Source organism: Acidisarcina polymorpha, from assembly GCF_003330725.1.
GTDB classification, from domain to species: domain Bacteria; phylum Acidobacteriota; class Terriglobia; order Terriglobales; family Acidobacteriaceae; genus Acidisarcina; species Acidisarcina polymorpha.
Map to the genome: position 1 here is coordinate 1,729,450 of NZ_CP030840.1, position 57,671 is coordinate 1,787,120.

General features: G+C 58.7%; 49 protein-coding genes, 1 tRNA gene and 1 pseudogene (3 of these 51 cut by a window edge). 17 read left to right on the forward strand and 34 right to left on the reverse strand.

Translation table 11 applies throughout. From position 1 onward, the window contains the following. The 9 genes from coxB to ACPOL_RS07585 all read right to left on the reverse strand — a co-directional run. On the reverse strand, positions 1–225 hold the start of the coding sequence (coxB, locus tag ACPOL_RS07545; protein WP_114206513.1) for a cytochrome c oxidase subunit II. 846 nt of this gene lie to the left of the window's left edge; only the first 225 of its 1,071 coding nucleotides appear in the window; the start codon lies at positions 223–225; its stop codon lies beyond the left edge, outside the window. Positions 226–294: 69 nt separating this feature from the next. Then, the gene (locus tag ACPOL_RS07550; protein ID WP_114206514.1) at positions 295–1,218 is read right to left on the reverse strand and encodes an SCO family protein; all 924 of its coding nucleotides are present in this window, start codon (positions 1,216–1,218) and stop codon (positions 295–297) included. A 161-nt stretch (positions 1,219–1,379) separates the two neighbouring features. Then, a complete protein-coding gene (locus ACPOL_RS07555; protein WP_114206515.1) occupies positions 1,380–2,051 on the reverse strand; it encodes a hypothetical protein in 672 nt (223 codons plus the stop codon). Next, complete coding sequence (locus ACPOL_RS07560) at positions 2,038–3,339, reverse strand: hypothetical protein (protein ID WP_114206516.1); 1,302 nt, start codon at positions 3,337–3,339, stop codon at positions 2,038–2,040. The genes ACPOL_RS07555 and ACPOL_RS07560 overlap by 14 nt, the downstream gene beginning before the upstream one ends. A gap of 43 nt (positions 3,340–3,382) precedes the next feature. Continuing rightward, positions 3,383–4,141: a c-type cytochrome gene (locus tag ACPOL_RS07565; RefSeq protein WP_236657309.1), complete on the reverse strand. Its 759-nt coding sequence runs from the start codon at positions 4,139–4,141 to the stop codon at positions 3,383–3,385. A gap of 49 nt (positions 4,142–4,190) precedes the next feature. Continuing rightward, a complete protein-coding gene (locus ACPOL_RS07570) occupies positions 4,191–4,733 on the reverse strand; it encodes a DUF3341 domain-containing protein (protein ID WP_114206517.1) in 543 nt (180 codons plus the stop codon). Further along, on the reverse strand, positions 4,733–6,154 hold the full coding sequence (nrfD, locus tag ACPOL_RS07575) for an NrfD/PsrC family molybdoenzyme membrane anchor subunit (protein WP_114206518.1): 1,422 nt from the start codon (positions 6,152–6,154) through the stop codon (positions 4,733–4,735). The genes ACPOL_RS07570 and nrfD overlap by 1 nt, the downstream gene beginning before the upstream one ends. An 80-nt stretch (positions 6,155–6,234) precedes the next feature. Beyond that, positions 6,235–9,453, reverse strand: coding sequence for a TAT-variant-translocated molybdopterin oxidoreductase (locus tag ACPOL_RS07580; RefSeq protein ID WP_236657310.1), 3,219 nt, complete (start codon positions 9,451–9,453; stop codon positions 6,235–6,237). Further along, positions 9,450–10,349, reverse strand: a complete 900-nt coding sequence (locus ACPOL_RS07585) for a cytochrome c3 family protein (protein ID WP_114206519.1) — start codon at positions 10,347–10,349, stop codon at positions 9,450–9,452. Before ACPOL_RS07585 ends, ACPOL_RS07580 begins: the two co-directional genes overlap by 4 nt. Positions 10,350–10,633: 284 nt before the next feature. On the opposite strand from ACPOL_RS07585, the gene ACPOL_RS07590 reads away from it, so the two are divergent. Further along, positions 10,634–11,323: a DNA-3-methyladenine glycosylase family protein gene (locus ACPOL_RS07590; protein WP_114206520.1), complete on the forward strand. Its 690-nt coding sequence runs from the start codon at positions 10,634–10,636 to the stop codon at positions 11,321–11,323. 257 nt (positions 11,324–11,580) lie between these two features. Beyond that, positions 11,581–14,256 (forward strand): DUF3536 domain-containing protein, encoded by a 2,676-nt coding sequence (locus ACPOL_RS07595; protein WP_114206521.1) that lies wholly within the window; start codon positions 11,581–11,583, stop codon positions 14,254–14,256. A 31-nt stretch (positions 14,257–14,287) separates the two neighbouring features. Here ACPOL_RS07595 and ACPOL_RS07600 read toward each other — a convergent pair whose 3' ends face one another. Then, positions 14,288–15,178: a M23 family metallopeptidase gene (locus ACPOL_RS07600; RefSeq protein ID WP_161557245.1), complete on the reverse strand. Its 891-nt coding sequence runs from the start codon at positions 15,176–15,178 to the stop codon at positions 14,288–14,290. Between the two features lie 268 nt (positions 15,179–15,446). Between ACPOL_RS07600 and thrS the strand changes: the two genes are divergently transcribed. Continuing rightward, complete coding sequence (gene thrS, locus ACPOL_RS07605) at positions 15,447–17,543, forward strand: threonine--tRNA ligase (protein ID WP_114206523.1); 2,097 nt, start codon at positions 15,447–15,449, stop codon at positions 17,541–17,543. 232 nt (positions 17,544–17,775) lie between these two features. Then, a complete protein-coding gene (locus tag ACPOL_RS07610; RefSeq protein ID WP_114206524.1) occupies positions 17,776–19,311 on the forward strand; it encodes a tetratricopeptide repeat protein in 1,536 nt (511 codons plus the stop codon). 22 nt (positions 19,312–19,333) lie between these two features. On the opposite strand, the gene ACPOL_RS07615 is transcribed toward ACPOL_RS07610, so the two are convergent. The 3 genes from ACPOL_RS07615 to ACPOL_RS07625 form a co-directional block, all read right to left on the reverse strand. Beyond that, positions 19,334–20,692 (reverse strand): DUF2252 domain-containing protein, encoded by a 1,359-nt coding sequence (locus ACPOL_RS07615; RefSeq protein WP_114210689.1) that lies wholly within the window; start codon positions 20,690–20,692, stop codon positions 19,334–19,336. A 73-nt stretch (positions 20,693–20,765) separates the two neighbouring features. After that, positions 20,766–21,701 (reverse strand): carbohydrate kinase family protein, encoded by a 936-nt coding sequence (locus ACPOL_RS07620; protein ID WP_114206525.1) that lies wholly within the window; start codon positions 21,699–21,701, stop codon positions 20,766–20,768. Next, on the reverse strand, positions 21,698–23,431 hold the full coding sequence (locus ACPOL_RS07625) for a trehalase family glycosidase (RefSeq protein ID WP_114206526.1): 1,734 nt from the start codon (positions 23,429–23,431) through the stop codon (positions 21,698–21,700). The genes ACPOL_RS07620 and ACPOL_RS07625 overlap by 4 nt, the downstream gene beginning before the upstream one ends. A gap of 155 nt (positions 23,432–23,586) precedes the next feature. Between ACPOL_RS07625 and ACPOL_RS07630 the strand changes: the two genes are divergently transcribed. From ACPOL_RS07630 to ACPOL_RS07640, 3 genes are all read left to right on the forward strand, one after another. Continuing rightward, positions 23,587–25,350, forward strand: a complete 1,764-nt coding sequence (locus ACPOL_RS07630) for an AsmA family protein (protein ID WP_161557246.1) — start codon at positions 23,587–23,589, stop codon at positions 25,348–25,350. 76 nt (positions 25,351–25,426) lie between these two features. Further along, the gene (locus ACPOL_RS07635) at positions 25,427–26,860 is read left to right on the forward strand and encodes a sensor domain-containing protein (RefSeq protein ID WP_161557247.1); all 1,434 of its coding nucleotides are present in this window, start codon (positions 25,427–25,429) and stop codon (positions 26,858–26,860) included. A 180-nt stretch (positions 26,861–27,040) separates the two neighbouring features. Continuing rightward, on the forward strand, positions 27,041–28,810 hold the full coding sequence (locus tag ACPOL_RS07640) for an alpha-glucosidase (RefSeq protein WP_114206529.1): 1,770 nt from the start codon (positions 27,041–27,043) through the stop codon (positions 28,808–28,810). Between the two features lie 48 nt (positions 28,811–28,858). On the opposite strand, the gene ACPOL_RS07645 is transcribed toward ACPOL_RS07640, so the two are convergent. Then, on the reverse strand, positions 28,859–29,248 hold the full coding sequence (locus ACPOL_RS07645; protein WP_114206530.1) for a secondary thiamine-phosphate synthase enzyme YjbQ: 390 nt from the start codon (positions 29,246–29,248) through the stop codon (positions 28,859–28,861). Between the two features lie 174 nt (positions 29,249–29,422). Here ACPOL_RS07645 and ACPOL_RS07650 point away from each other — a divergent pair, with 174 nt between their 5' ends. Further along, a complete protein-coding gene (locus ACPOL_RS07650) occupies positions 29,423–30,202 on the forward strand; it encodes a class I SAM-dependent methyltransferase (RefSeq protein ID WP_114206531.1) in 780 nt (259 codons plus the stop codon). A 150-nt stretch (positions 30,203–30,352) separates the two neighbouring features. On the opposite strand, the gene ACPOL_RS07655 is transcribed toward ACPOL_RS07650, so the two are convergent. From ACPOL_RS07655 to ACPOL_RS07665, 3 genes are all read right to left on the reverse strand, one after another. Continuing rightward, a complete protein-coding gene (locus ACPOL_RS07655) occupies positions 30,353–31,546 on the reverse strand; it encodes a glycosyltransferase (RefSeq protein WP_114206532.1) in 1,194 nt (397 codons plus the stop codon). Positions 31,547–31,656: 110 nt separating this feature from the next. Then, positions 31,657–32,220, reverse strand: a complete 564-nt coding sequence (locus ACPOL_RS07660) for a DinB family protein (protein WP_114206533.1) — start codon at positions 32,218–32,220, stop codon at positions 31,657–31,659. Positions 32,221–32,311: 91 nt separating this feature from the next. After that, complete coding sequence (locus ACPOL_RS07665; RefSeq protein ID WP_114206534.1) at positions 32,312–33,478, reverse strand: PHP domain-containing protein; 1,167 nt, start codon at positions 33,476–33,478, stop codon at positions 32,312–32,314. A gap of 319 nt (positions 33,479–33,797) precedes the next feature. Between ACPOL_RS07665 and ACPOL_RS07670 the strand changes: the two genes are divergently transcribed. After that, a complete protein-coding gene (locus tag ACPOL_RS07670) occupies positions 33,798–34,700 on the forward strand; it encodes an ABC transporter ATP-binding protein (RefSeq protein WP_114206535.1) in 903 nt (300 codons plus the stop codon). A gap of 87 nt (positions 34,701–34,787) precedes the next feature. Then, complete coding sequence (locus tag ACPOL_RS07675) at positions 34,788–35,540, forward strand: metallophosphoesterase family protein (protein WP_114206536.1); 753 nt, start codon at positions 34,788–34,790, stop codon at positions 35,538–35,540. On the opposite strand, the gene ACPOL_RS07680 is transcribed toward ACPOL_RS07675, so the two are convergent. From ACPOL_RS07680 to ispE, 10 genes are all read right to left on the reverse strand, one after another. After that, the gene (locus ACPOL_RS07680; RefSeq protein WP_114206537.1) at positions 35,485–36,567 is read right to left on the reverse strand and encodes an LLM class flavin-dependent oxidoreductase; all 1,083 of its coding nucleotides are present in this window, start codon (positions 36,565–36,567) and stop codon (positions 35,485–35,487) included. The genes ACPOL_RS07675 and ACPOL_RS07680 overlap by 56 nt on opposite strands. Next, positions 36,567–37,589: an ATP-grasp domain-containing protein gene (locus tag ACPOL_RS07685; protein WP_114206538.1), complete on the reverse strand. Its 1,023-nt coding sequence runs from the start codon at positions 37,587–37,589 to the stop codon at positions 36,567–36,569. The genes ACPOL_RS07680 and ACPOL_RS07685 overlap by 1 nt, the downstream gene beginning before the upstream one ends. A gap of 298 nt (positions 37,590–37,887) precedes the next feature. Next, positions 37,888–38,337 carry a 50S ribosomal protein L9 gene (gene rplI / locus ACPOL_RS07690; protein WP_114206539.1) on the reverse strand — a complete coding sequence of 150 codons (450 nt, stop codon included), beginning with the start codon at positions 38,335–38,337 and terminating at the stop codon, positions 37,888–37,890. Positions 38,338–38,426: 89 nt separating this feature from the next. Further along, entirely contained in the window at positions 38,427–38,858 is a 432-nt protein-coding gene (rpsR, locus tag ACPOL_RS35435) for a 30S ribosomal protein S18 (protein ID WP_114206540.1), read from the reverse strand. A gap of 84 nt (positions 38,859–38,942) precedes the next feature. Then, positions 38,943–39,419, reverse strand: coding sequence for a 30S ribosomal protein S6 (gene rpsF / locus ACPOL_RS07700; protein ID WP_114210690.1), 477 nt, complete (start codon positions 39,417–39,419; stop codon positions 38,943–38,945). 72 nt (positions 39,420–39,491) lie between these two features. Then, complete coding sequence (gene pth, locus ACPOL_RS07705) at positions 39,492–40,184, reverse strand: aminoacyl-tRNA hydrolase (RefSeq protein ID WP_338026763.1); 693 nt, start codon at positions 40,182–40,184, stop codon at positions 39,492–39,494. 3 nt (positions 40,185–40,187) lie between these two features. Next, positions 40,188–40,892, reverse strand: coding sequence for a 50S ribosomal protein L25 (locus ACPOL_RS07710; RefSeq protein ID WP_114206541.1), 705 nt, complete (start codon positions 40,890–40,892; stop codon positions 40,188–40,190). Between the two features lie 150 nt (positions 40,893–41,042). After that, positions 41,043–42,143, reverse strand: a complete 1,101-nt coding sequence (locus ACPOL_RS07715) for a ribose-phosphate diphosphokinase (RefSeq protein ID WP_414633339.1) — start codon at positions 42,141–42,143, stop codon at positions 41,043–41,045. Positions 42,144–42,256: 113 nt separating this feature from the next. Then, a tRNA-Gln gene (locus tag ACPOL_RS07720) sits at positions 42,257–42,330 on the reverse strand. A 91-nt stretch (positions 42,331–42,421) separates the two neighbouring features. After that, on the reverse strand, positions 42,422–43,483 hold the full coding sequence (ispE, locus tag ACPOL_RS07725; protein WP_338026764.1) for a 4-(cytidine 5'-diphospho)-2-C-methyl-D-erythritol kinase: 1,062 nt from the start codon (positions 43,481–43,483) through the stop codon (positions 42,422–42,424). Between ispE and ggt the strand changes: the two genes are divergently transcribed. The 4 genes from ggt (at position 43,482) to lpxD (ending at position 48,671) form a co-directional block, all read left to right on the forward strand. Then, complete coding sequence (gene ggt, locus ACPOL_RS07730; RefSeq protein ID WP_236657311.1) at positions 43,482–45,257, forward strand: gamma-glutamyltransferase; 1,776 nt, start codon at positions 43,482–43,484, stop codon at positions 45,255–45,257. The genes ispE and ggt overlap by 2 nt on opposite strands. Before the next feature lie 71 nt (positions 45,258–45,328). After that, complete coding sequence (locus tag ACPOL_RS07735) at positions 45,329–46,153, forward strand: sugar phosphate isomerase/epimerase family protein (RefSeq protein ID WP_114206542.1); 825 nt, start codon at positions 45,329–45,331, stop codon at positions 46,151–46,153. 60 nt (positions 46,154–46,213) lie between these two features. After that, complete coding sequence (asnS, locus tag ACPOL_RS07740; protein ID WP_114210695.1) at positions 46,214–47,593, forward strand: asparagine--tRNA ligase; 1,380 nt, start codon at positions 46,214–46,216, stop codon at positions 47,591–47,593. Positions 47,594–47,642: 49 nt separating this feature from the next. Further along, positions 47,643–48,671: a UDP-3-O-(3-hydroxymyristoyl)glucosamine N-acyltransferase gene (gene lpxD / locus ACPOL_RS07745; RefSeq protein ID WP_114206543.1), complete on the forward strand. Its 1,029-nt coding sequence runs from the start codon at positions 47,643–47,645 to the stop codon at positions 48,669–48,671. A gap of 101 nt (positions 48,672–48,772) precedes the next feature. Here lpxD and xseB read toward each other — a convergent pair whose 3' ends face one another. Beyond that, a complete protein-coding gene (xseB, locus tag ACPOL_RS07750; RefSeq protein WP_114206544.1) occupies positions 48,773–48,991 on the reverse strand; it encodes an exodeoxyribonuclease VII small subunit in 219 nt (72 codons plus the stop codon). After that, positions 48,978–50,926 (reverse strand): annotated as a pseudogene (locus tag ACPOL_RS07755) (bifunctional homocysteine S-methyltransferase/methylenetetrahydrofolate reductase). Before ACPOL_RS07755 ends, xseB begins: the two are co-directional and overlap by 14 nt. A gap of 122 nt (positions 50,927–51,048) precedes the next feature. Here ACPOL_RS07755 and ACPOL_RS07760 point away from each other — a divergent pair. Then, positions 51,049–52,497 (forward strand): hypothetical protein, encoded by a 1,449-nt coding sequence (locus ACPOL_RS07760; RefSeq protein WP_150132934.1) that lies wholly within the window; start codon positions 51,049–51,051, stop codon positions 52,495–52,497. 7 nt (positions 52,498–52,504) lie between these two features. Continuing rightward, positions 52,505–53,221, forward strand: coding sequence for a bacillithiol biosynthesis deacetylase BshB1 (gene bshB1, locus ACPOL_RS07765; RefSeq protein ID WP_338026767.1), 717 nt, complete (start codon positions 52,505–52,507; stop codon positions 53,219–53,221). Positions 53,222–53,259: 38 nt separating this feature from the next. Here the strand turns inward: bshB1 and ACPOL_RS33465 are convergent, their stop codons facing one another. Beyond that, on the reverse strand, positions 53,260–53,397 hold the full coding sequence (locus tag ACPOL_RS33465; RefSeq protein WP_161557248.1) for a hypothetical protein: 138 nt from the start codon (positions 53,395–53,397) through the stop codon (positions 53,260–53,262). A gap of 33 nt (positions 53,398–53,430) precedes the next feature. Continuing rightward, entirely contained in the window at positions 53,431–54,117 is a 687-nt protein-coding gene (locus ACPOL_RS07770) for an LOG family protein (protein ID WP_236657312.1), read from the reverse strand. On the opposite strand from ACPOL_RS07770, the gene ACPOL_RS07775 reads away from it, so the two are divergent. Next, a complete protein-coding gene (locus ACPOL_RS07775) occupies positions 54,116–54,712 on the forward strand; it encodes a carbonic anhydrase (protein WP_114206547.1) in 597 nt (198 codons plus the stop codon). The genes ACPOL_RS07770 and ACPOL_RS07775 overlap by 2 nt on opposite strands. 61 nt (positions 54,713–54,773) lie before the next feature. On the opposite strand, the gene ACPOL_RS07780 is transcribed toward ACPOL_RS07775, so the two are convergent. Further along, complete coding sequence (locus ACPOL_RS07780; RefSeq protein WP_236657313.1) at positions 54,774–56,048, reverse strand: MFS transporter; 1,275 nt, start codon at positions 56,046–56,048, stop codon at positions 54,774–54,776. A gap of 95 nt (positions 56,049–56,143) precedes the next feature. Continuing rightward, a protein-coding gene (locus ACPOL_RS07785; protein ID WP_114206549.1) for an ArnT family glycosyltransferase crosses the window boundary here: on the reverse strand, positions 56,144–57,671 show its 3' portion. It continues 2 nt past the right edge of the window; the window shows 1,528 of its 1,530 coding nt (coding positions 3–1,530); the start codon is cut by the window's right edge — 1 of its three bases falls inside, at position 57,671; it ends in the stop codon at positions 56,144–56,146. Continuing rightward, a protein-coding gene (locus ACPOL_RS07790) for an ArnT family glycosyltransferase (protein ID WP_114206550.1) crosses the window boundary here: on the reverse strand, positions 57,666–57,671 show its 3' end. Its footprint extends 1,359 nt past the window's final position; 6 of the gene's 1,365 nt are visible here — the last part of the coding sequence; its start codon lies off the right edge, out of view — the gene reads right to left on this strand; the stop codon is at positions 57,666–57,668. Before ACPOL_RS07790 ends, ACPOL_RS07785 begins: the two co-directional genes overlap by 8 nt.

A 57,671-nucleotide genomic window follows, 5' to 3' on the forward strand; every position in this document is an offset into this window, starting at 1 on the left:
ACCTTCTATATGGGTCGCGACAGGGTTTTTCTCCGCCCGGTAGGCAATAGAGAAACCGAATACCAGCAGCGCGACGATGACCAGGCCGACCAGCGAAATAAGAATCAAGAAGAAGTAGAGCGCGTCGGTATAGGGCGCAATGGTTGACGCTTCCGCCGGAAAGAGCGCGAAGTTCGTCAGCCACTTCACCAAAAATTGCCAGAGTACCGGACTAATAATATGCATCGTTCCCTTTATCCGTTTCTTCGTCCTGCGCTGCCGATCAGTCTTGCCGAACCTTATTGGCGCGCAATGTTAGAGCTGCCGCCGGCGATCTCCCCGTTCATAGCTGGGTGGTTCGCCTTGCTTCAGATCACGCCGGAACATGACCACCATAAAGCTACCCAAGCTAAGCATAGTCAGCATCCCTCCGAGCTGAACCACCCGGGCAACAACCAGGCTATGCCGGTTCAAATCGGGGTCGTATCGATAGCAATAGGTCAAGATGTTGTCTACCGGTGAACCGATCTTGTTGTGCGATGCCTCAACTAACCCTAGTTGCAGGTCTTTGGGTGAATATTCCACACCCATGTAGTACTGCGCCAACTTCCCTTCCGGAGTAAGGATCTGGATGGAGCTGGCGTGCGCAAACTGGGAGAGGTGACCATCCGGCCCCGGCACCCGGGCATAACCAAAACCGACCGCGTCAGCCACGGCATTGATGGCGGGCTGCTGCCCGGTGAGAAAATGCCAGCCATCCGCCGTTTCGGGATGGGCATAACGCTTCAAATACATCGCTTTCTTCTTGGCTGCCAGCTCAGGTCCTTCGCTGGGGTCGATGCTGATGGCGACGATATCAAAATCCTTGCCGGGACGGAACTTCACCATTTCGAGCGCGCCGACCAGTCCGTTCATCTCCTCGGAACAAAGCATCGGACAGGCATAGTAAACGATGGCCAGAATGACCGGCCGTTTACCGAAATAGTCCCCCATTTTCACGCTCGCGCCAGTCTCATCGCGGAAGACGCCCTGCAAAGGAATCTGCTGATCGAGATGCTGGTGAACAAAGACCTTGCTGAGGATCGGCGAAGGATGATCGACTGCTACCTCGCCCATCTGTTTGTCACCATACGAAGAGACCTGAGCGGAAGCAGGGAGACTCAGAAGCAGCCCAGCGACAGACAGGAGAGCTGCCGCCGCCGACCGGGGGCGCAGGAAACGCGCAGCGATACTGCGCATCCTCCTGCCTAACCGATCTGGTCCCCTCATCGACATATTTCCCTGAAGCCTCTCTTGCTATCTTAACTGCGCCCGAGTGGTGAATGTAGTTCAGGCTAGACGGTCACTTTCCCTGAATGAAAACAAAAAGCCGTTTCGTGCCTAGATCAAGCGGCAGGACTTCACGGATGCTTATCACCAGCTTCCGCCACTTCGGGAGCCTTGCGGGTAATCGCGAGCTCCTGTTCATAGCCGGTTGGTGCAAATCCGTTGGTCAGCGGGACGGGCGGCAGGATGATTCCGTTCCCTCCAGCTTCCATGCTTGCCCCTTCCGGAGTTTCTCCGTAAGTGGGAGCTGTCGGCTGTCCGGGTTGCGCATTAGTTACAACCGGAAGACCGTGTTGAGCGATCAGCTCCATCGCCCGCTCGACGGGAATACGAATTTTACCCTGGCCGCGATCAATCCAGCTGTAGTGGTCGAGCAGCAACGCCTCGCGTTCATGCAGGTCGGCGAGATCCTGGTTGCCGTCATCAGTCTCAAGCCTCGGAGTCGGGAAACGCTGGGTCATCTGTTGCAGCTGCTGCTGCTCCATTGCCGGGTTCGAAGCCATGTTCTTGGGAACTTCGTGCGAACCGTATTGCAAATTGTTCCACTTGTTCGGCGGACCGTCGCGCTTCACTAGCTGATTGTTGATCACCTTGCCCATGCCGAAGCAGAAGACAAAGAAGACAACGATGAATGCGAGCAATGAAGCCAGAAAGACGGCGATGCCGGTCGCGCTGACGTCAGAGGCCTCGTAGCCGGGCTGTGGTGTCTTTACATTGACCGGATCATTGGGACTATGCGTGGGCATGATCAGGCTCCAAAATTTCCGCTAGGTGCGGATCGTTGACGGCAACCAGCGGCCGTTTCTGCAACTGTGTAAAGTAATACGCCATCCAGAAGGCAATCATGGCGGTAGGAATGAACGCGTATTCCAGGATGCCAAAGCTGAAATGGAGATTCCGGCGGGCGTCGGCGAAGTTGGGCTCGATCAGCCAGAACATGTCCCAGCAGCGGGCGAAGATCATCAGCCGGCAAACCGTGGCAAGCCGCTTCTGATTGCGCTTGAGGTCGCGCGATAGCAGCATCGAGAAAGGCAGCAGCCAGTGGAAGATGAAATCGAGGGTTGCAATGACGCCCCAGTTACCCCGGATCCGGTCAAGATACCAGGGAATCTCTTCGGGAAGATTGCCCGACCAGATAATCAGGAAGGAAGCAAAGGCGAGATACATATTCAACATCACGAAGGCAAAGCAGAGCTTGCCGAGGTCATGCTGTTCAGTGGTGCGCAGGATCGTCCGGATCGGCTCGCCCTTGGAGAGCCCGATCAAGGTGAGAACCACCAGGGCGAGCACCCCATAACCCTGACCAACCAGAAATTGCAGTCCGTAGACCGACGAGTACCAGGTTGGATCCAGTGACATAACCCAGTAGATGGCTCCGGCGGTCAGGGTGATCGAATAAACGACCACTCCGAAGCCACTCAGATTCTCAAACCGTTTTTGCCAGAATGGGACGTTCGTCGAAGTGTCTCGGGGCAGCTCGAGGCCAACCTCCTGATCGCGTTGCAGCGACCATTTATTCAGGGTCCGGATATAGAGGAACCAGATTACAAAACAGATCAGCGAAACCACCCAGAAGGCGGTCACGTTGAGCATCGGCTTCTTATAGCTGATGGCGTGGGCCTGCGCGATGCTGATCAGTCCCTGCTTCAGGGCAGACTCAGCATCAGGATAGTGTGCCCAGAGGTAAAGCTGTTTGACGAAGATCCCGATCGGCAAAAAGTAGAGAAATGCGAGCGGGAGAGAACGGCTCATCGCTTCGAGCGGCCGACGCACCAGCAGGCCCCACTTGCCCCCGGAGAGGTATTGGACCATGAGGAGCGCCATACCCCCAATCGAAAAGCCGAGGGTGATCATGAAACCCAGCAGCCAGGAACGTAGCAGATGTTGAAAGTGGTCGTTCGCCAGGAACGCCAGGATGATGCCGATAACGCCAAAGACAGCGCCGACGGTCAGCGCCCGGGTGCGCCATGCACCGACAAATGCCGGAGCATTGAGGTCGGCGGGGAGGGTCTTCGCGTGAATTACGTGTGCCATATGGTACCTGTTCCCATGGTGTCGAGTCCGATGGCGTTCATCTTCAATTCCCGCTCGGTGCCGGAAGCTTGCTAGCGTCGCCACTCGGCGCCTTGATCGCAGGGCGCGTCTGAATGGCAGGATTGGTTGGTTGTGCCGGTGCTCCCGCTGCCGGCGCCTCGCCGGGCGAGATCGCCCGAACATTGGTGACGGTTGGCAGCTCCCATGGGCCGGCAAAGCTGGCCGGGTAGCCGGCCCGTTCGGCAATGTCGGCTAGGTTTTCCACCTGCGTTCCAGACGGAACGTCTCTTTGGCTGGCGCTCTGGCTCAACTGCAAGGCGCGAATGTAGGCCGCGACCGCCCAGCGATCCTCGGGCGCCATTTGCGCCGAGTAGTCCGGCATCGCCCCATAGCCATTGGTCATGACATAGAAATAGTGGCTCAAGGGCTCGGCAAGCCGCTTGGCATCGTGAAAATTACCGGCCGGCTTGTAGCCGCGCTGCACGATCATACCCGCGCCGTTTCCGACCCGGGAGTGGCACGGCGTGCAATAAATGTTATAGCGTTCTTGGCCTCGCGCCAGCACCTGAGCTGAGACGGGAAAGGGCATCGCATCCTGCTCCTTGCCGTTCAACAGTCCGGTATGGAAGTAGTCATCGACATCGACTTCGTTGCGCGCGACCGTATGGTCGACCTGGGGACGCGCGGAGCGGCCGTCGGCGAAGAAGCTGGTTCCACGCTGGGGCACGAACTTCGGCTGATTGTGCATATCCTGGCGGCAACCGCTGACGAAGACGAAGATCGCCAGCGTGGATGCTGCCAATAGAGAGTGGGTGTTTCGTTCAACTCGGTCACGGAGCTTGCCGACGGCGTTAATAATCCACCTCCACGACCGACAGCGGACGGTGAAGCGCAAGAAACTCTCTCGACTCGGTTGGCGAAAACTTGGGGTCGGTCGCCTCAATGCAAAGGAAAAACTTGTCGGTGGTTGCACCATTGCGGAAATTCGGAGCGTTGAAGAGCGGGTGATAGAGGGTGGGCAGTCCATTCATCGCCAACATGCCGAAGGCCGCTGAAAGCCCCGCAAAGAGAATCGTCCACTCGTAGGCAGGAACCACAAAGGCAGGCCAGGAGTAATAAGGGCGGCCAGCGATATTGAGCGGGTAGCCCCAGACCGACACCCAGGTTTCCATGCCAAACATCGCGCAGCAGCCGAGAATACCCCCCAGCAGGCAGACCAAGGAGACGTTATTCCGGTGAAAGCCGATCGCCTCGGCGGCTTCTTCGACGGGATATGGGGTATAGCAATCCATGCGGCGGTATCCAGCCTCATAAGCTGCTTGCGCGGCCAGCACCAGCTCCGTCGGGGTATCGAACTCCGCCAACAATCCGTAAGTTCCTTCTCGTATCGGCATCAGTCTCCTGCCTCATGCACGGCTTCCGACTCAGGCTTGACCTTGGCCTGGGGAAGCATCATGCGAATTTCAGACATCGGGATCATGGGCAAGAAGCGCACGAAGAGCAGAAACAAGGTCGTAAACAGACCCATAGTCCCGATAAAGGTTGCGTAATCCCAGCGAGTGGCTTTGTAAGTCCCCCACGAGGAGGGGAGGAAGTCGCGATAAAGGCTGGTGACGACAATGACGAAGCGCTCGAACCACATCCCGGTGTTCACGACGAACGAGAGCAGAAACATCCGGGCCGGACTGATGCGCACCGAACGCAGCCACATCAACTGCGGAATGGCGATGTTACAGGCGATCAGGCACCAGTACGACCAGCCCATCGGTCCGAACATGCGGTTCCACATCATGAAGGCTTCCCAATGGCTGGCCGAGTACCAGGCCATGAAGACCTCCATCGAGTAGCCGTAAGCGACGATCAACCCGGTGGTCAGCATGACCTTCGCCATGTTGTCCAGGTGGCGAAGGGTGATCATGTCTTCGAGATGATAGAAAGCCCGGATCGGCACCGCGAGCGTAATGACCATGGCAAAGCCGGAGTAAACCGCGCCTGCGACGAAGTAGGGGGGGAAGATGGTCGTGTGCCAACCCGGAAGCACGGCCACCGCGAAGTCAAAGCTGATGACCGAGTGAACCGAGAGCACCAGTGGCGTCGCTAAACCGGCCAGCAGCAAGGAGGCCGTCTCATAGCGCATCCAGTGGCGGGAGGAGCCGCGCCAGCCGAGCGAGAGCAGGCCGTAGACGTATTGGCCGAAGCGGGTCTTCGACCGGTCTCTCATGGTGCCGAAATCAGGCACCAGACCGATGTACCAGAAGACCACGGAGATGGTTGCGTAAGTTGAGACCGCAAAGACGTCCCACAGCAGCGGAGAGCGGAACTGCGGCCAGACGTTCATTGAGTTCGGATACGGGAAGAGCCAGTAGGCCAGCCATGGGCGGCCTACGTGAATCAGCGGAAAGAGACCAGCGCAGACCACGGCGAAGATCGTCATCGCCTCGGCAAAGCGGTTGATGGAGTTTCGCCAGGTCTGCTTGAAGAGCAGCAGGATGGCGGAGATCAGGGTTCCGGCGTGGCCGATGCCGATCCACCAGACAAAGTTGATGATGGCGAATCCCCAGGCTACCGGCTGGGTAATGCCCCAGATGCCCACGCCTTTGAGGAAGAGCCAGGTGACGGCAATCACTACCAGAGTCGCCACTCCGCTGGCCAAGAGAAAGCCTAGAAACCAGCCAATCGGAGTGTGCGGTGTGAGGACGATTCGGGAGATTTTTTCAGTCACCGACTTGAAGGTGTGACCGGGCGCGAGGACCCGCACCTCTCCGGTAATCGGATCCAACATCGGGTCATTGACCTTTACATCTTTAGTCGCCATGCGCGATTCCGCCCATTCGTGTTGCCCTGAAAAATTCGCCGGACTGTTTCCGGTGCCGGCGATACGAAAGCATAGTTCGGTTACCCATTACTGGCTCCGGGGGCATGCTCGACCCGGGCTTGCTCGAACTCCTGGTTGAAGTTCAAAACCCCGGCGACATACGTCGTCCGCGGGCGCGTATTGATGTCGGCCAGCACCTGATAGCTGCGCTGTTGTTTCTTAAGCTTCGCCACCCGGCTGTTCGGATCATTAATGTTGCCGAAGATGATCGCCTCCGTTGGGCAAGCCTGCTGACACGCGGTGATGATCTCTCCGTCGCGAATCTCCCGGTTCTCCTTGTCGGCATGGATCTTGGCGGCGCTGATGCGCTGTACGCAATAGGAGCACTTCTCCATCACGCCGCGGCTGCGTACCGTGACATCGGGGTTGCGGCCGAGCTTATAGCTCTCCGTCTCGTAGTCGGAGTAGAGCAGGAAGTTGAACCGGCGCACCTTATACGGGCAATTGTTGGAACAGTACCGGGTGCCGACGCACCGGTTATAGACCATAGTGTTCAAGCCTTCCGGCGTATGCACGGTCGCGCCGACCGGGCATACCTGCTCACAAGGCGCATTTTCACAATGCTGGCAGTTCATCGGCTGGAAGTGGGCGCGCGGCGCGGAGAGATCGCCCTCAAAATAGGTGTCGATCCGGATCCACTGCATGTTGCGGCCGATCTTGACCTGCTGCTTGCCGACCACCGCGATGTTGTTTTCCGCATAGCAAGCAACTACACAAGCATTGCAGCCGATGCAGGAATTCATATCGATCGACATGCCCCAGGCATTCTTGTCATAGACATAGGCTGGGAACATGCTTTCGTCGGGTGCCGGTGCTTCCCTGCCCTCGCCCTCGTGGGCGAAGTCGGGGTTCTGCTTGAACTCTTCCAGTGTGGCGTAGCGGATAATACCGCGGGTCTCGGCCTCGTTTGCCTCGAGTGAATTCTTGCCGCCGCCCTGGCCGCCAAAAAACTTCGACCGGTCGTCGTGATAGTGGCTTTTGGTATTCGCGAATTCGTAGATCTCGCTAGTCTTGGTGATTGTCGCCCCGGTGGCCACCAAGGGAGAAGCCGACGGCCGGATCGAGTAAGCGTCGAACCCCGTGCCGGTACCCACCCGGCCAGCCCTGCGGCGGCCGTGACCAAGATAAACGGTAATGCTATTTTCGGGATGGCCGGGAACCACCAGGACCGCAGCCTTCACCTTCTTGCCGTTCAAGGCGATCTCGATCACATCGGACTCTTCGAGCTTGTATTTGACCAAGGTCGCGTTCGAGATCAGCGCCGCATTGTCCCAGGAGAGATTGGTCACTGGCTTCGGCAACTCCTGCAGCCAGCCGACATTCGCGTAGCGCCCGTCATAGAGCGATGGATCGGGACGGAAGATGACCTCGATCGAATCGGCTTGGACCGCGGGCGGCAACTCCGGCAGCCCGGTCTTCGCGGTCACGGTCTTCGGCTCGAAAGCAGTGCCGTCGATAAACCCGTCGTGGAGAGCTTTGCGCCAGTTCTGCTCAAAGTCACCCTTGGCCGAGAGCTGCGCCTTCCAGGTTGCGCGCACTGCGTCGTAGGCCGGCAGCACGGGCTCGTCGAGCAGCATGGCTTGGATGACTTCGTGGGCGGACCTGCCGCCATAGAGCGGATCGATCATCGGCTGAATGATGCTGACCATGCCGTGATACGCCCGCGCATCCGACCAGGACTCCAAATAGTGAGCGCTATTGATGTGCCACTGCGCGACTTCGGCGGTCTCATCGTAGTGCGATCCCAGGTGTACAAGCACATCGACCTTGTTGGCCGCAGTAGCAAAGTCCAGGTCGGCAGGCGCGGAATAGATCGGATTGCCATCAAGTACCAGCAGCCAATCGACCTTGCCGGCATTCATGTCGGCGACCAGCGATTTCAGATCGTTGTTCTGCTGCGAAGGCAGCGGGTTGACGGTTTCGGTATAGATCACCGTCTTTCCGATGTTGCCAAGCGCGTCATTGATAGCGATCGCGGCAAGGTGGACCTCAGGGGGCTGCTGCTCGCCGGGGATCACTGCGGATTCACCGGCATTTGCCTTGAGATCCTTGACCAGCGCGTCAAGGAAGTGCTGCTGTTCCGGCGTCCAGGTCGGGCCGGAAGGCGCCTGAGCGCCGGTAATGGCCGCCGCTAGAGCGACGGCAAAGGCGGGGATGTCGCTCGCCCGCAGCCCAAGCCGGTGCTCGGCCTTCATGCCGGTCGTGGTCGGCGTACTCTCGACGGCATAGAGGCGATTCATCTCGACGTCACTACTGTCTAGCTTGCGACGCCGCGAGTAATCCGCAGCCAGCTTGTGGAACCCGGGGTGAGTGATACCGGAGAGGAAATCGGCATCCAGAGAAACGATGACGTCGGCGCCCTCGAGCCAGTAATGCTTGTCGAGCGGAGTGCCGAATGCCGCCGCGGTCGCCGCATAAGCCGAATCGCGGTTGACCGGGTCATATTGCAAGAACTTCGCGTTCGGCCATGCGGCCTGCGCCTTCTTGATCTGGGCAGCCAGGGTCGGGGAAGTGACCGTGCTGGTGAGGATATAGATCCCCTCGCCGCCAGCGGTTTTCTTAACCGCAAGGTGGGTCTGGAAGGCCTGTACAAACTCTGACCATTCGCGGTTTTCCCCGCGATAGCTGACATGCTGCGAACGGTCGGGATCGTAGAGCGCAAGCAGCGAACCCTGGGTAATCGGATCGGAACTGCCGCGGTTGATGGGGTGGTCCGGATTGCCGTCCACTTTTACCGGCCGATAGGCGTCGCTTTTCACCAGCACTGGAATGGCGCCGGTATTGAACGGGTGGGCGCTGGCAAAGTAATTCGGCTTACCGAGGATCAGATCTTCGGGTTGTTTGATATAGGGATAGATCGGCTCATCGGGCTGCTTGGTGCAACCGGAGAGGCCGGCCAGCGCCATCGAGGCGCCCATGATTTTCAAGAATCCCCGCCGCGAGACCGGATCGATCCATTCGGAAGCCTGGCGAGGAAACTCGCGTTCCAGCATTTCGTCGAAGCCGGGAGCGCCGGCGAGCTCTTCGAGACTCCGCCAGTACCGCTTGCCACCCTGGCCCGAGAGCCTCTTCCGGGCTTCCGCCAGAGTCAGCCCCTGCTCCTGTGTGGAGCTCCCTTCGAGGCTCACGAGCTGGGCGTCCAGCGCCTTCACAGTCTCCGGTGCTTTCGCAGTCATTAAATCCTGTCCTTCTTGGTCCATCTTCGATTCCGTCACGTGATCGGGAGTAGGTACTTTCATCGGTGACAGACCTCGCAACTGCTGAGCTCGCGCGGTGTTCGAATGTGATATTGATCGGCGAGATAATGTCCAAGCTTGTCCTGATCGGTGAACTTCACGTAAGTGACCGGAGGCAGCGGAAGCGAAGCAGCTCCAGAGTCACTGACAGTCGCCGCCTGGTGGGTTCCGGGATCTGTAATCTGGGAGCTGGCTGCCCCTTCAGGCATCTGCAGAGCGGCGACTCGAACCCCGCCTTCGGCTGGATTTAACGTGGTGCAGCTGACGGTTTGGGCCGTCGGGACACCGCTCTTGCTCTCCGTGGATCCACACCATACCGGACTGTCAGTGGAGGGGCCGGTCCAGGCCATGTTGTAAATTTCGCTGGTCGGACGCAGGTTTTTGGCCGGATTGCGGTGACAGTTGAGGCACCATTCCATTTGCAGAGTGTTCTGCTGATACATGATCGGCATCAGGTCTACCCGGCCGTGACAGCTTGAACAGCCGAGCCCCTTGTTCACATGGATCTCGTGATTGAAGTAAGCATAATCAGGCAAATCATGGACCTTCGTCCAGGTGATCGACTCCCCGGTGGCCCAGCTGTGCCGGACTGGCTCGAGCAGATTGGCGTTCGTCCAGATCTGCGAATGGCAATTCATACACGTCTTGGTAGGCGGAATGCCAGCATAGCTCGACTTCTCCACCGACGTATGACAGTACTGACACTGGATCCCGAGACCCATGACATGGTGTTTGTGGCTAAACGGAACCGGCTGGTCCGCTCGTTGTCCCTGCCGGGTGACCCACGGCGAGCGCTGCAACTGGTCAAGGGTCACGCCCAGGGCGATCACAATCAGCCCTGTCAAAACCAGGCTCGCGCGGGCCAACGCGTTCGAGCTTCGGTCAAAAATCTGCGCCATGAATGCGTTCCTGCTTCCTCAAGTTACGCGGTGGAGGGGAGCGGCCTCGACCAGTAAAGGGTGGCGGCCGTTCCACATGGGCCGCTAGAAAGGCCCTTCGAAGTTTCAATGTCTAAAAAAGAAATATAGCAGCAGCGAAGCCTTTGCAAGCGACCCCGGGTACGAAAACGAAAAAAAATCCTGGATGTATAGTAGCGGCCAAACCGAAATGGCACCTCCAAATCAACCTCTCGCAGCCGGAACAAACGATTACACTTAACGATTATGTTCAAGGAGGTCTCTGCATGGTGACCGGGCGTCGCGGAGTTCGCTACGATGCGGAGCTGGCCTGCCGGCAGCTCGGCGCCGCCGACCCCAAACTGGGCCGCCTGATTGGCGAGGCCGGAGCGTTCTCGCTGCGCTTGAAGAGCTCGCATTCCCCTTTCGAAGCGTTGCTGGAGTCGATCATCTACCAGCAGCTCCACGGAAAAGCGGCGGCGGCGATCCTGCGCCGGTTGCTGAATGTCTTCGGCGATCTGCACCCGTCGCCGGAACACATTCTTGCTGCTCCCGAGGAGCAGCTGCGTTCGGCCGGAGTATCGCAGGGAAAGGTCCTGGCCCTGCGCGATCTCGCCGCCAAGACCATCGATGGCACCGTCCCTACGCTGGCCCGGATCCGCCGCATGAGCGACGAAGACATCATCGAACACCTCACTCAAGTGCGCGGCATCGGTCCCTGGACGGTCGAGATGCTGCTTATCTTTCGCCTTGGCCGGCCGGATGTGTTGCCGGTCAGCGACTATGGAGTACGCAAAGGCTTTGCCCTCACCTTTCGCCGTATCCCTAAGAACAAGCCCTTTTCGAACGACCTGCTCCCGAAACCGGAAGAGATGCTTCGCCGGGCGCAGAAGTGGCGGCCCTGGCGCTCGGTCGCGAGCTGGTATCTGTGGCGCGCCTGCGACCTGGCCGGGAAAGCCTCACCCCCGCCCGACTAGAAGCACTTCGGGCCATGCGATCCGTTGCGGTCTGAAGGATCCAGCGTAAACTGGACACAACGATATTCTTTGCGACGCAGCAGCCGAAGATAGAAGAAGGGCAACGGTTCTCCCGCCCCTTTTTCTCAAAATCGGCTATCGCTCAGGGTCGATTCGATGGCTCCCCTCGATGGAACCGAATCGCTCCCGGCGAGCACCGTATGGCTGCAATCTGGGTCTCTGCCCGTTTACGTCTTCCCTCTTTGTTGGAGAAACCGATGCCCGACCCTACGCCCGCGGTTCCCGTCAGCCTGGAACGCTATATCACGATTCATGGACATTTTTACCAGCCGCCGCGGGAGAATCCGTGGCTGGAGACGGTAGAGACTCAGGATTCGGCGGCTCCCTATCACGATTGGAATGAACGCATCACCGCGGAATGCTACGCGCCCAACGGCGCCTCGCGGATCGTGAACCGCGAGAACCAGATCATTCGCATCATCAACAATTACGCCCGTATCAGCTTCAACTTTGGTCCGACCCTGCTCTCCTGGCTCGAGGAAAACGCGCCTCGCGCCTATAAACATATCCTTGAAGCCGACCTTCGAAGCCAGGCTCGTTTCGGCGGGCACGGCTCGGCCATGGCGCAGGTCTACAACCACATCATCATGCCGCTGGCGAACACTCGCGACCGCATTACTCAAATTCGCTGGGGAATTGCCGACTTCGAATCTCGCTTCGGCCGCAAGCCGGAGGGCATGTGGCTGGCCGAAACAGCAGTCGATAGTGAGTCCCTCGAATTGCTTGCCCAGCACGGCATCCGTTTTACCGTGCTGGCCCCGAGCCAGTGTGCCCGCGTTCGCCCTTTGGCGGAGAGGCCGGCGAGAAAGGTCAAGCCGGATGCAGCTACCGACGACGGGACTAAACCTCTGGTGGTCGAGCCCTGGCAGGAAACTCCGAATGGCAGCGTCGATACAACCCGCGCCTACACCGTGCGGCTTAAGTCGGGGCGCAGCATCGCGATTTTTTTCTATGACGGACAACGATCGCGAGCCATCGCTTTCGATGGCTTGCTGAACAGCGGCGATGAGTTCGCCAATCGGCTGATGGGCGGCTTTCGCGCCGAACCGGCACAGCCCGACGGCGCTCATCGCGGGCAGCTCGTCCATGTGGCGACCGATGGGGAGAGTTACGGCCATCACCATCGCTACGGCGAGATGGCGCTCTCTTATGCGCTGCGGCTGATCGAGCAGCGGGGAGAGGCGAAGCTGACCAACTATGCCCAGTTCCTGGATAAGTTCCCGCCCCGCTATGAAGCCGCGATTGTCGAGAACACTTCGTGGAGCTGCTTTCACGGTGTCGAGCGCTGGCGCTCTGACTGCGGCTGCAATGGAGGGCGGCCCGGCTGGAATCAGAAGTGGCGCGCGCCCTTACGCGACGCTCTGGATTGGCTGCGCGACAGCGTCGCGCCGCTGAGCGAGAAGCTGGCCAAGGGGCTCTTCGCTGATTTCTGGGAGGCCCGCAATGCCTATATCGAGGTCGTGCTCGCCCGCGGCGAAGTATCCAGCGGTCACGTCAATACGCCGGTGCCTAACGCTGACGCTTTCCTCGATTCCCATTCTCTTCACCCGTTGAACCATGCCGAACGCATCAGCGCGTTGAAGCTGATGGAGATGCAGCGCCACGCTCTCTTGATGTACACCAGCTGCGGCTGGTTCTTCGACGATATCTCCGGTATTGAAACTGTGCAGATCATCGCCTACGCGGGCCGCCTGGTGCAGTTGGCGGAGGAGGTATTCGGACCGGAAGCAACCGGGCTTGAAGCTGGTTTTGTCGAACGTCTGCGAGCCGCGAAGAGTAATGACCCCCAAGCCATCGATGGCGCTGAAATCTATCTTTGCAAGGTGAAGACGGAAAGGGTAGGCCTCGAAGAGGTTGCGGCGCATTATGCGATCAGTTCGGTCTTCTCGAACTACCCGGAAGAGGCCCGGCTCTTTGGCTATGTGGTGCGGCGTCTGGATGTGGAGTCGCTCGGCACGGGGCGAGGGCGGCTCTCGATCGGGCGCGCGCTGGTTTCTTCGACCATCACCGGGGAGAGTGAACAGGTGACTTACGCCGCGCTCCATTTCGGCGATCAAAATATTACGGCCGCGGTCAAGCGTTCCCTGGCGGGCTCCAACGGCAGCTTGGATCCGGCGGTGGGGGACCGCGAGAAGGCTGAGCACGAGGCGCTTCTCGACGGGGTCAGGGCCGCAGTCCGGAGGGCCGATATCCCGGCCGTGATCCGGCTCTTTGACCACCACTTTGGAGAGACGGACTATTCCATCACCTCACTCTTCAATGACGAAGAGCGCCGTATTTTGAAGATCATCCTGGATCCGACCTTGAACGAGATCGAGACGACCTTCAGCGCCATTTATGAGCGGCATGCTTCGCTGTTGCAGTTCCTCAGCGAGGTAGGGATGCCGAAACCCGCCGAGCTCACCTTGGCAGCCGGCTCGTTTATCAATTCGGGACTTCGTCACTCACTAGAAGCAGACCCGATCGAAGACGATCGTATTGCCCTGTTGCTTGGGCGGGCCAAGGACATCAAGATTGCTCTCGACGAACCGTTGCTGAGCTACGTAGCTAGTCAGCGCATCAAGGCCAGCATGGTGGCGCTGCACAAACATCCGAGCCGTGCCCGCGAGCTGGATGAGGCGCTACGGGTCGCCCAGGCGCTGCACACCTTCCCCTTTGAGATTCGTCTGTGGCAGGCGCAGAACATCTGGTACGAGATTATGGAGGTGTCGCATAACCGCTCGTTGTCAATCGCGGCGCAGGATTTTGCGAGTTGGCAGGCCCGGTTCAATGCCCTCGGCCGCCACCTGGGAATTGCCGTCGATGAACTGGTCGTGGAGGATGACGGCGCGTCGCCGGAGATCCAACCTGACTTGGCTTTGCGACGCAGCTAAAACGGTCAAGAAAATAAGGGCCAAGAAAATCCTACGGCTTGCCGGTCAACCGAAGCCGGAAAAGACCGGCGGGATCGAGGTACGCCTCGTGCCAGCGAACGGCGAAGTGAAGGTGCGGACCGGTCACTCGGCCAGTCGCTCCGCTGAGCCCCAGCCTCTGCCCCTTACGGACGCGCTCTCCAGGAGCGACCTCCAACCGGGAAAAATGCATGTAGATCGTCATGAGCCCGAGCCCATGGTCGATGACCACGCAGTTCCCTTCGTAGAAGAGTTTTTGCGCAAGCACGACCGTTCCCGCATTGGCCGAGGCAACCGGCATGCCCGCGGGCGCACGGAAGTCCATTCCACGGTGGATGCTTGCGAGCTTGCCATTGAAGGTGCGACGGGTCCCAAAGGAGTCAGTAGAAGGCTCCTTTACAGGCCGAACGAAGTCTCCCGCCCACAGCGGGGCGGAGGCGGTCTGGGAGAAGACACGGTCCTTGATCTGTTTATCGAGGGCAATCTCCTTCTGGGTCGCCGCATCGGGCTCCACAAAGTTGCCGCCGACCGTGAGTTCACCACTGTGATACTTTGCCTCAGCCACCGCTAACTGCGTACCGGCGTGAAGATCATGGCCATCCAGGGTGACCGCCTGCAAGGTAAGCGGATAGCTGCCCGGCACAGTTTCCACATCCACCCCGGCAAGCGCATACCAGAGCTCGCCCGATGGTCCGTTTGGCCCTTTGAAAAAGGAAACATCCTTGCCGAACCAAACACCCCGCACAATCGAGGCTTTCTGCGCCAGCTTGACCGTAAGCAGAAATGGAGATCCGTTTGCCAATGCCGTGGGCGTAGTCACAATACTGGCAAAGCCGGAAGAGTCCGATGCGCCAGCCAGGTGTCCCGCCATAACCAGCAGTCCCAGGCCGTAGATCAGTAGCATTCCGCATTTCCGCTGGGCATCCGGTCGCAACCGATGCTTAGCCCACCGCCAAAAAGAATAGAAACCCAAAGCATCCCCCACCAAGCAGCATCGCCTCCGCGGATCGATTGCACAACCTTGTGCAATGCTCTGATTTCTCGTAGCGGAACGAGCAGTGGAATTCCCTACTGGCCAGCCTCTTCCCGAATACAAGCTACTCACGGCCGCCCAAACCATACTAGGGTAAAGGTGAAAATGCTCTAGAATAAGGCAAAGGTTCGTGGCCAAAATGGATTCATCATTCGACGCGGGAATCGCTGAAATAGAACCGTCACATTCAGGACTAGCCTCCATTCAAGTCAAGCTGCCCGACGGCAGTGTGCGTGAGTTTCCCCGCGGCTCAACCGCCTTCGATGTCGCCAACAGCATCTCTCCGCGACTGGCCGCGGCCTCGGTCGTCGCCAAGATCAAGGCGCTCCATCGCGCCGCTAGCACGCCCGCTGCTGAGCTGGACAAGGATGTCGAAGAAACGGCAGAAGCCGAAATGTACGTCGACCACGATACTGCCGTGGAGCGGCTGGTCGATCTGCATGCGCCACTCGAAGAAGACGTGGAGTTGCAGCTGCTGCGCGAAAACGACGCAGAGTCGCTCAAAGTGGTCAGGCATTCAGCCGCCCACGTGATGGCCACCGCGGTGCTCGAACTCTTTCCCGAAACCAAACTGGGCCACGGCCCGGCGACCGATGCGGGGTTCTTCTACGACTTTTACCGGCCCACCCCGTTCACGCCCGATGACCTCAAAGCCATCGAAGCGAAGATGGCCGAGGTTGTCGCCCGCGACCAACGCTTTCTGCACGAATTCGAAGATCGCGAAGAGGCGGTGTCAAAGTTCCGCGATACCGGCGACTTCATGAAGCTGCACTTCGTCGAGCGCTTCACCAAGCCCGGCGAGATGGTTTCGCTCTACCGCAATGGCCACTTCACCGACTTCTGCCGCGGGCCGCATGTGCCCACCACCGGCCGCGTCAAAGCATTCAAAGTCCTCAGCCTCGCGGGCGCTTACTGGCTGGGCGATGAGAAGAATCCGCAGCTGCAACGCATCTATGGCACCGCCTTCTTCTCGCAAAAAGAAATGGACGCCCACTTCGCCCGCCTCGAAGAGATGGCCAAGCGCGACCATCGCCTGCTGGGTAAGCAGCTCGACCTGTTCTCGATTCAGGAGGTCGCGGGCGCCGGCCTGATCTTCTGGCATCCCAAGGGCGCGATCATTCGCAAGACCATGGAAGACTGGATGCGCGAAGAATGCCTCCGCCGCGGTTATTCCATGGTCTACACGCCGCATGTGATGCGCCGCGAGCTATGGAGGATCAGCGGCCATGAGGGCCATTACGCGCAGAACATGTATACGCCGATGGAGCTCGACGACGCCGAATACCGGCTCAAGCCGATGAACTGCCCGGGCCACATCCTGATCTACAAGAACTCGCCGAAGAGCTACCGCGACCTGCCCGTCCGCTACGCCGAGCTTGGCAACGTCTACCGCTACGAGCGCTCCGGCACCATGCACGGACTCTTGCGCGTGCGCGGCTTTACCCAGGACGATGCCCACATCTTCTGTACCCCGGAGCAAGTTGAAGACGAGATGGCCGGCTGCGTCGAGTTTGCCGAGGTGGTGCTGAAAACATTCGGCTTTCAAGAGTTCAAGGTCGAGCTCTCCACCTGGGACCCCAAAGACAGCAAGAGCTATGACGGCACCGCCGAGCAGTGGCAAATGGCCACACTTGCCATTGAGAGCGTGCTGCAGCGCAAGCAGATTCCGTACAAGACCTTCCTTGGCGAAGGCGCTTTCTACGGCCCGAAGATCGACATCAAGCTAGTCGACGTTTTAGGCAGACTTTGGCAGCTTTCAACGGTGCAGTTCGACTTCAACCTGCCCGCCCGCTTCGATCTGGAGTATGTAGGAGAGGACGGCGAACGCCATCAGCCCGTCATGGTCCACCGCGCGCTCTTCGGCTCGGTTGAAAGATTTTTCGGCGTCCTCATCGAACACTACGCCGGGGCCTTCCCGCTATGGCTCGCGCCGGTGCAGATCGGCTTAGTGCCCATCAGCGAACGCCACCGCGAATACGCGGAAAAGATACAGCAGCAGTTACAGAAGCATGGCTTCCGCGTCGAACTCGATGGCCGCAACGAAAAAATGAACGCCAAGATCCGCGACTTTACCTTGCAGAAGGTGCCATACGTCCTCGTCATGGGAGACAAAGAAGCGGAGTCAAATGCAGTCAGCGTGCGCGCCCGAGGCAAAGGCGACCAGGGTTCGGTGGGCTTTGAAGAATTCTTGACCCGGATTCAAGGATTGCTCGAGAGCAGGTCTATGGAGTTGTGATTGGATATGAGTACTGGCCGGTTTGAATGAACAGGGCCATCGTTTGATTCTGTTCCTGGTTAATTCTGTTCCTGGTCAGGAATGGCTCATGTCAGTCCAAACCAGTCCGCTGCACGGAGCCTAATCCGGTTTCGGCTCGCTGGTAGTCATGCTGAACAGTGATGAAGAGTCCGAGCAGTGGACTAGTCCCCCTATCCATCGGCTACAAAGGATTGGAGCTAGGAGAAGCTGAATGTTCCGGCCTCTGTTTACTCGACTCACTTTCGGGTTTTTCGCAATCCTCATTGTGACTCGACCCGTGCTGGCTTTGGATTCGCTCGGCAACGTTCACTTTCCTACATCGTGTAAGCCGGGTACTCAAAAGACCTTCGATTCGGGCGTGGCGTTGCTGTACTCCTTCGAGTTTAGAGAAGCCGAAGCCGCTTTCCACCGCGTTGAAAAGGAAGACGCGAAATGCGTCATCGCCGGGTGGGGCGTGGCGCTCTCCACTACCGAACGGGCGGGAGCGAATGCTCCGCCAAAAGATCTGGCCAAAGGATGGGCGGAGCTCCAGCCTTGGCTCGCTGTGAGAGCGGGCACAGAACGAGAACAAATGTATGTTGACGCCGTTCGGGTGATGTATGAAGGTTACGCAGATGTCCCGGGTTCAAAGCGTTGGGAAGACTACCTCTCGCGGATGGATAAACTCCGGCAAAAATACCCCGACGACATCAATGCAAGCCTCTTCTACGGATTGGGATTGACCTGGACAGCCGGACCGGGACGGAAGGGTTTGGAGCAGCGGAAACAGGCTCTAGCGATCTTCCTGCCGATTTTCGAGAAATACCCAAATAATCCAGGAGCTGCGCACTACATCATTCACGCCGCCGATACTGCAGAGCTCGCGCCGGTAGCGCTCCCCGCAGCCAGGAAGTACGCAGCGATCGCGCCAGATTCTCCTCACGCGCTGCATATGCCTTCGCATATCTTCAATCGGCTTGGCTTGTGGCAAGCCTCGATCCAGACGAACGAGGCTTCGGCTCGGGTCGCGGCGGAGTGGATGCAAGCCGGTCGAGCAGGTAGCTTCGACGAGTTTCATGCTCTCAACAACATCGAGTATGCCTGGCTGCAGCTCGGAGACGACCAGAAGGCCAAAGCGGTTGTCGACCAGATCACCGCTTTAGCTCAGAAAGGGAATGACCCCTGGCTTCCGGTCGACGCGAGAATCTACTACGACCTGGAGACGCACAACTGGCAGGACACCATCCGGATTGAACCTCCTTCGACGTCCTCCTTCGAGGAAAACTTCGATGCTTACTGGATCGAGACCATAGGCGCGGCGCGTTCCGGCGATCCGAAAAGCGCTAGAGCCGCCTTAGCCAAATATCGAGATTCAGAGACAGCCTGGAACAAGAGCCACGGCCGGGGTGACATTTTGAGTGTTGGTCTCGCCGAAGCTGAGGCATGGACTCTCTTTTCAGAAGGAAAGCAGGAGGAAGCCGTCGAGAAATTAAGGAACATGGCTGAGTTCGAACGAGACCATCCGATGTACTATGCAGACATTCTGCCTCGCCCAACAGGAGAGATGTTGGGCGATATGCTCTTGCAGATGAACAAGCCAGCGGATGCCTTGCTGGCCTACAAAGCCGGATTACAACTCGCTCCAAACCGTCTCGACTCGCTGGTTGGCGCAAGCAAGGCCGCCGAGCTTGCAGGGTTCCCTTCGGAGTCGAAGGAATATGCCCTGACAATCAAGAACGAAGGCGGATTGCTGGCGCCTAGGCCTTGACCCTAGCCGAGTATAAGCCCGCCTACTTGTTCTTTGCCTCTTTGCCGTCCTCAGCTTTGTTCGCCTTCACCCCGTGCTTCGACTTCAACAGCAGTTCCCAGTCCTTCTGGGTTTGTTCGGCATACCCTTCAGCGAATTCGAGGATCGCCTCGTCGAATTTGTTGCCATTGCCGATATAGCCGGCTATCACGCAGGCGTCTCCGGAACGCGAGTGGCCGCGGGCGAGCAACTCTCCGCAGACAATCGCATAGTCGATCAGGCCCTGTCCTTTGAGCTCGTTTAGATTGAGCGATCCCTTGTAGTCGCTCAGCTGGCGGACCAGATAATCGCGGTTGGCGATCGTCGTCCAGCCGAGAAATGGGTCCGACTGGAGCTGCATGGCGCGCTGGCCTTCGACCACGCGGCGGCCTTGATGCTTGGCTCCGATGGCACCGAGATATGGTTCGTAGGCGGACCGGGCCTCTTCCTTGATCTGCAGGAAGAGCGGGTCACCGGGTCCGTTTCCTTCGCAGTAGACCACGTAATCGCGCAGCCCAACGCTGCCCGTGCCGACCACTTTGAAGGCCACATCGATGGGTTGGTATTGCGCCAGGAAATGCCGGCGCTCCGGCTGCAGCGATTCGCTGTATTCCTTGAGCGAGCCGAGCACTTCGCGGGCCTTGACTCCGGTAACCCGGGTGAGCATGGGCCTGTTTTCTTTGAAGACACGCGCGCCCGACGCCGCTTTCGCGTCCGGAGAGTCGCCGGCCGGAACGGTAAGGCTTTCCAACGTGTGCAGCGGAGTGGCGCGCTCGGCCTTGAGCAGCACCTTCGAAATCGGCTCAATGCGCTGCAGCCGATGGACCTGATAGCGGGCCATTTCAATGACCGGCATCTTAGAAAACATGACGATCATGCGGCGATATTGTTCGACAAAGGCGAGCACCGCCGGTTCCCGCTTGGAGGCTTTACTACCGACCGCGAGGCCCGCCAGCACCAGACTCGTTGCTAGCCGCTTCAAGTCCCACTCGAACGGCCCTTGGGTGGTCTCGTCGAAGTCGTTGATGTCGAAAACAAGTCGTCCATCAACCCCGGCAAACGCGCCGAGATTGCGCACATGCGCATCCCCGCAAAGCTGGCAGATGATGCCGGTGTGTGGATGAGCGGCGAGATCATAAGCCATAATCGGCACCGCTCCGCGAAAAAATGCAAATGGCGAGGCTGACATCAACTGATACTTCAGTGCAACTAAGGAAGGAACGCGGCCCCGGACCGAAGCCTCCAATAAAGCGATCGGACTCCGCCTCCGGACGCCGGCTTCGGCATGGGACTGGCGCGACACCTGTTTCCGGCGTAGTTCGCCTTCTTCAAGGCGCTCCTGAGGAGTTGGATATTTTGGCATCTTGCTCACCGGGCGGGAAGTCTCTGCAGACAATACATCAGTCGGAAAGCCATCGCAAACTCGATTTCGTTGTTCATACCGACGAGATAGCGCGTTGTATCTCCGTGAGCTTCGCCTCCGAAAGCGCCGGCATCGCCCCAGCCTGTGAAGCAATCCAGGATCCCCAGCGATTCCCTGCCTCGTTGAGCACCGGCAGCGAAGCTCCTTGGAGGTAGTAGCTGGTCAGCGCGGCCGTAAACGCGTCACCCGCTCCGATGGTGTCGGCCATCGGGGTGGGAATGCCCGGGTGCTGATCGAAGCTCTCGCGGGTGACGAGCAGGCTCCCCTTGTTCCCCATGGTGATGCATACGAGTTCGATCGGAAACTCACCGAGAAGCGCTCGTGCTCCCTTGCGGAGGGCGGCAGGATCGAGAGTGACGCCGTCTCCTCCTTCGAGGCGTAAGAGCTTCAGCACTTCGGGCATCTCGGCGTCATTCAGCTTGAGAATCGTGGCCCGGCTCAATGAATCCTCGAGCACCCCGCGAGTGTAGAAAGGTTTGCGGAGATTCACGTCGAAAACCCGTACGCAGTCACGCCGGGTAGCCGCCAAAAAGCCATGAATGGTCCTGCGCGAGACCGGTTCCCGCTGCGCTAAGCTGCCGAAGCAGACTGCGTCGGCCGATGCCGCCAGTTCCTTCCATGGCGGGGTGAGCTCCAGAAAATCCCAGGCCACGGGCTCATGAATGACATACTCCGCTTGCCCTTCTTTGAGTGTCACGGAAACGGAGCCGGTTGGGTGCTTTGCGTCTTCCTGGATTAGTTCCAAATCCGCTGGCAGCGCAGCTAGATATTTCTTTGCCTCGCGGCCCAGCGGATCCTCACCAAGACGACTGGCAATGACCGCGCGGTTTCCGAGCCGGGCCGCCATGACAGAGAAATTGGCCGGCGCCCCTCCCAGCTGTTTGCCTTCCGGCAAGAGGTCCCAGAGTAATTCGCCCAGACCAACCACGATCTTCGGCTGATCCGTCATTTAACCTCGACCTTCCCGTCACTGGCGATCACTCGCTGCATCTCGAGATACACCGCATTGGTCCAGCCAAAGCCGACGACGTTCATCTTGTAGCCAGTCGCGACTTCAACATTTGCGTTGCCGTTCACCACGTTATATTTCTCGCGAATCGTCGCATCATGAGCGAAGCCATCTTCGATCGTCTTGCTGAATTCTTTCGACGTCCGGACTGCATCGGCGCCGTCGCCCACCTTCACCATTCCTTCGATGGCGATCCAAGTCGGGGGCGCCCACCCGAAGGGGAGGTCCCACTGGGTCCCCGAATTGGTGTCGCTCATCGCGATCCCTCCCGGCTGCTCCAGAAGTTTCAGGTTCTTCTTGACGCCCGCTATCTGAGTTGAGTCAGCGACTCCGGCCCACAGCGGATAGAGAGTCGTGATGTAGTTGTAGCTGGCCTGTTCTCCCTTTTCGTAGTCCCAGTCGAAATACATCCCCTTGCCGGGGTTCCACAGATATTTGTTGATCGCAGTTTTGCGCGCTTCGGCAGCCGCCGTCCACTTCGCGGCTTCGGCCGGTTTATGCAGCTGATTCGCCATCCACGCGAGGTCCTGTTCGTATTTGTATAGCAGGCTGTTGAGACAGATGGGAGCATAGTGATGGGTTGAGCCGTCGAAAGGTCCAAAACGGAATGAAGGATCAAATCCGGATTCGCGCATGGCGCGATCACCCTTGTAGTAGTCCGCAGTCAACCAATGGCCGTCCACGTGAGCGCGAGCACATACGTGAGAGGTGCGGGGATCACAGCTGATCTTGGCAAGGATTGCCTGCTGTCCGGGATTTGGATCCTCCGGACCATCGACCAGATAATCGGTCTTGACCTCGGGATGAGCAAGCAGCCAGCGAATCACGTCAGGATAGTAAGAGCTATCGTCTTCCTGCTCAGGGACAGGCCCCTTCCCGATGTCATAGTAACGCGCCAGGCCAGTGTCGCCGGCCCGATGGAAATCGCTCGTCCATAGAGCATGATCGCGCTGAGCATAGTCATAGGCGCGCACGAGCCATATCTTGGCCTTCTGCCTTTGCGCCGGATCCGCCGCCATCGCCTCATACACGTCCCGGATCATCGAGCTTAAGAACGGCGGCTGCGACCGGGTGAAATAATAAGTCCGATTAGCATTCAAAATGCCCCCGTAATGCTCGATTTCATAGAAGAAGTTCTCCACCATGCCATGCGCAAGATCTACTTTGCCTTCGCGGAGCAAGCCGAGAATGATGAAGTAACTGTCCCAGCCATACATCTCATTAAAACGACCGCCGGGAACGACATACTTCTTCGGCAGATAGAGCAATCCCGGCTTGGGAATGTCGGTCAGCTTGAGCTCGCCAAAACTGGTCACCACCTTGGGCAAGTGCTCGACGTCCACATTGCATTGTGTCTTCAACGCCGCCACTTCGGCGGGAGTGGGCACGTCCGCAGGCAAGTAAAGGATCGATGGCGCCCCGTTCAGCTTGGGATCGACCAGCGAGTGGCAATCGCTCATCGAGCGCGACAAGGTATCCCAGCTTTTGTGAATGTACTCGGTGATCGAGCTTGCCTCGGGTTTCGAAGGAGGTGTCTCCTGGGCGAAAGTGGGGCACGATCCGATGCCAGTCAAGAGCGCTGCCGGGAGCAGAAGCAAGCCGACGCAGATCCTCAGACGACGCAGGAATTGAAGCCGAATTGGACGAACCGGGATGGATATCAAATTCATAGCAAGCACGCGTATCCTAACTAGAATGCAGGAGTCTGGTCCCAGGGATCTGAGGCGACGGCGGTACCTTGCAGACGCATGGAGCGGCATGTCTCAGCTTACCCCCGCCTCACGCCTGAATGAGCAGTATTGCCGCTGAAAGAAGGTTTGTCTACGTGGCAGAGCAATTAGGGCCAACCGGGATCCGCGAAGTCACCCAGCTTCCCGGAATCGCGGTGCAGGCCGGCAAGCAGAGGAAGAGGCGGGGTCGCCTTCTGCTCTGGATAGCTGCATTTTTCGTTCTCCTGATCCTAGGGCTCGGCATCGCTGCGCAAATCGCCTTGAATCGAGCCGAACCAATCCTCCGAGCGCGGGTCATCGATACGCTATCGACCCGCTTCGATAGCCGGGTGGAACTGGACCACTTTGAGGTCATCGTTTTTCGCGGCTTCGAGGTGGAAGGCGGGGGATTGCGTCTCTATCCGCGAAGATTCCTGACCGATCAACCGCTCATCGCCATCACGAAATTTCGCTTCCGGACCTCATGGCTGAGCCTTCTGCGAACCCCGATGCACGTGGGTCAGGTTTCCGTCGATGGAATGGCGATCAATATGCCGCCCAAGGAGCTTCGTCCGGCTAACTCAACCGTCAACCCGGCTGCTTCTCCAAAGCTCGCTCCGCAGCAGGCCAAACAAACTGCCTCACCTTCCTCCCATGCCGGTCTCAAGATCATTGTCGACGAGGTGCTGATTCAGGATGTGCGGCTGCTGATCGGCACCAGCAAACCGGGCAAACTGCCGCTCGACTTTGAGATCAGCCAAGTTGTGCTGCATAAGGTGGGAGACGGCAAGCCAATGCAATTCTCGGCCACCCTGGTCAACCCTAAGCCCATCGGCAATATTCAGTCTTCCGGCTACTTCGGTCCCTTTCAGCAGGAGAACCCGGGAATGACTCCAGTGTGGGGTTCGTACTTTTTCAGTCGTGCCGACCTGGCGACTTTCAAGGGAATCGGTGGGATCCTTTCCTCAACCGGCAAGTACCAGGGACCGCTGAATCATCTTACCGTCGACGGCCAGGCGACTGTGCCCGATTTCCGGCTCAGCAGCGGCAACCATCCGATGCCTCTGCACACGGTATTCCACGCCATCGTCGATGGCACCAGCGGCGATACCTATCTGCAGCCGGTTGATGCGCAACTGGCACATTCTCGCTTTATAGTGACCGGCTCAGTAGTGCGCGTGCCGACCGCGCCGACCCTCGTAACTCCGGTCCGCCAGGACCCGATGGAGGCCGCGAAAGGCCGTCCTCACGGTCATGTCATCACCCTCGATGTAACTATGACAAGCGCCCGGATCGAAGACTTTCTCCGGCTTGCGGTTCGCACCGATCCTCCGGTAATGGATGGCAATCTGCGCATGAAAGCGCGCATCTTCCTGCCGCCCGGCGATGTCCCGGTCACCGATAAGCTGCACCTGAACGGGGATTTTGACGTCAGCGGCGCTTATTTCAGCAGCGACAAGATTCAGCAGAAGATCAACCTGCTGAGCCGGATGGGGCAGGGTCATCCGAAGGATCCGGATCTCCACCAGAGCCCCCCGCAGCCGGAGCCAAAGACCGCCGCTGAAGTCAAGGGCGATTTCACCCTGGCCAATAGCCGCATGGATTTTCCGGATTTGAGCTTCGGGGTTCCCGGAGCGGAGATCCAAATGGCCGGCATCTACACCCTCGACGGCAGCAAATTCGATTTTCATGGCCACGCGAAGCTGCACGCCCACCCCTCCCAGATGACTACCGGATGGAAGTCACTCCTGCTCAAACTAGCGGATCCTCTATTTGCCAAGCAGGGTTATGGGACAGTGGTTCCGATCCAGGTGAGCGGTACCAAGTCGGAGCCCCATTTTGGTCTAGATTTCGGGTATAAGCCGCCTAAACTTCCATAGTTCAACGTTCTCCCCAGCGAAGGTAGTGAACCGGCCCGATTTGCCGATGATCCTTCTTGAGCGGAGATCGATCGCCATGTTCAAGGAAGACGGGAGCGCCGCGCTCCGCAGTAGCGAGAATCGCTTCCACTTGCTGGTCGACTCGATCGAAGACTACGCCATTTACATGCTCGATGCTCGCGGCCAGGTCATCACCTGGAACCGGGGAGCGGAGATCAATAATGGCTACAGCAGCCGTGAGGTCTTGGGACGGAACTTCAAGATGTTCTTTGTCCCTGAAGACGTACAGGCCCACGTGCCCGCCCTGGAACTGGAGAAAGCAAGCCTCCAGGGACGCGTTGCCGGAGAGGGGTGGCGGCTGAGAAAAAACGGAGAGCGATTTTGGGCCAGTTTCGTCATTACCGCCATCCGGGATCCGGTCGGAAGGCTTACTGGTTTCGCAAAGGTGACCCGCGACTTAAGTGAGCTCAAGCGCCAGCGCGATGCCTCGCTGGTGTTGGAGCTGGCCCTGAAAGAAGAACGCGATTGTCTCTATCGGGCGGCTGAATGCAGTATGGACGCTTTGTACTTGTGTGAGTCGATTCGTGATAGCAACTTCGACATCGAAGACTTCGTTTTCACTTACCTGAACTCGAATGTCGAGAAGATGACCGCCCTTTCACGAAGTTCAATGTTGGGCGCCAGGATGTGCGAGATCTTTCCCGAGCATCGCCACAATGGGCTTTTTGACCGGTATAAGCAGGTAGTCATCACCGGAGAGGGCTACGTCGAAGAATTGCCTACGGAAAGGGACGTCCCCTCTTCCCCTTGGGTGCGCATCCAGGCGATCAAGTTAAATGACGGTGTCGCGATTACAATCTCGAACGTCACCGAGCGAAAGCGCACCGAGGAGTGCGTGCTGCACGCGGCCCACCACGATAACCTTACCGGCCTGCCCAACCGAAGTCTGCTGCGGGATCGCATCGGCCAGGCGATCGAACGAGCCAAGCGCTTCGGTGGAAAGGTGGCAGTCTTCCTGGTCGATCTAGACGCCTTCAAGTCAATCAACGACACCTTTGGGCACTCCAGCGGTGATGGGGTTCTGGTTGAAGTCGCGGTCCGCCTCAAAGGCTCGGTGCGCGCCACTGACTCTGTCATTCGGATTGGCGGCGATGAGTTCGTCATCGTTATGCCCGACATCACCGAGGATTGTGACACTCTCGCTTGCGCGGACAAGATCATCGATGCGCTCCATACTCCCATTGAGGTAGAGGGTCACTCCCTCTCAACCACCTGTAGCTTAGGGGTAGCGATTTACCCCGACTCTGGCCAGACGATCGAGGAACTCCTGTCCGAAGCCGACTCGGCAATGTACGTTGCCAAGAGAGGCGGGAAGAACCAGTTTCGCGCTGCCGTTGCCAGTGCTCAGGTAGGCCAGGCAGGAAATAAACTCGAGACAACGATCCACCCAACGAGCAGAAACTCGGCCGATAGCCTCAAACTCGTGCCGCAGTCCGATTTGAGGGAGTAGGCTATTCTGGGACTTCGCCAGAGCCCTATGGGCGCAGTTCTCCTATCGATCTATTCGATCTATGCCGGCGTGTGGATGACCACCGTGGCTTCTCCCCAGAAAGCCGCTCTGGCTCACCATCGAAGGTGCACAAGGTAGGAGAACTGCTTTAACCTTGCTTTGACTTTCGGGAGACCGCCAATGAACTTCCTCACCACCAACAAAATACTGATTGCCGCTCTACTTAGTTCGAGCCTCGCTGTACCATCCTCCTTCGCCCAAGATCACGCTACACCCGCCAGGTCGCACACCCTCTCGGCTGAGTCCACCCCGGACAATCAGTGGTGGAAGGGTGCAGTCATTTATGAGATCTATCCGCGGAGCTTTCAGGATTCGAATGGCGACGGCATCGGCGATCTCAATGGCATCACCTCACGGCTCGATTACTTGAAGGTGCTCGGCGTCGACGCGATTTGGCTGACCCCGATCTATCCGTCCCCTCAGGTCGACTTTGGCTACGATATCTCCGACTATGAGGCCATCGACCCCGCCTACGGCACTCTCGCTGACTTTGACCATCTCGTCGCCGAGGCCAAGAAGCGCGACATCAAGATCATCATGGATATGGTCATGAACCACACTTCGGATAAGCACAAGTGGTTCCTTGAGTCGGAGAGCTCAAAGACCAATCCCAAACGGGACTGGTACGTTTGGAAGGACGGTAAGGCGCCTGGCCAGCCGCCGAATAACTGGACTTCCGTCTTCGGCCATTCGGCCTGGCAGTTCGATCCAAAAACGAACCAGTACTACTATCACAAGTTCTATATTCAGCAGCCCGATCTGAATTGGAACAATCCAAAGGTCCGCAAAGCAATGTACGACACCTGCCGCTTCTGGATGAGGCGCGGCGTCTACGGCTTCCGTTTGGACGCGATTCCAACCCTCTTTGAAGATCCCCAACTGCGCGACGAACAGGTCATCAAGGATGCAGGCGGGAATCCAAAAATCAACGCATTTGGCGATCAGGAACTCGACGACTCGCTCACCAACAACCTGCCTGAGGTCCACGACGTTCAGAAGGAACTGCGCAAGGTCATCGACGAGTTCCCCGGCCGGGTGCTCATCGGCGAGACTTATTTCAGCAACGTCGCCGATCTACGGAAGAGCTATGGCGCCAAGAACGACGAACTTCAGCTGCCGATGGACTTCCAGGTGGGCATGATCAATAAGCTCGACGTGAACGCCTTCCGCCAGCATATCGATGAGGTCGAGACCCAGATCGACAACGATCAGCCCCTGCTCGTCTTTGATAACCATGACAATCCGCGCATCGACGCACGCTATGGCGACGGTATCCACAACCTCGATATCGAGCGCATGCTGGCGACCGTCCTCTTCGCCACCCGCGACACCGCTCTTTTCTATTACGGCGATGAAATCGCCATGAAGACCACGCCGCCGGTCCGCAAGGAAGATGTGAAAGATCCGATCGGCATCACCGGCTGGCCGAAGGAGAAGGGCCGCGACGGCGAGCGAACCCCAATGCAGTGGACGCCCGGCCCCAATGCCGGCTTCACCACCGGCACGCCGTGGCTTCCCATTCCGCCCAGCTACGTCCTTTACAACGTCCAGACCGAGGTTCCCGACTACAACTCGATGCTGAACTGGTACAAGCAACTGATCGAGCTGCGCCGTCAGAACCCCTCCGTCGGCAAAGGGAATAACGTCACCCTCAACAAAAGTGACACCAAAGTGCTTGCCTGGGCCCGGCAGTTGGAGGGGCAGCCGACCGTGGTCATCGCTTGCAACTTCACTGCCGACCCGCAGAGATTCGCCTTCGACTTCAGCGGTACCGGGATCACCGGAAAGCAGGCGAAGACCCTGATGAAGACCCCCGGCAGCAGCGATCCGGCTTCGCTCGACGCGGTCAACTTGCCGCCCTTTGGTGTCTACATCGGTCAGATCGAGTAACGGATCCCGACGGAAGCCTAACGCGCGGAGACGCCGCAGGCTTCCGTTTCAGGAGCCGGCAACAAAACTGACGGTCAGATTGCGGTCGCGCGGACCATCCAGTTCGACGAGGATCACCCGCTGCCAGGTGCCGAGAACAAGAGTACCATCCTCGACCGGAACGCTGGCCGCGGCGCCGATCAACGACGAGAGGATGTGGTCAGGTACATGAGCGGGGTTATGCGGATGCCGGTATTTCAGCTTAGGCATCATCGCCTCGAAGGCGTCCAGCATATCCAGATCGGTTCCCGGATCGAGATCTGCGGTGGTGAGCGCCGCTGTCGTATGCTGCACGTGAACAAAGCAAATCCCAGTCGAGCCGGACAGCAGTTCTTGAACTTCGTCGGTGATGTCGACAATCTCGCGCTTCTTTCGCGTCTTGACGCTCAACCTTCGCATATGTCTTCCTCCTTCAACCTGGTAAATTCTTTCGAACGCCACCCTTGCTGGGATGCTCTTTGCTTGCATCCGCGGACGGTCGTAGCTAGGCTGCCAGAAGAAAGCGACCCTGCCATGAATGTCGTTTCGGTGCTGGTGGAGTGCTCGCGCGCAAGAAACTCGTGAAAGGGCTCCGTGGCAGATAGCAGTCGAGGAGGCACTCGCGGCGTTGAGCCCCGGGATTCGAACGCCATCCGCCATCCCGAGATGGCCGCCGGTGGATACGCGAGCAACAATGGGACGGTCGAGTTCTATCAACGCGTCGTCGCCGTTCTCCCACAGGATGGCGTAGTTCTCGACCTGGGTGCGGGACGAGGCTCCGATTTCGAGGGGGACCACGGAGCATGGCATCATTGGCTCATCCAGCTGGGAAAAAGGCATTCGTGCCGCATCGGGGCAGACATCGATCCCATCGTGCAGACCCATGCGTATTTGGATCAAGCGGTTGTTATCGAGGCCGGTCAGCCCCTGCCCTTCCCCGACCAATCCTTCGATCTGGTGCTTTGTGACTGGGTGCTCGAACATGTCGATGATCCCAACCAGTTCGTTGCCGAGATTCGCCGCGTGCTCAAGGTCGGGGGATGGTTTTGCGCTCGAACCCCAAATCGCTGGAGCTACTTCAGCGTAGGAGCCCGGTTATTGAAGAGTCGCTTAGGAAACAGACTTCTACGTCTGCTCCAGGCTCACCGTCCGGAGACCGACAAATTTCCCAAGTATTACCGGTTGAACACACTCGGCGCCATTCACCAATATCTTCCCGCAACGCTATGGACAAATGCCACGTACACCCACAACCCCGATCCAGGATATGCCGGCAACTCGAGTGCCTTTTACCATCTTATTGAGCTCTACCAGCGGCTTATTCCCAAGACCTTAGGGACAGTGATCCTGATCTTCGCTCGCCGCCTCGGTTAAAGCGGCTGGTGAAATCGAAACGCAGCTTTAGCGTGCCAGGTATTCCGGTGTTCCGAAAATCGGTTCTTTGAGCCTTCCTTGGCGGAAAGGCTTGCCGGCTGGCTGGTGGGTTGCGTCCAGGAGCGGTACTTCTACTCTGCCAGAGCCTTCCTAAAGTGCCGCTCGCCAGGCGACGTTGCGGGCCAGCTTCGGCGCCACTTTCTCATACGCCTCATACACTCCTTCGAAGACCGCATCCCACGAAGCTGTCAACGCATATTGGCGTGCCGCCCGGCGCATTGCGGAATGGCGCTGCGGATGCTCCAGGATAGACGCGACTGCGGCAGCAAAGCTGGTATCTTCGGCGATCAGTCCGGTTTCCCCGTCGCGAACGATGTGGCAAGGTCCCCCATCCGGGGTCACGATGGCCGGTACTCCCGAGGCCAATGCCTCCAGAACGACATTGCCAAAGGTGTCGGTATGTGAGGGAAAAACGAAGAGATCCATGTTGGCGTAGGCGGTGGACAACTCCGCTCCACGCAGAACGCCCGGCAACTCCGCCCTTGGCACATTCTCGCGGAGCCACGCTTCCTCCGTCCCATGGCCAATGATGAGGAAGCGAAAGTTGCTGAGACCCGCAGCGAGGAGCTGATCACCGATTTGCTTGAAGAGCATGACGTTCTTTTCGATCGAGAGGCGACCCACAAATCCAAGCACAAATTCGTCGTCGTCCGCGGATCTTTTGCGGTGCGCCGGCGAAAACAGCTGGGTATCGACCCCTCGCGGCATCAACAGGCACCGCCTTCCGGTCTTTCGCTCGAGCAGCCCGCACAAATCCACATTGGGGGCGAAAAGAATCTGAGCCAGCTTGTAGAACCGGGCTGTTGCTGCCAGCGTCACCTGCTTGATGTGCATTGCAGCGTTGGTCGAATGACCGACCGGCAGGAAGCGCAGGAACCACGACGAACGCTTCGCCGCGTATTCGTGAACATTGGTGTGCCATGAGGCGACTAGAGGAACCTGAAGCGAATGGGCCAGCCACGCTCCGATCATTCCCAACTCGCTGGGACCGGTGATGTGAATGATGTCCGGATTGAAGGCTCTTACTGTACGGGTGATGTAGGGAAGATGGCGAAGAAAACCGAGGTCGAATCGAAGGTCCTTCTCCAGAGCAAAGGAAAGAAAGCCGCGCTTAAGTTCGAGGCTCTCTACTTGCGACTCTTGGACGTGACGCTCCGTGCGATCCCCCGCTCTGACTGACAGAAATGGCATACCACGGCGCCGCGCATACGCCTCGAACTGCCGGCTGGTATGGGCCACTCCGTTGACTTCATGGAACGAGTCGGGAAAATAGGCCACGCGCATACGGCGAGTTTATTCCATTCCGTTGGCAGCGGGTTGACAGTCAGGTTAAGTCAGCATGGATGTTGCTAATAACATCAGGCTCAAAGACGGACGGTGGTCTTGCGCAATCTCTAATCGGCGTAACCCGGGCCCTGTGAGAAGCCGCACTCCTTCCACAGCCTTTCCCAATTCCAGATCCCGGAGGTCACCTCCTCCGGCAGCCGGAATCCGAGCAGATGCGCGAGCATACACACCTGGCCTCGATGATGCGCCTCGTGAGAAAGCATATAACCGAGCATCTCCGGCCCAACCGGCCAAGGCTGGGCCCAGCCATCTCTGTGGAACTGCTTGACCCGACCGCTGCCGTCAAGCACTTCAGCAAGCATCTCTCCGCAACGAGCTGCAATCTCCGCCAGGCCCTCACTAGCTCGCTGCGGGGTGCAATGCGCCCGGTTGAGTTGCAGTGGGACTTTCAGGTGGGGAGCCGTGAGCCTGACCCACTTGCAGCGCACATTGTGCATGTGCGTGAAGATTGCGGCGATGGTGCGCACATTGCCGGGCGGTCTAGCTCGCCAGGCAGCCGGGTCAAGGTGCTCGATAATACGCTGATTCATCCGCTCATTCGCGGAGAAGGTCTGGACGGCACTTCGACCGAGCAGATCTTGAAGATGAACCTTGCGTTGACCGGTCGTCACCGTATCCTCAGTCCTTGACTTAGGATGCCGCCAGGCGTTCGGCAACTCGGGGACTGCTGTAGACGGTCGCTTAGCGGCCGACGCAAGAATTCTAGTCGCCTAGCGCAAACCCTAGTTCACCGGATTCATCCCAGGCGCGCCGGAGACTGCCCGAGATTGGCCCGCTTCCCATCAGCCGGACTGCTTTGATGATGACGTTCACGTATCCGGGCACCGCACCGTTAGTCCAGAGTTCGCAAATTGGCCGAACTACGCCGTTCTGGTCGGGATGATAGACGCGCTCATCCCAGCGGCGCGAGCCCTGCGGGAATTCCGGATAATCGCGGATCGCATCGAGAGTCGATTGCAAGATGCGGTGCTTCCAGGGCTCTGCATATTGAGGCATAAAGAGCACGTTGCTGATGCCTTGATAGCGTACTTCGTGGACAAATTCAGTAAAGGTCGAGGCATTCGACAGGTTGATGTTGGCGTTCGGCTCGGTGCCGTGGCGATCACCGCCGGAGATCAGCAGCTTGCCGTACTTCGCCGCCATCCGTTTGACGGCGCGGTTCTCTGCCCAGATCCGAAGCCCATTCAACTCCAGCGCATGCATGAACTGCCCATTCTGCGCCATGAAGAAGTCGACGTAGGTCCGGTGTTTTTCTTCGCCGATCAGGTAGAGGTCCCACATCGGATGGTTGAAGATAATGAGCACATTCGGCAGCGCATGAAGGGCGGAGAGAATCTCGGTGAGACGGGCATTGGAGGGGTCGGCGGTAAATTCCTCAAAGGTCCGCATCCACTCAGCGCCGGTGTCGCTAGGCAGGTTGTGGATGCCGAGGTGAAATGACTGCTCACACGTGCCTTCAGGCCCAAAGAAAGGCGCGCTCCATTCCACTGATACTGGAATATGACGGGCGGCGGCGACCGTACGCAACAACATCGGTGCGGTGATGTTGTCGTGGTCGGTGATCGAGACCAACGGTGAGACACCGAGCGATTCGACTTGCTTGCTTTCAAGGTCGAAAGCCAACCGTGGAGTCAGAGGCGGCGTCCAGTAGCCGGCTGCGTAGTTGAGGCGGAGACCGTACCGCTCCCGCGCCCGTCCCTCGCCGAACGCTAGTAGTCTGCCGATCAGGCGCGACCGACTGCCCAAATTCGCCAGAAAGTCTAGCGTTTCCTTTGATTGGCTGGTGTGACTATGGAGGGAAACACCTGAAGCGAAGCCCTCGGCTGCGTGGCGGTCTTTCCAGAGGTACGAGATTTGTGATCCTGCCATGATCCTGCTCCCTGGTACTTCAGTCGTGTCGCCCTTTCTACTTGATTATTGCCTTGCACCATGAATGCGGCATTACGGGCAGGAAAAACAACATTCATAAAGGGAAGGAATCCAAAATGGTACTGCCCTACGATTATTTCACCGGCACGGGCTATTTTTATTTCACCCAACTAGCTTTTTTGGGCTGATTTCAACAATGGGTGGAGTGGCCTCAACCAACGTCCTGGGCGTTTGGATTGGCAAAGACTGGCTAGGAACGATCCCCCCCGCTCACAATCCATTTGAAACAGCGCTGGTAGTCTGAGATCTGACAAAGGTTATGGCCACACTCCTCGATGTGAAAAATCTCTCGATCTGGTTTCGCTCTGCAGGCCAGGAGCGGCTAGTGGTTGCCGATTCGAGTTTCTCCATTGACGAGGGAGAGGTGCTCGGTCTGGTCGGTGAATCGGGATCGGGCAAATCGGTTACCGCCTTGGCAGTCCTGCGTCTTCTCGATCCGGCGGCGCGGATCCAAGGGTTGATCCGCTTTGGCGGGATTGACCTGCTTACGCTGCAAGACAGCGAGCTGCGTAAACGCCGCGGGCGGGAGATCGCCATGATCTTTCAAGAGCCCATGACCGCCCTGAACCCGGTTATGACTATCGGCGAACAGGTAGCCGAAGCAATCCGCGCTCATCAGCCGGGACTCTCGCGTCGCCAGGTGCGCCGCGTTGCCATCGAGGCCCTCGAATCGGTCGCCATACCGGATGCCGCCAACCGCTACGTAGACTATCCCCACCAGTTCTCCGGAGGACAAAGACAGCGCATCCTCATCGCCATGGCCATCGCCAACCGGCCGCGGTTGCTGATTGCCGACGAGCCGACTACCGCCCTCGATGTAACCGTGCAGGCGCAGATCCTGGAATTGCTGGCTGAGCTCCGGAGCCAGTTCGGGCTGGCAATGCTTTTCATCTCCCATGACCTTGCGGTGGTGTCGCAGGTCGCGGATCGGGTCATGGTGATGCGCAATGGAATGGCGCTCGAAAGCGGTTCGACGGCGCAGGTCTTCCATGACCCGCTTCATCCCTACACGGCCAGCTTGATCGGAGCCATCCCCACGCTTACTACGGATCGGGACCTCCCGCTGGCAACGCTGACTCAGCAAGCGGAGGCGGACGGCGGACGGATGGTCGAGCGCTTCCCCGGCCACTGGGTTCGGCAATCCCAAATTCCGGCCTCCTGACAAGGTTGTAGCGCCACAGTCGCGCTGCTCCGAACACTGCAGCAATCCTGTAACATTGGTGAAGCCTTTTCGGGGCTTTCTTCCGCCATGCGCGCGCTCATCATCTCCGACGTTCACGCCAACCTGGATGCTTTGGAAGCCGTTCTCGAAGCCGCTCCGCCGCACGATACAGTATGGAACCTGGGCGATTCGGTGGGGTACGGAGCGAGTCCGAACGAAGTCATCGAGCGGGTGCGCGACCTCGGCGCGGTGTTCGTGCGCGGCAATCATGACCGCGCCTGCTGCGGGCTGATGTCTCTCGATGATTTCAATCCAATCGCCAGCCGTGCCGCGCAATGGACGCAATCCATCCTCACCGAAGAGCACACCGCTTGGCTGCTGGCGCTGGCGCACGGGCCGGTCCGGCCGAACGGGCCGACGGTCAGTGTGATGCACGGTTCGCCCGTCGATGAGGACGAATATTTGCTCTCGATGCGCGATGCATGGGAGCCTTTGCAGACGACCACGGCGCGCATCAATTTCTTTGGCCATACTCATCTACAGGGTGGCTTCGCGACCGATGGGGAACGGATCTTCAAAGTCAATGCCTTCTACAGCACCCGTAATGGTGCGGAGGAGTGCGAGATTGAGCTTCGCGAAAGCGCGAAATACCTGATCAACCCAGGATCGGTCGGGCAGCCGCGCGACAATGACTGGCGCGCCGCCTGTGGCATTTATGACGACGAAAAAATGACCATCAGCTTTCTTCGCATCCCCTATGACGTGCGTGCTGCACAGATGAAAATCATCCGCGCCGGTCTTCCTGACCGTCTCGCATTCCGCCTGCGCGAAGGCCGTTAGACCGGTCCTGTCCAGGAATAATCTGAGCAGCGAAGCGCTCCATCTCTTCCCTCTGCGGACTCGATTGAAGCAACACCAGATCGACACCTGCGGCAGCAAATTCTTCCAGCCGCGCGCTCACCTGCTCCGGAGTGCCCACCAGGCCGCTTCTCAATCCTCGATTGGAAACAGAGTAATCCTCGAGCGAGATCTTCTGTTCGAGATTGGAGCCGGTAATCCATTGCTGATAATTCGCGTAACCGCGCGCTGATTGGCGGACATCGGTAACCCGGGCGAGTTCCTTCTGCGCTTCGGCCTCCGAGTCCCGGACGATGGAATAGGCCGCGATCCCATATTTCATTGGCGGCAATTCCAACTGTTCCCGGCGACGGCGCATATCTGTAACCTTGGCTGCGACAATATCCGGAGGATCGCCATGCATCAGGTAGGCATCGCACTTCGATGCAATCAGTTGCTTTGCCGTCTCCGACTCCCCGCCCGCATAAAACGTCGGCCGCGGCTGAGTCACCGGCTTTGGCGAGAGCATATTGTCACTGACACTGTGATACTTTCCCGAGTATGAGAAATGCTGCTGCGACCAGCAGCCGTTGACCACCTCGAGCCACTCCGCGGTCCGCGCATAGCGATCGTCATGCTGCTCAAATTTGACTCCGTACTTGGTCGCCTCATCGGCCCACCAGCTGGAGACAACATTCAAGCTAAGACGACCCTTTGCAATCTGGTCGATGTTTGCAGCCTGCTTGGCGAGCAATGCGGGATTGTGAAAAGTTGGCCTGACCGCAACCATCAACTCCAGCTTGTTGGTCACCGCAGCCAGTGCGGCTGCGGTCGACCACGCATCGAGCGAAGGCGCTTCGACACCCTTGATGTCGTTGAGGTTCAATTCCGCGATAAGGGTCAAGTCGTAGCCGATCTGTTCGGCGCGCTGGGTTAGGTCGCGGGCGTAATCCCAACTCGCATCCATTCCTTCTTCATCAACATTACGCAGCCACCCGCCGAAGACCGGAAGCCAGAATCCAAAGCGCATTAAATGATCCCTCGTACGGCTAAATCCCGTTCGGGGGCCCTAGACGCATCAGAAGCCTGAGAGGCTTCGGCTTGGATCCAGTCGACCAGGCTCGCGAACGGATCAAAGCCAATCACCCGCGGCCCGTCGGCGACAAAGTTTGAGAGCGCATTGATGTCGTAGTAAAGGCGCTGACCGTCACGATCGTCGGTCATGTACTCAACGCCGCCGATCTCGATGCCTGCGTGGCGCATGATCCGCTCGACATCCGCGATGACCTCGGCGGGCGGGGTGTAGGCCTCGACCCGGATGCCCGACTTGGGCGCGTCGATGGCGCAGGCGCCGCGATTCAGATCGACTCCATCGGTGGTGCGGCATATATCCGCGGGGCACAAGTCGAAGGTCTCGCCGGTGATGTGCACCTTGATGGCATAGAGATAGCGGCCATCGAGAACCTCGACGCGGACGATATGCGCGTCGCGCGCGGGGATGAACTCCTGCACCAGCGCGGTCGAGTCGAGCCCGAAGACGAGCGCGTTTTCACTGGCGGCCTTTCCAAGGCTGTCAAAAGAATCGAACCGCTTCACGCCCGCGCCGCTGCCGCCGATATTTGGTTTCACGACGACCGGCCAGCGCAGGCCCTCGCTGGCAATGGCGGCCTGACTGGCGCGATGAATCACTCGAGCCTTCGGATAGGGGAGGCCAAGCTCTTCGAGCAGCGTAAGCTGCGCGGCCTTGGAAAGCTCCATGCGGAAAGCCTTCAGACCGTTGATGACGCGAACGCCGCGCCGTTCCAGGTGTTCGAGATAGCCAAGCGTATAGAAGATGGAGTCCCCGTGTGCTCGGTTCCACGCCGAAGGGCTCATCCGGTTGAAGACCAGCGAGTATTGGTCCTCGAGACGATCCTCGGCTGAATAGGAGTGCTCGACAGCATTCAAACGGACATAGTTGGCGCCGCGACGATCGAGTTCGGCAAAGAGGGGCTTGAACCAGTGGGGCTGTTCGTAATAGATAGCGATGGGCTTGTGGGAATGCGAGGCCATATCCAATAGTTTAATGCTTACGCCTTCGCTGACATCAAATCACGGCCGGCAACAGGAGAGCGAATGACGCAGCAAGACAGTATGTCCGCGCGCAGCCGTCGGCTTCTTTCCGGCTGAGTGTGGCGTTCCTGGGACCGCGGCGAAAGACACTTGAAGGTAAGCAGGGGTTGCGAATGAGAACGATGTGATCCATGCGGGATAGGTCAGAGGAACCTTCGCTCAATCTGGAGGACTGCAAACCGAAGGCGGTTACGTTTGATCCTTGCGGCATCTCAAAAGACGCCGCAAGGATCGGTAATTATGCTTCTTCTGCTGCAATGACGACCTTCAAGTGAGCCGTAACCTCGCGATGCAGGCGCACCGGCACCAGGAACTCGCCAAGCGACTTCAGCGGCTCGTCTAGATGGATCTTTCGGCGATCGATGGTGAAGCCCTTTTCTTCAAGTTGCTGGGCGATGTCAGACGAGGTGACCGACCCAAACAGGTGGTCGTTCTCGCCGGTTTTGCGAGTGAAGTTCAGTGAGGCCGCATCCAATTGCGCGACCAGCGACTCGGCCTCGGTCTTCTCTTTAGCGGACTTGCGGACTGCCGAGTTCTTCATCTGCTCAATGACTGCCTTGTTGGCCGCGTTGGCCTCCATGGCTAGGTTCTGCGGCAGCAGATAGTTGCGGCCATACCCAGCGGCGACCTTGACTACGTCGCCGCGATGACCCAGGTTGTTCACATCTTCTTTCAGAATGACTTCCATAACCAATCTCCTCAGCTATACAGCCGGCAACCCCAGGTATCAAAGCGAGACCCGCAGAACGGGACCTGGGTCACTCGATTTCTTCGAAGCTAGAACCGCGCAGCGAATGGCAGCAACGCAATGTTGCGGGCTTGCTTGATCGCGCGCGTCAGCTTGCGCTGGTGGGTGGTGCAAACGCCGGTCAGACGGCGCGGAACGATCTTGCCGCGCTCGGCCACAAACTGCTGCAGCAGACGGACTTCGCGGTACGGGATCGCGTCAATCTTCTCGGTGCAGAATTTGCAGACTTTCTTGCGGCGGAAGAACTTGCGTCCGCCACCGCCAGGGCCGCCAGGACCTGCGGGGCGTCCGGCGCCGGCCGGGCGTGGACCCGAGCTGTGGCCTTGATAACCGGAAGAAGATCCGCCGGTGTGCCCAGAGGGGGAATGCCCCGGGTTCGATGGGCCGCTGTGTTCGCTGCGCCCTGGATTCTCACTTCGCCCTGCTGGCTCAGTTCTTGGTGTGCTGGTTTCGTCAGCCATTATTTCCTCATTCCTTCTTTGCCGGGGGACCGCAGTCACCCAGCGAAATCAATGCCGGCAACTTGCCGGCGATCACTCTAACCCTTAAACCGTTGCGGTCGCGGCTTCGGGAACGGTCTCCGCCGGTATGGCAGCGGCAGGTGCAACCGCTGCAGCCGGAGCTGGCGTCTCTTCGACTGCGGCGGCGAGCGGCGCGGGAGCCGCAATCGGCTGAGCGCTCAGCTTTTTGCGGCTGGCGCGAAGAGCCTTCACCTTGTCGAGACGCTTGGTCTCTTCATCCATACGAACGGTAATGAACTTGATCACCGGTTCGATAACGCGCAAGCGCCGCTCGACTTCCGCGATCAACTTGCCGTCAGCGTCGACCGTGAGCAGGACGTAGTTGCCGTCGTTGAATTTGCGGACCGTGTAGGCGAGCTTGCGGCGACCCAGTTTTTCGATCGAACGAATCGCTCCACCCCCGCCGGTAATGGTGGTTTCGAGGCCGGCGATCAATTTGTCCAAGTCCTCATCCAGCACGTCCGGCCGAACAATGAACATCACTTCGTAAAAACGTTGCACCATTTCGCTTCTCTTTTCTCGCCGCTGCATTCCGCCACGGTGACAGTTACTATTTGCCTTTTGCTGCGTTGCCTACTCGGCGGAGTCGTTTTTCTCCCGCCCATTCCGCTTGTTGAATTCGTTCATCGCAGCGCCTACGCCCTGCGTCAAAATCACTTCCACGGCTTTCGCCGCTCGATCCAGCGCCTCGTCCAATACCACCAGTTCGGCCTTCCGAAAAGGCGTCAACACATATTCCTTGCGACTCCTGCGGGCCGATTCCGCAGCTGCCGGCAATTCCGGGGCAACTCCGATCCGAACCCGAATCCACTCTTCACTGCGGAGCGCGCCAGAGATCGACTTCACCCCGTTGTGCCCCCCGGAACTGCCTCGTTCGCGGATGCGCAACGTGCCCAGCGAAAACTCAACTTCGTCGTAGAGCACGATCAGGTCGCGCTGAGCGTCCACTTCGTATTCTTTGACCAGCGCCTGAACGGCCACGCCGCTCAGGTTCATAAAGGTCTCGGGTTTGGCCAGGATTACATCTCTGTTAGCGATCCTGACCGTCGCCGTCAATGCCCGGCAGCGCCGGTTTGCTACCACCGCACCGTGGTTGCCGGCGATCCTGTCGATCGCGAGGAACCCCGCATTATGCGGCGTGAACTGATACTCAATGCCCGGATTTCCCAAACCGACCACCAGCACCTTACCCGAACCCGTCGCGATGCGAGTTGAAGCATCGTAGGGGTCGGTAGCCTGGTCTGACAACTTAGGGAAGTCCGCCAAGTCTTACTTCTTTGCGGCCTTCTTGTCGCCCGCCGGAGCAGCAGCTGCGGCATCCGCATCCTGCTTACCCTTCTTGGCGACCTCAGGTTCTGAGGGACCCGCAGCGGCCACCGCATCCACCGTCGGCGCAGCCTCTTCCTTGATCGATACAACGTGCGCAACTGTGGCCGTCTCATCACCCAGGAACTTGAACTTGCCACCGTGCGGCAGGTCCGAAATCCTGAGCACGTCGCCGAACGCCAGGTTCGAGACATCGACATTGATATGGCTCGGAATGTCCGCAGGCAAGCATTCAATTTCAACTTCGCGCAAGACCTGATCGAGAATGCCGCCACCCTGCTTGACACCGACAGGAATGCCTTCGAGCAGTACAGGAACTTCGACCTTCATGGCCTTATCCATCGCAATGCGCTTCAAATCGATGTGGATGAGGCGGTCTTTGATCGGTTCGTATTGCCAGTCGACAATCATAACCTTGGTCTTCGCCGCAGAACCGGCAACCTCGAGATCAAAGATGGAATTGTGGCCCGACTCCGAATGCAAAATACGCAACATCTGCTTGGGATCAAGCTCGATGGCCAGCGCCGGCTCCTTCGCGCCATAGACAACTGCGGGAATTTTGCCTTGAACGCGCACCCGGCGGGCGGCGTTCTTGTTGAACTTTCCCTCGCGGGGAGTGGCTGCGACAACTTCCGATATGCTTGGCATCTTTCTTCCTTTCGGGCACGCGATGCAGCATCAGATCTGCCGCTCTGTCCGCTCCCTTTATGGCCGGCACTCTCACTTGAGAACCCCAGCAAATTCTTGTCTCGCAAACCGAATCAGCGAGAAGCTTTCAACTAAGGCCGGAAGAAACCCTTAACTGAACAGCGTGCTGACGCTGGTTTCCATATGAATGCTCTCGATGGTCGCTGCCAGTAGACCGGCAATCGAGAGCACCTTAATCTTGGCTACCTTCTGCGCCTCTTCTCGCAGCGGAATCGAGTTGGTCACGACCAACTCCTCCAGGCTCGAGTCGGCGATCCGCTTGATCGCCGGTCCCGACAGCACCGCATGCGAAGCACAGGCGTACACCTTGTTAGCCCCATTAGCCAGCAGGGCGTCGGCAGTCTTCACCAGCGTTCCTGCGGTATCTACGATGTCGTCGATGATCAAGCAGGTTTTGCCCTGCACATCGCCGATGACATTCATCACTTCAGTGACGTTGATGTCAGTGCGCCGCTTATCCACGATGGCCAGCGGAGCGCCCATCTTCGTCGCAAAAAACCGCGCGCGCTCCACACCGCCCGCGTCCGGGGAGACCACAATCAAGTTCGGCAAATCCAGCTTCCGGAAGTAGCTCACCATCACCGGGCTGGCGAACATATGATCCACCGGAATATTGAAGAACCCCTGGATCTGGGCCGCGTGCAGATCCATAAACAGCGCCCGGTTTGCCCCCGCGGTCGTCATCAAATCTGCCACCAGCTTGGACGAAATCGCCACTCGCGGCCGGTCCTTGCGGTCTTGCCGCGCATAACCGTAATACGGAACAACTACTGTGATCCTGCCCGCTGAAGCCCGCTTCAGCGCGTCGATCATGATTAGCAGCTCAACCAGATGCTGGTCCACCGGATTACAAGTCGGCTGGACCACGAACACGTCCACGCCGCGAACATTCTCCAGCAGCTGAAAGTAAATCTCGCCATCGGCGAAGCGCTGCACCTTGGTTTCGCCCATCGGCAGCCCGATGATTTCGCAAATTTCCGCGGTCAGCTTCCGGTTTGCCGATCCTGAGAAAATCTTGAAGCGCTTATCTTCGTTCTGCCTGGATCCCCGGTTCTTTCCGCTTGGCTTCGCGTCTGGCGGCTTGTTGTCGGGCGGTCGACCGTCGCCGCCTTTCATGCGTTGAGCCGATATTTCCTGCGCGCCCGGTACCTCTGGCGCGACTTCAAACAGTTCTGCCGTTTCCGTCTTCACTAGAACCTCCCAAAGCTGGTTTGCCGTTGGTTGTCCTGCTGCCTTGGTTGTATCCGGCTCTTTTGTGCCGGGTTTCCTGCAGTTGCGAAACTTCCTACTACTGTTTAAAGCCTTGGCTGGGCGACTAGGATTCGAACCTAGACGAAGTGCTCCAAAGGCACTTGACCTACCATTAGTCTATCGCCCAGTGTTTACACCAAAACCAGTGTAACCGCCGCGATAATGGCTGCGCCAGCGGACTTGAAACCGGCTGCGAAATGCAGCGCTCAGCCACCAGGCTAAGCACCCGCCGCATCGGCAATCTTGTCACACCAATACTCCGCCCGCGGCAACGTCCGGGTAATTTGAGCAGTTATGCCCAATTTCCCCAGCCGCAGATGCGCCGCTTTTGCTGCTTCCGTGGTTGCGTAAAGCCCGAAAACGGCTGAACCCGAACCAGAGAGCGCCGCATAGAGAGCCGACTGCTCCGGTTTCTCTGGATCAGGAACCGCAAGAATGCGCTTAATGTCGCCGAGAAGGGGGTATTGAGGAAAGACGACCTGTTCGAAGTCGTTTTCAAACCCGGTTCGGACAAGCGCGAGAAGCGGATCCTCGGCCAGGTCTCCCCGTTGGGGTGAGACACCGGAGGAGTGCGGGCTGCTCCATGCAGAAGCGAGAGACCGACTCAACCTTCTTATCCTATCGGACGCTGGATCATAGGTCAAGCTGGCGGAGACTCTGGCATCCCAATCGCGAAATGCTTGTGGGGTCGACACGCTCACCTCGGGTGTCGCAATCACGCAGGGCCAGGAAGAGAAATCAGGCAGCGGATACACCTCTTCGCCGCGCCCCAGGCCAAGCACCGAGCCGCCAATGAGGAAGAGAGGAACATCCGAGCCGATCTCCGCCGCCAGCTCGAGACGATCCGGCCCGGGAAGCTGCAGCCCCAGCTCCCGCTCCAGGCCGATCAAGGCGGCAGCCGCGTTCGCCGAACCAGCGCCAAGGCCGCCCTGCACCGGAAGCCGCTTATTGATGGCAATGTGGACCTCCGCGGCGATGCCAAGTCGCGCCAGCGCCTTGTCCACCATCCGCCAGGCAGTGTTGCGTGAGTCGGCAGGAACTCCAACATGGTTACAAGCCAGACTGATCCTCGAATTCGTCTCGCCCGGATGCAGCCTGGCATCCACCGTCACCAGATCATGCAGTTCGAGCGTCTGGTAGAGCGTCGCCAGCCCATGAAAACCATCCGGACGAGTAGGGCCGATGGCCAGACCGAGATTGATTTTGGAGTAGGAGCGAATGCTCGTAGACATGGAGATTTGATTGTAAATAGCGGCCAGCAAGGAAAGCAGCGTAGTCATGGCAGTAAACCGAGGTAAAATCCCTGCAACGATGCCGTCAGAATTCACCGCCAAAGGACTCTTGTGGACCTCTCTGCTGGCTGCCTCCCCTCTGTTGAAAGCCGAGGCGCCTCCGGCGAACTACCTCAGCGAACAACCCGCCCAGACCCAGCACGCCATGGTCGTCAGCATCCACCACCTCGCCGCTGATGCGGGCGTCGAGATCCTTCGCCAAGGCGGCAACGCCGTCGACGCAGCAGTGGCAACCGGCTTTGCCCTTGCCGTGGTCCATCCGGCAGCAGGCAACATCGGCGGCGGCGGCTTTATGCTGATTCGTCTGCATAACGGCAAGTCGACCTTCATCGACTATCGCGAAAAGGCCCCGCTGGCGGCAACCGCCAATATGTACCTCGACGCCAAAGGCAACGTCATCCCCGACGCCAGCACGATCGGATACAAGGCCATCGGCGTTCCCGGCTCGGTCGCCGGCATGGCGTACGCGGAGAAGAAATATGGCCGGCTCGACCTTAAGAGGGTCATGCAGCCCGCACTCCGCTTGGCGCGCGATGGATTCGTCTTGAGTACTGAAGAAGCTGCGGAGCTTCACGAGCAGGACCTTGCCCGCTTTCCGGAGTCGAGGCGGATCTTTCAACGCGACGGCAATTACTACCAGCCGGGCGAATTCATGCGCCAACCGGAGCTAGCCCGAACCCTGGAACGGATCGCCGATAATCCCGACAGCTTCTATCACGGCGACCTGGCCCGCGATGTCGCTCGCGCGGTGCGCAGCGGCGGAGGCATCCTCACCGAGCGCGACCTTGCCACCTACGAAGTGAAAGAACGCGAGCCAGTTACCGGAACCTATAAGGGATATACTGTCATCAGCGCGCCCCCGCCTTCTTCCGGCGGAGTCGCCTTGATCGAAGCCCTGAATATCCTGGAAGGCTACAATCTCTCCCGGCTCGGCGATCGCGCCCCGGCGGAGATGCACCTGATCGTCGAAGCTTACCGGCGCGCCTACATGGACCGGGCCGATTACCTCGGCGATCCAGATTTTGCCAGCCTGCCGGTCGACCAGTTGATCGACAAGAAATATGCGACGGCTTGGCGAACGGGAATCGAGGTCGATCAGGCGACCCCCTCATCGACTCTGCGTAGACCAGCTGGCTTTCTGCCCCCGCCACCCAAAGAGGAAAAAACGCCCGATCACGTCAACACCACGCATTATTCGGTCGTCGATGCCGAAGGCAACGCCGCCTCGGTAACCACTACGCTGAACAATTCCTTCGGGTCAGCGGCGACCGCCGAGGGACTTGGCTTTCTGTTGAACGACGAGATGGATGACTTCGCCGCCAAACAGGGTGTACCCAATTTGTACGGTCTGATTCAAGGACCAGCCAACGCGATCGCTCCAGGCAAGCGTCCTTTGTCCAGCATGACTCCGACCATTGTCCTGAAAGACGGCAAGCTCAGCATGGTGCTTGGATCTCCCGGAGGAGGGCGCATCATTACTACCGTCGCCAACATCTTCCTTAGCGTTGCCGAGGAAGGCCTCAACATCCAGCAGGCGGTGGATGCCCCGCGATTTCATCACCAATACCTGCCCGACGTCCTCGATCTCGAGCCCGGATTCTCCGCGGCGACAACTGCAGGCCTGCAGGCCCTCGGCTACTCGCTTGATACCACCGAGCAATCCTGGAGCGATGGCGAATGCATCTTCGTCAACCCACACACCGGATTTTTGGAAGGAGGTCAGGACCACCGCCACACCTACGGCAAGGCCGCCGGGTACTGACACCGGCCCGGGATTCAACGGGATGAGAAGATAGAATGCAGCCTGCATGAAGGCTGAAGATTGAGTTGACTATGCTGAAGGCCATTTCTACCCATGTTTTTCTTCGTCAGCGGCTTCATCCGGGCCTGCTCGATTCTCTTGCCAGAAGCGGTGCGGAAGCGATCGAGGTTTTCGCCGCCCGTCAGCACTTCGATTACACCAGCAAGACCCATGTGAATGAAATTGCGGATTGGTTTCGTTCGAACACGGTGACCCCGTTCTCGATCCACGCTCCGCTTTACTTCGACCATGACATGGGCCGCGCCGGAGCACCGGCGGTCAATGTGGCCCATCCCGAGAAAACCCGGCGCATCGACTCCATGGACGAGATCAAACGCGCCATCGAAGTCGCCGAACAGATCCCGCTGAAGTACATCGTCATCCATCTCGGTGAGCGGCACGATACCTGGAGCCCCCGGACCCTTGAGCACGCACTCACGGCGCTCGAGCACCTACGCGCTTTCGCCAGCCCGCTCGGCGTCAAGTTAAATGTCGAGAACATCCTCAACGAGGTCACCCAGGCGGAACACATCCTCGAGATCCTGAGGATCGGCCATTTTTCCGACATTGGCGTTTGCCTCGATACGGGACACGCCCACATCAGCGGCGGAGTCGATCAAGTCGTCGGCGAACTCAAACAGCACATTCGCTCCTCCCATATTCACGACAACCACGGCGAGAAAGACGAACACCTCTGGCCCGGTGACGGAACCGTCGAATGGCCTAAGGCGATGGCGGAACTACAATCCTCTCAGGCTCTGGAGGCGGCCGTGCTCGAAATCCACTATGCCCTCGAAGACGCCGCCGAGGCCGTCGCCGCCAAGGCCAAAGAAGCCTTCGCTAAGCTCCTTCCCTAGGCTCCCCCAATTGCAATGAGCCCCTGGCTGCAATAAGCGATGCAGAAAGAACCAAAAATTATGCCGGAACAAACAAATCCAGAATCCGTAACCACCATTGCGACATCTCCATCGGTTGCCACGATCGCCGCCATCGGCGCCCACGAAGGCCAGACCGTCACCCTTCGCGGATGGCTCTACGCCTTAAGAGAGAGCGGCAAGCTGCTCTTCCCGATCTTTCGCGACGGCACCGGTACCATCCAGGGCATCGTGCCAAAGGCCGCCGTTTCCGCGGAGACCTTCGAGACGATCCGCCAGTTGACTCAGGAGTCGAGCGTCATCGTCACCGGCAAGGTCCGCGCCGACAAGCGCGCCCCCGGCGGCTATGAACTCGATGTCGAAGCAGTCGAAGTCCTCCAGCGCGTTCCCGAAGACGACCCTTTCCCCATCACCCGTAAGGAACACGGCGTCGACTTCCTCATGGAGCATCGTCATCTCTGGATCCGCACGCCTCGGCAGTCGGCCATCCTGCGCATCCGTGCCGAGATCATCAAAGCGGCGCGCGACTATCTCGACGACAACGGCTTCATCCTTACCGATCCGCCAATCCTTACTCCAGCCGCGTGCGAAGGCACCAGCACGCTTTTCCCCGTCGATTATTTCGGAGACGAGGCCTACCTTACCCAGAGTGGCCAGCTCTACATTGAGAGCACCGCCCTGGCGCTGGGCAAGGTCTATTCCTTCGGACCAACCTTTCGCGCCGAGAAGTCGAAGACCCGCCGCCATTTGACTGAGTTCTGGATGGTCGAGCCAGAGATGGCCTACGCCGGTCTCGACGACCTCATGGCGCTCGCCGAACAATTCCTCAGCTTTATCGTCGAACGCGTCCTCACCCGGCGCGCCCTCGACATCGCCGTCCTCGGCCGCGACGTCGCCAAGCTCGAGGCCATCCGCGCCCCGTTCCCCCGGCTCAGCTACGACGACGCCGTGGCCATGCTTCACGAGGCCTACGAAAAAGGGCTGGCGCCCGAGCTCATCCAAAGCAAATTTGAATACGGCAACGACTTCGGCTCTCCCGATGAGACCTACTTATCGTCTCAGTTCGACCGGCCCCTGATGGTCCACCGCTATCCGGCTGCGGTCAAGGCCTTCTATATGGAGCCCGATCCCGAAAACTCGAAATATGCCCTCTGCGTCGACGTCCTCGCCCCCGAAGGCTACGGCGAAGTCATCGGCGGTTCGCAGCGTGTCGCTTCCTACGACCTGCTCGCAAAGCGGATCGAAGAACACCACCTTCCGCTCGACGCCTTCCAGTGGTACCTCGACTTGCGCCGCTACGGTTCCGTTCCTCACTCCGGCTTTGGCATGGGCATTGAGCGTGTCGTGGCCTGGATTTGCGGACTCGAGCATGTGCGCGAGACGATTCCTTTCGCGCGAACGCTCAACCGGATCTATCCATGAAGAACAGTCCCATGCGAGAGAATGATTCGACGGGCGATGCGGCGCCGCTATGATTCCGCTGAAACAACTCGCTGAGCTGCTGGAACTCGAACTGCGATGCGCCTCCGGTGATCCGGAGACCATCGCCGTCGTTTCCGTCTCGAGCATCGCCGCCGCCCAGCCAGACTCGCTCGTCTTCGCCACCGACTCCGCTTCCGCTGCGGCCGCGCTGAGTTCGAATGCCGCCGCCGTCCTGCTCTCCAACCAGCACCTTCCCAAGCAGGCCGCCCGGAAACCGCTGCTGCTTAGCGCGAACCCGAAGCTCGACTTCGCCCGCGCCGCCAACCTCCTGCGCCGCGAAGAGCGGCCAAGCGGCATTCATCCCGCCTCGGTGGTCGACGCCACCGCGTCCCTCGCAACCACCGCCTCGGTAGCCGCCTGTGCAGTCATCGCTGCCGGAGCAGTAGTCGGCGAACGCACCGTGATCGGAGAAGGCGCGGTCATCGGAGCAGGCGTGACCATCGGCGCCGATTGCCGCATCTATCCTCGCGTCGTCCTCTACCCCGGAACCCAGCTCGGCGATCGCGTCATCGTCCACGCCGGGGCCGTTCTCGGCAGCGATGGCTATGGTTACGTCCGTGACCCAGCCACCGGCGAATACCTGCAGTTCCCCCAACAAGGCAAGCTAATTATCGAGGACGACGTCGAAATCGGCGCCAACACCACCATCGATCGGGGCGCGCTCGATGCTACCGTCATCGGACGAGGCGCCAAGCTCGATAACCTCATTCATCTCGGCCACAACGTCATCATCGGCGAGAATGTGCTGATCGCCGCCCAGACCGGCATCTCCGGCTCGACCACCATTGGGAAGAATGCCATCATCGGCGGCCAGGTCGGCGTCGGCGATCACGCCCACATCGGCGAAAACGTCATCCTCGGCTCTCAGGCCGGAGTCTTGCCGGGAAAGAAACTCCGCGCCACCGGCGGCATTCTCTGGGGCACTCCCGCCCAACCGCTGCAGCACATTCTAAAAGAACTTGGCCTGCTGAGGCGTTTGCGGCGGGCGAGTCAACAAGAAGCGGACGGCGAAAGTTAGATCGGCGGGGCATGATTCCGGGCTATACTGCCGCCGGATTGTGCACTGACCGTCAATGTCCGTGGGGCGTCAAATCAGTCGCTGTGCATCTCGGCCCGAGGTTACTTCCCCGGAAACGGCTCGGCCCGCATGGATCCGTCCCGTTCCTTCATCAGGATCTGGACCTTCCCCTCCGCTGCATCGAGCTCCTGCTTGCATGAGGAGGACAGCCGAACGCCGTCCTCGAAGAGCCGAATCGATTCCTCCAATGGAAGATCGCCGTGTTCCAATTGATCAACAATCTTTTCCAGCTGCTTCAGCGATTCTTCAAACGTTGCCAACCCGCAGTCCCTCGACCTTCACTTCTTCTTCCGCGCCGGCTGGCTCGACGGCCGGCACATTCATTCGCGGCAACACGTCGGCAATCACCTCGGCAGCCACGGTGTAACGGCCAAACGGAGCGCTTACCTGGACACCCTGAATTCCGCCGTAGCCCATCTCCCTCGCCGATTTCAGCATCTCCTGGGCAATCCGGACGCCCTCGGCCCGGGCCAGCTCGGGAGTATCCGCCTGCTGCATCCGCAACAAAATCTGGTCCGGGACACTGACCCGGAGATCGTTCTTCATGAACTCCGCATTACGCAGGCTCGTCAATGGCCAGATCCCTGCGATCACCGGAATGCGGAAACCCTCGATCCGCTTCAGAAACGCCTCGAGTACATTCAGGTCGAAGACTGGCTGAGTGATCGCATACTCCGCGCCCGCCTCGACCTTATACGCAAACCTGCGAATTTCATTATCCAGATCAGGAACGCCCGGATTTGCGGCGACCCCCATGGTGAATCCGGTCGACGCCCCAATGCCATTTCCACCAATGTCCAGGCCGTGGTTGAGCCGGTTGACGATGTTGACCAGCCCGATTGCATCCACATCGAAGACCGCGGTGGCGTCGGGATAGTTCCCCAGCTTAGGGGGATCGCCGGTCAAGCACAGAATGTTCTTGAGCCCGATCGAAGACGCTCCCAGCAGGTCGCTTTGAATGCTCAGCACATTCCGGTCCCGACAGGTGTAATGCAGGACAGTCTCGATTCCCGCCTGCTGCTGGATCTGGATACACAAGCTCTGGGCGCTCATCCGCGCCGATGCGCGGGGAGAGTCGGGGACGTTGATGGCATGTACGCCGAGGTCGGAAAGCAGCTTCGCTCCGGCAAGTTCCTTGGCGCAGGAGATACCCCGCGGGGAGACAATCTCGACCAGCGTGACGAACTCACCACGGGCGACCAGGCCGCCAATGCGTGAGCGCTCGGCAAGCGGAGCAGGAGGAGTCTCGGTAACAATCGCCTCCCGCGTAGCAGGGCCCGCGACCGCGGTCTTCTGCGCTAAAACCGCCCGCACAGCGGACTTCATCGCGCGGATGTGGTTGGGAGTCGTCCCGCAACAGCCGCCCAGGAACTGGACCCCGGCCTTGAGGAACTTCTTCGAGAAGTTCGCCATGTATTCGGGCGAGCACAGATAAATGTTGCGGCCCTCGATTGCGCGCGGCATGCCCGCGTTCGGCATCACCACTAACGGAAGCGAAGTAGCCGCGGCCATGCGCTCGACGGCGGTCAGCACTGTCGCCGGCCCGGCGCTGCAGTTCACCCCCAATCGCATCGGCGCCCCCAGGCGGTCAACTTGGTGGCAGCCGTCTCGCAGGAAGCGCCATCGAGGCAGTTGGCTTCTTCATCGACGGTCACCAGCGCCAGCACAGGCACATCCGGCGCTACCTCATGCGCAGCCAGGATCGCCTGCTCTGCTTCATTCAATGCCGAAATTGTCTCGATCACCAGGAAGTCGACACCGCCCGCGACCAGGCCGGCGATCTGATCTTTAAAGGCAGCTCTTGCTTCCTCAAGCGAAGTTTTGCCGAGCGGCTCCAGAAGGATACCCAGCGGCCCGATCGAACCCGCGACCCACGCATCTCCAGCCTGCTTGTCGGCGAGCTGGGCGACCGCTTGCCGGGCCAGCTTTGCACCCGCCTTATTGATCTCGAAGACCTTGTCCTGCAGCCCATAGCGCGCAAGACGCAATGCGTTCGCGCCGAAGGTGTTGGACTCGATAATTTCCGCTCCGGCCTGAAGGTATTCTTCATGGACGGAACGCACCAATTCAGGCTGCGATAGATTCAGTTCGTCGTAGCACCGATTGATAAAAATCCCGCGCTCATACAGCATTGAGCCCATCGCCCCATCGAAAAGCACTGCGCGTTCACCGAAGAGTTCCTGTAGACGGCTCATGGCTTCTCCTGTCCGTTGGCTGCAATTATGCGCTCGCGTCAGCGCCCCGTTTGCCCTGATCGGCTTTGTTATACTTTAGCTTCCAGGATGTTCTTCCGCAATGGGAACGGTGAGAGGTTAGTTTGAATACGAGAAGTTTGCTGCGCCTGCTGTATGTTCCGCGCGTGTTCTTTTTCACAATTGCACTTTGCATAGTTCCCCTGATTTTGGCTGGCTGCGGCAAGAACTTCTACTTCGCGGGTCGAAACCTCCCACCCAGCGGGGTGACCAATCGGGTCATGATCACCATTCAGAATCCCAGCGCGTTGACCAAGGGAGCTCTGACTTTCGTCGATGCGTTCTATGACATCCGTCACGCCTTCAACAATGAGAACAACAACTTCAGCATTGGCGGCGCGTCGGTGAGTTTACCGCTCACGATTCAGAACATGCCGGAAGAGCAGTTAGGCGCGGTCTACAACGCTGGAGATGGCAGCGTCGCCTTGATCAATTACGCGACCGAAAAGCAATCCACCAGCGTCTCCGGCTCGCCCTCATCGAGTATCTTTATCAGCCGCGATCAACGCTATTTGATCGCCGCCGAGCAAACTGCGCATGCTTCTGTCATCAACGACCGCGTAATTGGCCGCACAGTCCCGTTGAATCTGCCCGGGGTCTACCGCATATCGCTAAATGCCAGCGCATCGATCGGCCTCGCATTTGTCCAGAATTCCAACGAAGTATACAGCGTCGTCCATCTCACGGGACCTCAGCAGTCAAGCTACCAGGCGTACTTTGCCGCCAATGGGAAATGGCCTGCGAACTCCTTCGGACTTCCGGCTCAGGACTGCGAGCCGCAGAACCTGCCTGTCTACTGCGCTTATCCGGTAAGTCCCGGTACAGCCAGCTTCGACCGGCCCATCAAGGGAATCTTCTCGCCGGATGGCTCGACGGTTTACGTGCTGAATTGCGGACCGGAATGTGGCGGCAACACCTCCGGAGTCACAACCATTCCGATCACTGCCTCGTCCCTCAACCCCGGTGGCATTGGACCCAGCGCAATCAACCTGCAGGCGACTGCCACCCTTGCGGTGCCGGGCGGCGCGACCAACGCAATCGGCAGCGGAACGACCCTCTATATCGCTGGCCAATCGGTGCAGCCGGATGGCTATCTCTCCGGGAATCTGTCCGTCGTCAACCTGAATACCAGCCAGGTCACCGGCGTCTACCCGATCAGCGATGGCGCGCATAACAAGATGCTCTTCGCTGATGACAATACGCTGTTCGTCGGTTCGGTACAGTGCCAGTCTGGAGAGCGGTATCATCTCGACCCAAACTCTGCGACCGGATGCCTGGCGCTCTTCAATATCAGCACCAACGCGGTAGCCCTGGACTCCTTCAAAGGTGACCTCACCGGTATCGCCGACGTCGAAGGACTGCATAAAATTTATGTCGCCGAGGGCGGCCAAATTCACATCTATACGACCACCAACTTCACCGAGCTCGACAATAGCAACGTCACCGTAGTCGGAACGGCCACCGACGTCGCCTACATGGACGGCTCGACGGACTACAACAACACGACCTATTAAGCAGGCGATGATGCAGGCCATTGACGTCCTCGCCATCGCCGCCCATCGCGATGATGTGGAGCAGACCTGCGGCGGCACCCTGCTGCGCATGAAATCAATTGGTCTGCGCACCGGCATCCTCGACCTGACCCAGGGGGAAGCCGGTACCAGGGGCTCTGCCGATGAACGGGCGGCGGAAGCGGCGGAGGCCGCCAGCATCCTCCAGGTCGACCGTCGGCAGGCCCTCGATATTCCCGATGGGCGGGTGGAAAATACCTACGAAAACCGGATCAAGATCGCCACCGTACTGCGCCAGCTGCGCCCTCGCGTCGTGATCTTGCCCTACTGGACCGGTCGCCATCCCGACCACTACACCACCTCAATTCTCGGCTACGAAGCCTGCTTTCTGGCTGGGCTCAGCAAGCTCGACACCGGCGCACCCCCGCACCGGCCCTTCAAAATCGTCTACGCCAGCCTCTATGCCGATGTACGTCCCAGCTTTGTCGTCGATATCTCGGAACATCTCGAACAGCGCTTTGCTGCGTTAATGGCCTACCGGTCGCAATATGCCAACCAGCCTTCCGGCAGCTCCCTTTTCGTTCCTGAAGAAGAAATTCGCGAACGCACCTCCGCTATGGCCCGGCACTATGGTCTTCTCGCCGGTGTCCGCTATGCCGAACCCTTCGTGCAGAAAGAGATCGGGCTGGTTGACGATCTCACGCTGCTCCCGGTGCAATCGATTTAAGGAAGGCTGCATTAGGCCTTCATAAGGGTCTTAGTCCGTTAGAAGAAGAGGTGAAGCTGCGCTTTCTCGATGCGAACCCATTGCTCTTTCGCCGGAGCCGCACTGGCCCCGGCATTGGCATTGCCGCCCAATTCAGGTCGCCTGCACATGACGACCGCCCGAACAATTTCATCCATCTCTCCTGTTGCCTTTGCAATCGCTTGGCAGATTTACCTGCTTCGACGTCCCAACCATTTGTCGACAAAAGGAACTGCATAGCTGCTTAACCGATCCAACAGCCTTACTGGATCATCATCAAAGAGCAGGAGATCGCGATGCACATGACGCAGGAAGCCTTCTGACACTGCCTTGTCGGCCAGCGCCAGCAACGGGTCGTAATATCCATTCACATTCAGTAGCGCGCATGCTTTTCGCTGGATGCCCAATTGCGACCAGGTCAGCACCTCGCAGAATTCTTCCCAGGTCCCGTACCCTCCGGGCAGCGCGATGAAGGCGCTCGAAAGGTCTGCCATCACCGACTTGCGCTCATGCATCGAGCCGACAATACGTAACTCGGTCAAGCCACTGTGCGCAATCTCCTTCTCGAACAACGCTTGCGGCATCACTCCGGTCACTCGTCCGCCGCCTTCAAGACATGCATCCGCAACCACGCCCATCAGACCAACATTCCCGCCGCCATAGACCAGCTCGATGTTGCGCTCGCAAAGTAGCCGGCCCACGGTCTGGGCGGCCTGCTCGTACACTGGATTTTTTCCCAGATTGGATCCGCAGAACACGCATATTCTTTGCAGCATGGGGAGATTGTAAGGCAGTGCCCTTCGGGCAAACGGCCGGAATCGATCATCCGGCAGACGAGATCCCGAATCGGGATCGCCCGTATCATTTAGGTAGATCATGGAAACCTACAAGAAACTTCTGCAAGCAAATCGCGATTGGGTCCAGAGCAAGGTCACTCAACGGCAGAGCTATTTCACTGAACTGTCTCAAGGGCAAAACCCGGAGTTTCTCTGGATCGGCTGCTCGGATTCCCGAGTCCCCGCGGAGGACCTCACCGGCTGCCAGCCTGGCGAACTCTTCGTTCATCGCAACATCGGCAATCTCGTTCCCGAATCGGATGTCAATGCGCTCAGCGTTCTGCAGTTTGCCGTGCAGCACCTCAAAGTGAAGCATGTCATCGTCTGCGGCCACTATGGCTGCGGCGGCGTTAAGCACGGCATGATGCATCACGACCTGGGACTGCTCGACGCCTGGATCGCCAACATCCGCTCCATCTATGCGGAAAATGCAGCCGAGTTCGCCAACATTGCCGATGAAACCGCGCGTTGGGACCACCTGGTCGAGTTGAACGTCCGCCGCCAGGTGAAGAATGTCATCGGCTCCGCCATCGTCTATAAAGCCTGGCAGGAGGAGCGGAGACCGGTCGTTCACGGCTGGGTATGCGACCTCAAAACCGGCTTCCTCAAAGAGTTGGAGACCCGCTACCCGGAGTAGCGGGCCGAGGCGATTCAAAGACCAGGATGAATCAGAGATGGAAAGCTCGACATTCCCGCTTCTATTGCGACGAACTCGACCGCTGCACGGACCTTGCCAGCAGCAAAATCAATCCGGCGCCGACTCCCGGAACCGCAAAGCCGACTCTCAAGTCCGCGAAATGCGTCGAGCAGACGCCCGTCAACCACGGCAGGATCGTTCCTCCCAACGAGGCGCCGGCAAAGACTTTGCCGACCTGAGGATGATTCCCGGTTCGCGCCAGGAGAAAAGAAACAGCCATCGGATAGATCGGAGACAAGCCGACTGCAGCCAACGCCGTCACAGCGTAAATCGAGGCCATCCGCAGGTGCGGCACGAAGACCAGAACTCCAATCACCGCGATCACCGCAGCTAGACATCCGCGATAGAACCGACGCTCGTCGACGCGTTTAACCACCAAGGCGGTCACGCCTCGGCCGCCCAGTTCGCAAACCCAGAAGCAAAACGCCACCGACGACGCTCCTCCCGCGGAAAGCGCTGGGTGCAGCCGTTGCGCGTAGCTGAGGAGCCATCCGGCAAGCGCGTTTTCAACTCCGACATACAGGCCGAAGGTCAACGCGAACATCCAGATGCCCTGCCAATGCAATCTCTCTCGAATCTCCTTCGTGCTTACCGTGGCGTAGAACCGGCGCGGCAGAGAGCGGAAGATCCATACGGCGGCACCAAGGAATGCCGCGCCCAATCCCAAGAAGAACAAAGCGCCGCCAGCGCCCCCATCGAGGAACGAGAAGACTGCCCGATGGCTTAAGACGAGGCTGGAACGAAGCCAGAGCGGGCAAGCGATCGCTCCGATCCCCCAGCTGAGATTCAATAGCGCCAATCGGCGCGAGCGTGAAGATCTCCGGCTGCTGTCCTCCAGCCGCTCCTCACCGGCAACTTGGTCCAGGGTGCCCACGATGACATTCCCAGCCGTCAGCCCCGCGCCCAACCCTACACCGATACAGAACAGGACAAAGTGCGCGGCCCCAAAGCCGGCAAAAGCCAGAATAAACAAGCCAACTGCCGTCCCGGCGGCTCCCGCGAGCAGACTGACGCCGAGCCGGCGCGCCCCGACCCACGACCCAACGAACTCCCCTGCAAACGTGACCAGGAACAGCGCACCCAACTGCGCATCCACCAAGTGCCATCGCTCGGCCAGCAATGGCAAGGCAGGACCCAGCATGACCGTCCCAAGACCCGCAGCTACAAAATAGAGAAAAACGCTGGCAAGCGTAGTTTGGAAGCCCGTGTCGCCGTTGAGTGAGCGCGCCGCTGGGCGTTGAAGAAAAGCAGAGACCATCCGCGCCCGATCATACACCCTGGCTCTAGTAAAGAAGGCTGGGGGGCAACCGTGGACCTTCGGTCTTCTTGGGCATGTTCCAGCTGAAAGCCGAAGCTCAATGGAACGAGCCATCAACGTTCTCGAAGATAAATCCGGTAGCCGTCGGGCATCTCCGCTCGACTCCACCACTTCACTGGCGTCATCGGGGTGCGTTGGACTGCGAGCGAGTAATGTGCTTGAAGATAGGCCGCGAACTGTGGCCATTGAGCCAGCTTGCCGTAATTGTCTGGGCCGCTCGGAAAGAGCGGAGCGGTCACGACGATCACTGCCGGCGGCTCGCGATCCAAGTCGGCCCAGAATTTCTCACGATTTCTCACCACCGCAGGCACGGAAGCCGGGCCGAAGAGAAATTCATCATAGAATACATAGCTCGTCTCGATAAGCTTCATGCGGTAGAGAACGTTGACGCAGCCGCTGATCGAATCCACACACTGGACGCCTCCGGAAAGCCGGTCTTCATCGAGCGAGGAAAGATCTCGTTGCAAAAGGCTGATGTTTCCTAAATTCCGCCAGTCGGCTTCGGTCGCTTTCACAGACGATATCGGCGCCAGCACGAACGCTCCGAACGCAAGTCCGGCGAACCCCAGGACCCGTACCCCACTCCTCCTGTCCTTGGTGGCCTCTGCAAACGACATCGCCATGATCAAAAGGAGAAATGCCAGAAACGGATACCGCTGGTAGGGGAAGCCCTTGCCCTGCAAAGAGAAGGACAGCATACCTACACCCATCGCCACCAGCAAGTGAGCGCCCTCCCAGCCCGGCCGCTTCCGCATTGATAAGGTCAGGACGAGCCACCCAAGAGCTAAGGGCAGGATCGGAGATATGCTGTGGAGCAGCAGGTAGGTTGCTGATCGTCTGCCTAACGCTGCGTGATATTCCACCATTTCGCGCGTGGTCGTCATAAACGCGTAGAGCGCATGTTCTCGCCAGAGATAGGCCGCAAATCCGGCAAAAATCATCAGTAGACCGCTAAGTCCCGCCAGGACAAACCCTCGCGCCGGCTTGCCTGCTTTTCGTAGCTGCCAATAGACGAGGACCAGGGCCGATGGTGCGAGCAACAGCATAGTTGGCTTGATCGCCGCAGCAAGGCCGGCGATCAGGCCAAAGCAGACCGCGAAGGCAGGCTTGTTCTTGCGCAAGGATTGAAAGAGAAAGGCATACCCAACAAGGAGACAGACCGTAAGGCTCAAATCCCGCTGTCCCACTTGAGGAATGCCGTCTCGGCCATGGATCAACAGGAGTAAGACTCCCGCCCAAAACCCGGCGCCCCAGCCTTGGGGACGAGCGATCACCATCATTGCCGCGGTGGCCGACAAAGACAGAAATAGATCGAAGAGTCGCCAGCCTAGAGCGCCGCCGCCGAAGGTATGCATGACCACCCATTCGACCAGGTAACTGCCAGGCATGTTCAATTCATAGATGTCCCGATACGGAGCGGCCCCATGATTCATCAGAAAGACTGCATAGTGCATCAGCGAGGCATCGCCGATGATCGGCCAATGAATGCTTTTCCATATAAAGAAGAGAGCAGAAAGAGAAAGTACGGCGCCCGACGAAATTGTAAAAGTCTTCTCCGAGATATGAGTGAGGTTCTTACAC

Coding starts and splice junctions, on each gene's coding strand:
- ACPOL_RS07550 (WP_114206514.1), bottom strand. CDS start 1,218: ATGCGCAGTATCGCTGCGCGTTTCCTGCGCCCCCGGTCGGCGGCGGCA.
- ACPOL_RS07595 (WP_114206521.1), top strand. CDS start 11,581: ATGCCCGACCCTACGCCCGCGGTTCCCGTCAGCCTGGAACGCTATATC.
- bshB1 (WP_338026767.1), top strand. CDS start 52,505: ATGATGCAGGCCATTGACGTCCTCGCCATCGCCGCCCATCGCGATGAT.
- ACPOL_RS07610 (WP_114206524.1), top strand. CDS start 17,776: ATGTTCCGGCCTCTGTTTACTCGACTCACTTTCGGGTTTTTCGCAATC.
- lpxD (WP_114206543.1), top strand. CDS start 47,643: ATGATTCCGCTGAAACAACTCGCTGAGCTGCTGGAACTCGAACTGCGA.
- rpsR (WP_114206540.1), bottom strand. CDS start 38,858: ATGGCTGACGAAACCAGCACACCAAGAACTGAGCCAGCAGGGCGAAGT.
- ACPOL_RS07585 (WP_114206519.1), bottom strand. CDS start 10,349: ATGGCGCAGATTTTTGACCGAAGCTCGAACGCGTTGGCCCGCGCGAGC.
- ACPOL_RS07680 (WP_114206537.1), bottom strand. CDS start 36,567: ATGCGCTTTGGATTCTGGCTTCCGGTCTTCGGCGGGTGGCTGCGTAAT.
- thrS (WP_114206523.1), top strand. CDS start 15,447: ATGGATTCATCATTCGACGCGGGAATCGCTGAAATAGAACCGTCACAT.
- ACPOL_RS07560 (WP_114206516.1), bottom strand. CDS start 3,339: ATGGCACACGTAATTCACGCGAAGACCCTCCCCGCCGACCTCAATGCT.
- ACPOL_RS07645 (WP_114206530.1), bottom strand. CDS start 29,248: ATGCGAAGGTTGAGCGTCAAGACGCGAAAGAAGCGCGAGATTGTCGAC.
- ACPOL_RS07775 (WP_114206547.1), top strand. CDS start 54,116: ATGGAAACCTACAAGAAACTTCTGCAAGCAAATCGCGATTGGGTCCAG.
- asnS (WP_114210695.1), top strand. CDS start 46,214: ATGCCGGAACAAACAAATCCAGAATCCGTAACCACCATTGCGACATCT.
- ACPOL_RS07590 (WP_114206520.1), top strand. CDS start 10,634: ATGGTGACCGGGCGTCGCGGAGTTCGCTACGATGCGGAGCTGGCCTGC.
- rplI (WP_114206539.1), bottom strand. CDS start 38,337: ATGGAAGTCATTCTGAAAGAAGATGTGAACAACCTGGGTCATCGCGGC.
- nrfD (WP_114206518.1), bottom strand. CDS start 6,154: ATGGCGACTAAAGATGTAAAGGTCAATGACCCGATGTTGGATCCGATT.
- ACPOL_RS07615 (WP_114210689.1), bottom strand. CDS start 20,692: ATGCCAAAATATCCAACTCCTCAGGAGCGCCTTGAAGAAGGCGAACTA.
- ACPOL_RS07685 (WP_114206538.1), bottom strand. CDS start 37,589: ATGGCCTCGCATTCCCACAAGCCCATCGCTATCTATTACGAACAGCCC.
- ACPOL_RS07620 (WP_114206525.1), bottom strand. CDS start 21,701: ATGACGGATCAGCCGAAGATCGTGGTTGGTCTGGGCGAATTACTCTGG.
- ACPOL_RS07655 (WP_114206532.1), bottom strand. CDS start 31,546: ATGCGCGTGGCCTATTTTCCCGACTCGTTCCATGAAGTCAACGGAGTG.
- ACPOL_RS07770 (WP_236657312.1), bottom strand. CDS start 54,117: ATGATCTACCTAAATGATACGGGCGATCCCGATTCGGGATCTCGTCTG.
- ACPOL_RS07625 (WP_114206526.1), bottom strand. CDS start 23,431: ATGAATTTGATATCCATCCCGGTTCGTCCAATTCGGCTTCAATTCCTG.
- ACPOL_RS07710 (WP_114206541.1), bottom strand. CDS start 40,892: ATGCCAAGCATATCGGAAGTTGTCGCAGCCACTCCCCGCGAGGGAAAG.
- ACPOL_RS07735 (WP_114206542.1), top strand. CDS start 45,329: ATGCTGAAGGCCATTTCTACCCATGTTTTTCTTCGTCAGCGGCTTCAT.
- ACPOL_RS07670 (WP_114206535.1), top strand. CDS start 33,798: ATGGCCACACTCCTCGATGTGAAAAATCTCTCGATCTGGTTTCGCTCT.
- ACPOL_RS07570 (WP_114206517.1), bottom strand. CDS start 4,733: ATGCCGATACGAGAAGGAACTTACGGATTGTTGGCGGAGTTCGATACC.
- ACPOL_RS33465 (WP_161557248.1), bottom strand. CDS start 53,397: ATGGATGAAATTGTTCGGGCGGTCGTCATGTGCAGGCGACCTGAATTG.
- ACPOL_RS07675 (WP_114206536.1), top strand. CDS start 34,788: ATGCGCGCGCTCATCATCTCCGACGTTCACGCCAACCTGGATGCTTTG.
- ggt (WP_236657311.1), top strand. CDS start 43,482: ATGGCAGTAAACCGAGGTAAAATCCCTGCAACGATGCCGTCAGAATTC.
- ACPOL_RS07635 (WP_161557247.1), top strand. CDS start 25,427: ATGTTCAAGGAAGACGGGAGCGCCGCGCTCCGCAGTAGCGAGAATCGC.
- ACPOL_RS07600 (WP_161557245.1), bottom strand. CDS start 15,178: ATGCTACTGATCTACGGCCTGGGACTGCTGGTTATGGCGGGACACCTG.
- ACPOL_RS07580 (WP_236657310.1), bottom strand. CDS start 9,453: ATGAAAGTACCTACTCCCGATCACGTGACGGAATCGAAGATGGACCAA.
- ACPOL_RS07640 (WP_114206529.1), top strand. CDS start 27,041: ATGAACTTCCTCACCACCAACAAAATACTGATTGCCGCTCTACTTAGT.
- ispE (WP_338026764.1), bottom strand. CDS start 43,483: ATGACTACGCTGCTTTCCTTGCTGGCCGCTATTTACAATCAAATCTCC.
- ACPOL_RS07665 (WP_114206534.1), bottom strand. CDS start 33,478: ATGGCAGGATCACAAATCTCGTACCTCTGGAAAGACCGCCACGCAGCC.
- ACPOL_RS07555 (WP_114206515.1), bottom strand. CDS start 2,051: ATGCCCACGCATAGTCCCAATGATCCGGTCAATGTAAAGACACCACAG.